53 protein-coding genes and 1 tRNA gene are annotated in these 56,159 nt (G+C 67.7%); 26 read left to right on the top strand and 28 right to left on the bottom strand.

Features of this window, described 5'->3' with window-relative positions:
* The first annotated feature begins 113 nt into the window (after positions 1 to 113).
* A complete protein-coding gene (locus HLH28_RS18410; protein ID WP_338029727.1) occupies positions 114 to 1,571 on the top strand; it encodes an FAD-dependent oxidoreductase in 1,458 nt (485 codons plus the stop codon).
* Positions 1,572 to 1,592: 21 nt separating this feature from the next.
* Here HLH28_RS18410 and HLH28_RS12705 read toward each other — a convergent pair whose 3' ends face one another.
* The 7 genes from HLH28_RS12705 to mutM form a co-directional block, all read right to left on the bottom strand.
* Positions 1,593 to 2,375, bottom strand: a complete 783-nt coding sequence (locus tag HLH28_RS12705) for a DUF3108 domain-containing protein (protein WP_246396110.1) — start codon at positions 2,373 to 2,375, stop codon at positions 1,593 to 1,595.
* Between the two features lie 13 nt (positions 2,376 to 2,388).
* Positions 2,389 to 4,857 (bottom strand): DNA topoisomerase (ATP-hydrolyzing) subunit B, encoded by a 2,469-nt coding sequence (gene gyrB / locus HLH28_RS12700; protein ID WP_408869846.1) that lies wholly within the window; start codon positions 4,855 to 4,857, stop codon positions 2,389 to 2,391.
* A gap of 44 nt (positions 4,858 to 4,901) precedes the next feature.
* Positions 4,902 to 6,074, bottom strand: coding sequence for a DNA replication/repair protein RecF (gene recF / locus HLH28_RS12695; RefSeq protein ID WP_182959716.1), 1,173 nt, complete (start codon positions 6,072 to 6,074; stop codon positions 4,902 to 4,904).
* A 160-nt stretch (positions 6,075 to 6,234) separates the two neighbouring features.
* Complete coding sequence (gene dnaN / locus HLH28_RS12690; protein WP_182959714.1) at positions 6,235 to 7,359, bottom strand: DNA polymerase III subunit beta; 1,125 nt, start codon at positions 7,357 to 7,359, stop codon at positions 6,235 to 6,237.
* A 111-nt stretch (positions 7,360 to 7,470) separates the two neighbouring features.
* Positions 7,471 to 8,922 carry a chromosomal replication initiator protein DnaA gene (dnaA, locus tag HLH28_RS12685; protein ID WP_182959712.1) on the bottom strand — a complete coding sequence of 484 codons (1,452 nt, stop codon included), beginning with the start codon at positions 8,920 to 8,922 and terminating at the stop codon, positions 7,471 to 7,473.
* Between the two features lie 400 nt (positions 8,923 to 9,322).
* Positions 9,323 to 9,592, bottom strand: a complete 270-nt coding sequence (gene rpsT / locus HLH28_RS12680; protein ID WP_182959710.1) for a 30S ribosomal protein S20 — start codon at positions 9,590 to 9,592, stop codon at positions 9,323 to 9,325.
* Positions 9,593 to 9,715: 123 nt separating this feature from the next.
* Positions 9,716 to 10,612 carry a bifunctional DNA-formamidopyrimidine glycosylase/DNA-(apurinic or apyrimidinic site) lyase gene (gene mutM / locus HLH28_RS12675; RefSeq protein ID WP_182959708.1) on the bottom strand — a complete coding sequence of 299 codons (897 nt, stop codon included), beginning with the start codon at positions 10,610 to 10,612 and terminating at the stop codon, positions 9,716 to 9,718.
* Positions 10,613 to 10,641: 29 nt separating this feature from the next.
* Between mutM and HLH28_RS12670 the strand changes: the two genes are divergently transcribed.
* From HLH28_RS12670 to HLH28_RS12650, 5 genes are read left to right on the top strand one after another with little or no spacing between them, the layout of a single operon-like run.
* Positions 10,642 to 11,436, top strand: a complete 795-nt coding sequence (locus HLH28_RS12670) for a class I SAM-dependent methyltransferase (protein WP_182959706.1) — start codon at positions 10,642 to 10,644, stop codon at positions 11,434 to 11,436.
* A 2-nt stretch (positions 11,437 to 11,438) separates the two neighbouring features.
* The gene (gene coaBC / locus HLH28_RS12665) at positions 11,439 to 12,686 is read left to right on the top strand and encodes a bifunctional phosphopantothenoylcysteine decarboxylase/phosphopantothenate--cysteine ligase CoaBC (RefSeq protein ID WP_182959704.1); all 1,248 of its coding nucleotides are present in this window, start codon (positions 11,439 to 11,441) and stop codon (positions 12,684 to 12,686) included.
* A complete protein-coding gene (dut, locus tag HLH28_RS12660) occupies positions 12,683 to 13,153 on the top strand; it encodes a dUTP diphosphatase (protein ID WP_182959702.1) in 471 nt (156 codons plus the stop codon). The genes coaBC and dut overlap by 4 nt, the downstream gene beginning before the upstream one ends.
* Positions 13,154 to 13,193: 40 nt before the next feature.
* A complete protein-coding gene (locus tag HLH28_RS12655; RefSeq protein ID WP_182959700.1) occupies positions 13,194 to 14,921 on the top strand; it encodes an ABC transporter permease in 1,728 nt (575 codons plus the stop codon).
* Between the two features lie 11 nt (positions 14,922 to 14,932).
* Positions 14,933 to 16,279, top strand: coding sequence for an ABC transporter ATP-binding protein (locus HLH28_RS12650; protein WP_182959698.1), 1,347 nt, complete (start codon positions 14,933 to 14,935; stop codon positions 16,277 to 16,279).
* Between the two features lie 19 nt (positions 16,280 to 16,298).
* Here HLH28_RS12650 and msrA read toward each other — a convergent pair whose 3' ends face one another.
* The 4 genes from msrA to HLH28_RS12630 all read right to left on the bottom strand — a co-directional run bounded on the left by msrA (position 16,299) and on the right by HLH28_RS12630 (position 22,017).
* The gene (gene msrA, locus HLH28_RS12645) at positions 16,299 to 16,871 is read right to left on the bottom strand and encodes a peptide-methionine (S)-S-oxide reductase MsrA (RefSeq protein WP_246396108.1); all 573 of its coding nucleotides are present in this window, start codon (positions 16,869 to 16,871) and stop codon (positions 16,299 to 16,301) included.
* Between the two features lie 101 nt (positions 16,872 to 16,972).
* Positions 16,973 to 19,666 (bottom strand): valine--tRNA ligase, encoded by a 2,694-nt coding sequence (locus HLH28_RS12640; protein ID WP_182959696.1) that lies wholly within the window; start codon positions 19,664 to 19,666, stop codon positions 16,973 to 16,975.
* Between the two features lie 127 nt (positions 19,667 to 19,793).
* Positions 19,794 to 21,227, bottom strand: a complete 1,434-nt coding sequence (locus HLH28_RS12635; protein ID WP_182959694.1) for a TolC family outer membrane protein — start codon at positions 21,225 to 21,227, stop codon at positions 19,794 to 19,796.
* Between the two features lie 109 nt (positions 21,228 to 21,336).
* Positions 21,337 to 22,017: a protein-L-isoaspartate O-methyltransferase family protein gene (locus tag HLH28_RS12630; protein ID WP_182959691.1), complete on the bottom strand. Its 681-nt coding sequence runs from the start codon at positions 22,015 to 22,017 to the stop codon at positions 21,337 to 21,339.
* A 177-nt stretch (positions 22,018 to 22,194) separates the two neighbouring features.
* Between HLH28_RS12630 and HLH28_RS12625 the strand changes: the two genes are divergently transcribed.
* Positions 22,195 to 22,268 (top strand) — tRNA-Cys (locus HLH28_RS12625).
* 161 nt (positions 22,269 to 22,429) lie between these two features.
* Here HLH28_RS12625 and glk read toward each other — a convergent pair.
* The 5 genes from glk to nrdR form a co-directional block, all read right to left on the bottom strand.
* A complete protein-coding gene (gene glk, locus HLH28_RS12620; protein ID WP_182959688.1) occupies positions 22,430 to 23,398 on the bottom strand; it encodes a glucokinase in 969 nt (322 codons plus the stop codon).
* 156 nt (positions 23,399 to 23,554) lie between these two features.
* Entirely contained in the window at positions 23,555 to 24,370 is an 816-nt protein-coding gene (locus tag HLH28_RS12615) for an SDR family NAD(P)-dependent oxidoreductase (protein ID WP_182959686.1), read from the bottom strand.
* Positions 24,371 to 24,538: 168 nt separating this feature from the next.
* Complete coding sequence (gene thiL / locus HLH28_RS12610) at positions 24,539 to 25,519, bottom strand: thiamine-phosphate kinase (protein ID WP_182959684.1); 981 nt, start codon at positions 25,517 to 25,519, stop codon at positions 24,539 to 24,541.
* Positions 25,520 to 25,536: 17 nt separating this feature from the next.
* A complete protein-coding gene (gene nusB, locus HLH28_RS12605) occupies positions 25,537 to 26,061 on the bottom strand; it encodes a transcription antitermination factor NusB (RefSeq protein ID WP_182959681.1) in 525 nt (174 codons plus the stop codon).
* A 40-nt stretch (positions 26,062 to 26,101) separates the two neighbouring features.
* Positions 26,102 to 26,641: a transcriptional regulator NrdR gene (gene nrdR, locus HLH28_RS12600; RefSeq protein WP_182959679.1), complete on the bottom strand. Its 540-nt coding sequence runs from the start codon at positions 26,639 to 26,641 to the stop codon at positions 26,102 to 26,104.
* Positions 26,642 to 26,788: 147 nt separating this feature from the next.
* Here nrdR and HLH28_RS12595 point away from each other — a divergent pair, with 147 nt between their 5' ends.
* Positions 26,789 to 27,334, top strand: a complete 546-nt coding sequence (locus tag HLH28_RS12595; RefSeq protein ID WP_182959677.1) for a copper chaperone PCu(A)C — start codon at positions 26,789 to 26,791, stop codon at positions 27,332 to 27,334.
* Between the two features lie 76 nt (positions 27,335 to 27,410).
* On the opposite strand, the gene recQ is transcribed toward HLH28_RS12595, so the two are convergent.
* Together recQ and HLH28_RS12585 are read right to left on the bottom strand one after the other, a co-directional pair.
* A complete protein-coding gene (gene recQ / locus HLH28_RS12590) occupies positions 27,411 to 29,249 on the bottom strand; it encodes a DNA helicase RecQ (protein WP_182959675.1) in 1,839 nt (612 codons plus the stop codon).
* Between the two features lie 43 nt (positions 29,250 to 29,292).
* Positions 29,293 to 29,667 (bottom strand): OmpA family protein, encoded by a 375-nt coding sequence (locus HLH28_RS12585; RefSeq protein ID WP_182959673.1) that lies wholly within the window; start codon positions 29,665 to 29,667, stop codon positions 29,293 to 29,295.
* Between HLH28_RS12585 and HLH28_RS12580 the strand changes: the two genes are divergently transcribed.
* Positions 29,652 to 29,804: a hypothetical protein gene (locus HLH28_RS12580; protein WP_182959931.1), complete on the top strand. Its 153-nt coding sequence runs from the start codon at positions 29,652 to 29,654 to the stop codon at positions 29,802 to 29,804. The genes HLH28_RS12585 and HLH28_RS12580 overlap by 16 nt on opposite strands.
* 36 nt (positions 29,805 to 29,840) lie before the next feature.
* On the opposite strand, the gene cydC is transcribed toward HLH28_RS12580, so the two are convergent.
* The 6 genes from cydC to HLH28_RS12550 form a co-directional block, all read right to left on the bottom strand.
* On the bottom strand, positions 29,841 to 31,529 hold the full coding sequence (cydC, locus tag HLH28_RS12575; RefSeq protein WP_182959670.1) for a thiol reductant ABC exporter subunit CydC: 1,689 nt from the start codon (positions 31,527 to 31,529) through the stop codon (positions 29,841 to 29,843).
* On the bottom strand, positions 31,519 to 33,240 hold the full coding sequence (cydD, locus tag HLH28_RS12570; RefSeq protein ID WP_182959668.1) for a thiol reductant ABC exporter subunit CydD: 1,722 nt from the start codon (positions 33,238 to 33,240) through the stop codon (positions 31,519 to 31,521). Before cydD ends, cydC begins: the two co-directional genes overlap by 11 nt.
* An 88-nt stretch (positions 33,241 to 33,328) precedes the next feature.
* Positions 33,329 to 35,149: a sensor histidine kinase gene (locus tag HLH28_RS12565; RefSeq protein ID WP_246396105.1), complete on the bottom strand. Its 1,821-nt coding sequence runs from the start codon at positions 35,147 to 35,149 to the stop codon at positions 33,329 to 33,331.
* The gene (locus tag HLH28_RS12560) at positions 35,150 to 35,335 is read right to left on the bottom strand and encodes a hypothetical protein (protein ID WP_182959666.1); all 186 of its coding nucleotides are present in this window, start codon (positions 35,333 to 35,335) and stop codon (positions 35,150 to 35,152) included.
* Between the two features lie 189 nt (positions 35,336 to 35,524).
* The gene (locus tag HLH28_RS12555; protein WP_182959664.1) at positions 35,525 to 36,118 is read right to left on the bottom strand and encodes a sigma-70 family RNA polymerase sigma factor; all 594 of its coding nucleotides are present in this window, start codon (positions 36,116 to 36,118) and stop codon (positions 35,525 to 35,527) included.
* Between the two features lie 139 nt (positions 36,119 to 36,257).
* Positions 36,258 to 36,746, bottom strand: coding sequence for a sigma-70 family RNA polymerase sigma factor (locus HLH28_RS12550; protein ID WP_182959662.1), 489 nt, complete (start codon positions 36,744 to 36,746; stop codon positions 36,258 to 36,260).
* 144 nt (positions 36,747 to 36,890) lie between these two features.
* Here HLH28_RS12550 and HLH28_RS12545 point away from each other — a divergent pair, with 144 nt between their 5' ends.
* The 3 genes from HLH28_RS12545 to HLH28_RS12535 all read left to right on the top strand — a co-directional run bounded on the left by HLH28_RS12545 (position 36,891) and on the right by HLH28_RS12535 (position 39,919).
* On the top strand, positions 36,891 to 37,631 hold the full coding sequence (locus tag HLH28_RS12545; RefSeq protein ID WP_182959660.1) for a response regulator: 741 nt from the start codon (positions 36,891 to 36,893) through the stop codon (positions 37,629 to 37,631).
* A 91-nt stretch (positions 37,632 to 37,722) separates the two neighbouring features.
* Positions 37,723 to 39,528, top strand: coding sequence for an ABC-F family ATP-binding cassette domain-containing protein (locus HLH28_RS12540; RefSeq protein ID WP_182959658.1), 1,806 nt, complete (start codon positions 37,723 to 37,725; stop codon positions 39,526 to 39,528).
* Positions 39,529 to 39,571: 43 nt separating this feature from the next.
* Complete coding sequence (locus tag HLH28_RS12535; RefSeq protein WP_182959656.1) at positions 39,572 to 39,919, top strand: 4a-hydroxytetrahydrobiopterin dehydratase; 348 nt, start codon at positions 39,572 to 39,574, stop codon at positions 39,917 to 39,919.
* Positions 39,920 to 40,051: 132 nt separating this feature from the next.
* Here the strand turns inward: HLH28_RS12535 and HLH28_RS12530 are convergent, their stop codons facing one another.
* Positions 40,052 to 41,086 carry a Gfo/Idh/MocA family protein gene (locus HLH28_RS12530; RefSeq protein WP_246396103.1) on the bottom strand — a complete coding sequence of 345 codons (1,035 nt, stop codon included), beginning with the start codon at positions 41,084 to 41,086 and terminating at the stop codon, positions 40,052 to 40,054.
* Between the two features lie 190 nt (positions 41,087 to 41,276).
* On the opposite strand from HLH28_RS12530, the gene HLH28_RS12525 reads away from it, so the two are divergent.
* From HLH28_RS12525 to secF, 3 genes are all read left to right on the top strand, one after another.
* Positions 41,277 to 42,434, top strand: a complete 1,158-nt coding sequence (locus tag HLH28_RS12525; RefSeq protein WP_182959653.1) for a PA0069 family radical SAM protein — start codon at positions 41,277 to 41,279, stop codon at positions 42,432 to 42,434.
* A gap of 220 nt (positions 42,435 to 42,654) precedes the next feature.
* Positions 42,655 to 44,208 (top strand): protein translocase subunit SecD, encoded by a 1,554-nt coding sequence (secD, locus tag HLH28_RS12520; protein WP_456305444.1) that lies wholly within the window; start codon positions 42,655 to 42,657, stop codon positions 44,206 to 44,208.
* Positions 44,209 to 44,219: 11 nt separating this feature from the next.
* A complete protein-coding gene (gene secF, locus HLH28_RS12515; protein ID WP_182959648.1) occupies positions 44,220 to 45,164 on the top strand; it encodes a protein translocase subunit SecF in 945 nt (314 codons plus the stop codon).
* On the opposite strand, the gene HLH28_RS12510 is transcribed toward secF, so the two are convergent.
* Both HLH28_RS12510 and mscL read right to left on the bottom strand, forming a co-directional pair.
* Positions 45,094 to 45,546, bottom strand: coding sequence for a hypothetical protein (locus HLH28_RS12510; protein WP_182959646.1), 453 nt, complete (start codon positions 45,544 to 45,546; stop codon positions 45,094 to 45,096). The genes secF and HLH28_RS12510 overlap by 71 nt on opposite strands.
* Positions 45,547 to 45,668: 122 nt before the next feature.
* Positions 45,669 to 46,142 carry a large conductance mechanosensitive channel protein MscL gene (mscL, locus tag HLH28_RS12505; protein ID WP_182959644.1) on the bottom strand — a complete coding sequence of 158 codons (474 nt, stop codon included), beginning with the start codon at positions 46,140 to 46,142 and terminating at the stop codon, positions 45,669 to 45,671.
* A gap of 219 nt (positions 46,143 to 46,361) precedes the next feature.
* On the opposite strand from mscL, the gene rpmE reads away from it, so the two are divergent.
* The 3 genes from rpmE to HLH28_RS12490 all read left to right on the top strand — a co-directional run bounded on the left by rpmE (position 46,362) and on the right by HLH28_RS12490 (position 48,196).
* Positions 46,362 to 46,592 (top strand): 50S ribosomal protein L31, encoded by a 231-nt coding sequence (gene rpmE, locus HLH28_RS12500; protein ID WP_182942920.1) that lies wholly within the window; start codon positions 46,362 to 46,364, stop codon positions 46,590 to 46,592.
* A 236-nt stretch (positions 46,593 to 46,828) separates the two neighbouring features.
* Positions 46,829 to 47,350, top strand: a complete 522-nt coding sequence (locus HLH28_RS12495; RefSeq protein WP_182959642.1) for an Hsp20 family protein — start codon at positions 46,829 to 46,831, stop codon at positions 47,348 to 47,350.
* Between the two features lie 267 nt (positions 47,351 to 47,617).
* Positions 47,618 to 48,196, top strand: a complete 579-nt coding sequence (locus HLH28_RS12490; RefSeq protein ID WP_182959640.1) for a DUF1013 domain-containing protein — start codon at positions 47,618 to 47,620, stop codon at positions 48,194 to 48,196.
* Positions 48,197 to 48,256: 60 nt separating this feature from the next.
* Here HLH28_RS12490 and HLH28_RS12485 read toward each other — a convergent pair whose 3' ends face one another.
* The gene (locus HLH28_RS12485; protein WP_182959638.1) at positions 48,257 to 48,427 is read right to left on the bottom strand and encodes a YdcH family protein; all 171 of its coding nucleotides are present in this window, start codon (positions 48,425 to 48,427) and stop codon (positions 48,257 to 48,259) included.
* 160 nt (positions 48,428 to 48,587) lie between these two features.
* Here HLH28_RS12485 and HLH28_RS12480 point away from each other — a divergent pair, with 160 nt between their 5' ends.
* The 8 genes from HLH28_RS12480 to HLH28_RS12445 form a co-directional block, all read left to right on the top strand.
* Positions 48,588 to 48,788 carry a YdcH family protein gene (locus HLH28_RS12480; protein ID WP_182959636.1) on the top strand — a complete coding sequence of 67 codons (201 nt, stop codon included), beginning with the start codon at positions 48,588 to 48,590 and terminating at the stop codon, positions 48,786 to 48,788.
* Between the two features lie 31 nt (positions 48,789 to 48,819).
* Entirely contained in the window at positions 48,820 to 49,356 is a 537-nt protein-coding gene (purE, locus tag HLH28_RS12475; protein WP_408869845.1) for a 5-(carboxyamino)imidazole ribonucleotide mutase, read from the top strand.
* Complete coding sequence (locus HLH28_RS12470; RefSeq protein ID WP_182959634.1) at positions 49,353 to 50,495, top strand: 5-(carboxyamino)imidazole ribonucleotide synthase; 1,143 nt, start codon at positions 49,353 to 49,355, stop codon at positions 50,493 to 50,495. The genes purE and HLH28_RS12470 overlap by 4 nt, the downstream gene beginning before the upstream one ends.
* Positions 50,496 to 50,562: 67 nt before the next feature.
* Positions 50,563 to 51,822, top strand: a complete 1,260-nt coding sequence (locus HLH28_RS12465; RefSeq protein WP_182959632.1) for a sarcosine oxidase subunit beta family protein — start codon at positions 50,563 to 50,565, stop codon at positions 51,820 to 51,822.
* A 10-nt stretch (positions 51,823 to 51,832) separates the two neighbouring features.
* Positions 51,833 to 52,132: a sarcosine oxidase subunit delta gene (locus tag HLH28_RS12460; protein WP_182959630.1), complete on the top strand. Its 300-nt coding sequence runs from the start codon at positions 51,833 to 51,835 to the stop codon at positions 52,130 to 52,132.
* Entirely contained in the window at positions 52,129 to 55,194 is a 3,066-nt protein-coding gene (locus HLH28_RS12455) for a sarcosine oxidase subunit alpha family protein (protein ID WP_182959627.1), read from the top strand. The genes HLH28_RS12460 and HLH28_RS12455 overlap by 4 nt, the downstream gene beginning before the upstream one ends.
* Positions 55,187 to 55,774 carry a sarcosine oxidase subunit gamma gene (locus HLH28_RS12450; RefSeq protein ID WP_182959625.1) on the top strand — a complete coding sequence of 196 codons (588 nt, stop codon included), beginning with the start codon at positions 55,187 to 55,189 and terminating at the stop codon, positions 55,772 to 55,774. The genes HLH28_RS12455 and HLH28_RS12450 overlap by 8 nt, the downstream gene beginning before the upstream one ends.
* Before the next feature lie 14 nt (positions 55,775 to 55,788).
* On the top strand, positions 55,789 to 56,159 hold a 371-nt coding region (locus HLH28_RS12445), incomplete at its 3' end, for an ACT domain-containing protein (RefSeq protein ID WP_182959623.1).

The raw sequence follows: 56,159 nt of genomic DNA, 5'->3' as shown, positions 1-56,159 counted from the left end.
CTCGGCGGCGGTGCGCGCGCAGATCGACAACCCATTCTATCTGCGCGACGAGCCCGGCCTGACGCAATCCTCGGGGCTGGATCGACGCGTGGCGCTCGTCCCCGAGCGCCTATGTGTTAAGGGCGCGGGATGCTGCGGATGTCAGCCAGGCTGTGCGTTTCGCGGCCGCCCACCGGCTGCGTCTCGTCGTCAGAGGTGGAGGGCACAGCTATATCGGCGGATCGAATGCGCCCGACTCGCTGATGATTTGGACCCGCGACATGGACGAGGTCACGCTGCATGACGGCTTCGTGCCATTGGGATCGTCCTCCGCGCCGGTGCCGGCGGTCTCGCTCGGCGCGGGATGCATCTGGCTGGACGCCTATCGGGCGGTCACGACGCATGGCGGCCGCTACGTGCAGGGCGGCGGCTGCACGACCGTGGGCGTCGGGGGGTTTGTACAGGGCGGCGGCTTCGGAAGCTTCTCGAAGGCATTCGGAACCGGCGCGGCGCATCTTCTGGAGGCCGAGATCGTCACCGCCGATGGGCGCGTGCGCATCGTGAACGCGGTTCGCGAACCGGACCTGTTCTGGGCGCTTCGGGGCGGCGGCGGTGGCACGTTCGGCGTCGTCACGCGCCTGACACTGCGCACCCACGATCTGCCCCGCCGGTTCGGCGTCGTGCATTGGACATTGCGTGCGATATCCGACGCGGCGTTCCGACGGCTGCTCGACCGGTTCGTGGCGCTCTATGCGGATCACCTCTTCAATCCGCACTGGGGGGAGCAGGCCAGCGCCAGACCCGGCAATGTCCTCGAGGTCACGATGCTCTTCCAGGGGCTTGACGCCGCGCAGGCACAGGCGGCGTGGCAAGGACTGATCACCTTCGTTGCGGCGCATCCGCGGGAGTATGTCGCAGGGGATGATCTGCTGATCGCGGACATTCCGGCCCGTCATTTCTGGGATGAGGCCTATATGTCCCAGGTCCTTCCTTCCGCAGTGGCACGCGACACGCGCGAGGGCGCGGGGCGGGACAATTGGTGGTGGAAAGGCGATAGCCAGCAGGTCGCCGCCTTCTGGCATGGGTACGAATCGGCCTGGCTGCCACAGAGGCTCCTGCACGGAGAGAATCGTGCGGCCTTCGTCGATGCCTGGTTCTCGGCCTCCCGCCGGTGGCCGGTTACCCTGCATTTCAACAAGGGTCTGGCCGGCGGATCAGCGTCGGCGATCGATACATCGGGGGCAACGGCGATGAACGCCAAGGTGCTCGACGCCTTCGCGCTCGCGATCATCGCCTGCGACGGTCCGACCGCCTACCTGGGCTTGTCCGAGACCGATCTGGCAACCGCGCGGCGGAACCGGTCGCATATCCGCCAGGCGATGCAGGCCCTCCGCAACGTCATCCCCGATGCCGGATGCTATATGTCGGAATGCGATTACAACCTGCCTGACTGGCAGCGCGCTTTCTGGGGGGACAATGCGCAACGGCTGCAACAGGTCAAGAAACGCTACGACCCGACCGGCCTGTTCATGATCCATCACGGGGTCGGCAGCGACGGTTGGAGCGCCGACGGATTCACGCGGACCGGGTAAAGGTCTCACGGCCGGCGCGCGTCACTCCTGCGGGCGCAGCATGACGGCCAACCGGCCGAGCTTCGGGTGGTCGAATACGATCCGCACCGCCGTCTCCCCGTTCCCTTGCGCGTCCTGGAACCACACGCTGCCGAGGATGGGACGGCGGGCCGGGGAATCCGGACCATCCGACCGGCGGAAGCCGGCGATCTGCACATCGCTGAAATCGCACCGCAATGCCATGCCATGATAAGGCTGGTGCGAATCGTCGGGCATCTGCTCGGTACCGATCGTCCGGGCCTCCATCCGCAGCAGGCGCGCACCGTCGAAGACGACGGCCGACCCGTCGCAGGCATGGCGGGTCCGAACCGCTTGCTGCAGGCGCATCAAGGCACTGAGGGAATCCACGGCCGGGGCCATGTCATCCGACGGGATCGGATCGCGACCGGTCTCGGGCGGGGTTTGCAGGGCGATCCGCGCGCGGCCGTCGTCATAGGCCATGACGACATGCCGGTCGGCCCCTCGGGAAAATCCCGCACTGTCATAGGTCAGCGGCTGGACGCCATCGGCGACGAAGCGACCGGTGGCCTGCGAGGTGATGTTCATGTGGAACAGCAGCCCCATCAGGCCGCCGCTCTTCATCGTCGCGCGAACGGCATATCCCGTCGGGGTCACGCTGTAGCGGGCCGCAATCGCCAGCACCCGGAAGCCGTGGCTGTACACGGCATAGGTCTGGTCGATCTGCGGCGGCATGTCCGCCGCCAGGGCACGTCCCGTTCCCAGGGCGACGCCCAGGGCCAGGACGCGAACGATCGCCCGGATCATCACTGGCCCTGCCCTAGACGTCGAGATTCGCAACCTTGAGCGCATTGCCGACGATGAAATCGCGGCGCGGCTCGACCACGTCGCCCATCAGGGTAGAGAAGACCTGCGCCGCGTTCTCCACGTCGCCCACCTTGACCTGCAACAGCGTCCGCATCGCCGGATCCAGCGTGGTTTCCCACAGCTGGGCATCATTCATCTCGCCCAGGCCCTTGAAGCGGTTGATCGACAGACCCCGCCGCCCCTGCGCGAGGACGCGGTCGAACAGCGACGCGGGTCCGGTCACCGGACGGGTCGTGCTGTCCAGGGTCAGTTCCACCGTCCCGGTGAAATCGGCCATCAGCCGGTCCACCCGCTCGGCCAGCCAGCGGACCTCGGCGCTGCGCAGGGTCGCCGGGTCCAGGCGATAGACCTCGCCCACGCCGCGCACGCTGCGCGCCAGTTCCAGACCATCGGCGCTGGCGACGACTTTCCAGCCGCGTTCGTTGGGCAGCGACACCTCGTCCAGGCGGGCCTGCAGGCTGGCGACCCGGCCCTGGACGGTGGCGACGTCGGCATTCAGGGCGCCGGTAATCGCCGCTTGTTCCAGGATCCAGATCGGCGCCCGGACCGACAGGCGCTGCAAGGCGCGCGTCACGTCGCGGATAAAGCCGATTTCCGTGGCCAGGTCGTCGCCCGTCACGACGCGCCCGTCGCCAAGGCGCAGCGACGCATTGGCCAGCGCCTTGTCCAGCAGGTATTTTTCCAGCGCCGCGTCGTCCTTCAGATACCGCTCGTCATTGCCGCGCTTGGCGCGATAGAGCGGCGGCTGCGCGATATAGAGATGCCCCCGCTCGATCAGTTCGGGCATCTGGCGGAAGAAGAACGTCAACAGCAGCGTGCGGATATGCGATCCGTCGACATCGGCGTCCGTCATGATGACGACGCGGTGATAGCGCAGCTTGTCGATGGAAAACCCGCCCTGATCCACCTCGCCGCGCCCGATGCCGGTACCCAGCGCGGTAATCAGGGTGCCGACCTCGGCCGAACCGAGCATGCGGTCGAATCGCGCACGCTCCACGTTCAGGATCTTGCCCTTCAGCGGCAGGATGGCCTGGAATTTCCGGTCACGCCCCTGCTTGGCGGTGCCGCCGGCCGAATCCCCCTCGACGATGAACAGTTCCGAGCGCGCGGGGTCGCGTTCCTGGCAATCCGCCAGCTTGCCCGGCAGGGACGAGATGTCGAGCACCCCCTTGCGCCGCGTCAGCTCGCGCGCGCGCCGTGCGGCCTCGCGCGCCGCGGCGGCGTCCATCACCTTGGCGACGATCGCCCGGGCCTCCTTGGGGTGGGTTTCGAACCAGTGTGCGATCATGTCCGACGCCGCCGCGTGCACTACCGGCTGCACCTCGGACGACACCAGCTTGTCCTTGGTCTGGGACGAGAACTTCGGGTCGGGCACCTTGACCGACAGCACCGCCGTCATGCCCTCGCGCATGTCCTCGCCGACCAGGGCATGGCTGTCCTTCTTGCTGCTGTTTCCCTCGGCATAGCGGCCGACCACGCGGGTCAGGGCCTGACGGAACCCGGCCAGATGCGACCCGCCGTCGCGCTGGGGGATGTTGTTGGTGAAGCACAGCATCGTCTCGTGGAAGCTGTCGTTCCAGGTCAGCGCGAATTCGACCTTGATGCCGTTCTCGTCATTCTGCAGGCTGCCGGTGATCGGCGGATCGACGATCGCGGCCTTGCCCTGGTCCAGCCATTCGACGAAGGCCGCCAGGCCGCCTTCATAATGGAAGATATCCTCGCGCGTGGTGGCGTGACGTTCGTCGCGCAGCACGATCTGCAAGCCGGAATTGAGGAAGGCCAGCTCGCGCACGCGGCGTTCGAGGATGGCGAAGTCGAATTCGATGTTCGTGAAGGTCGCGACGCTGGGCTTGAACGTCACCAGCGTGCCGCGCGGCTCGGCGCTGGGGCCCACCACCACCAGCGGGGCGTCGCGTTCGCCATGGCGGAAGCGGATCATATGCTCCTGCCCATTCCGCCAGATCCGGACTTCCATCCATTCCGACAGGGCGTTGACGACGGCCGCGCCCACGCCATGCAGGCCGCCGGACACCTTGTAGGAATTCTGATTGAACTTGCCGCCGGCATGCAGCTTGGTCAGCACGACCTCGGCCGCGCTGATTCCTTCGTCGATATGCATGTCGGTGGGAATGCCGCGGCCATTGTCGCGAACCGACACGCTGCCGTCCCCGTTCAGCGTGACGATGCAACTCGTCGCATAGCCGGCCTGGGCCTCGTCCACCGCATTGTCGATGATCTCGAAGCACATATGGTGCAGGCCCGACCCGTCGTCGGTATCGCCGATATACATGCCCGGCCGCTTGCGAACGGCATCCAGCCCCTTCAGGACGGAGATCGATGCGGCGTCGTAGTCCGAGTTGTCGGGCGAGATCCCGCTCATGTCCACATCGGGTTTCTGAACGGGATTGGATTGGTCGGACATACCGGACGGATGCTCCAGGCAAGAATCTTGGTCGAAAGACGGGATCATACAGGCTTACCGCCCGGCGAACCAGCATCCGGCGGCCGAAATCCGGACGGGGGCGCGGACAGGGGGCGAAGCTCGCCGTCGTGCGGGATTACGAATGCGGCCAGGTCGCGCAGGGGCAGGAACTGCTCGGCGTCGGTACCGGTCATCAGAACGGTGGTGTCGAACCTGCCGATGGTCCTGAACAGGGCCTCGCGCCGCGCCCGGTCCAGATGGACCAGCGGTTCGTCCAGCAGGATCACCGGCCCGTCGCCCCGGCTGCGCGCCATCAGGGCCGCATGCGCCAGGATCACACCCAGCAGCAATGCCTTCTGCTGGCCGGTGCTGGCCTGGCCGGCTGCGCGGCCGGTCGCCCGGTCGGACAGGGCCAGGTCGGCACGATGCGCCCCGGCGCCGCTACCGCCGCGCGCGGCATCCGTCGGCCGGTCGGCGGCCAGCCGCGCGCGCAGCCAATCCTCGACCGACAGGGCCGGCCGATCGCGCAGACGCTCGGCAATCGTGCAGACGACCTCCAGCCGTGCGACGGGAAATCCGTCGGGAACCGTGCTGCCCCCGGCGTCGTTCAGCTGTGCCGCAAGCGACAGACGGGCGGCCGAGGCCGCCACGGCATGCCGCGCCATCGAATCCTCCAGCGCCGCCAGCCAGGCCGGATCGGCCCGCCCCGTCGCCAGCAGCCTGTTCCGCTGCGCCATCGCCTGATCATGGGCCGCCAGTTCGCGCGCATGTCCCGGTTCCAGCGCCAGCACCAGCCGGTCCAGGAAGCGGCGGCGACCCGGCAATCCATCCTGGAACAGGCGATCCATCTGCGGGGTCAGCCAGACGGCGGACAGATGATCGGACAGGCCGGCCCGGCTGCGCAGCGTCTCGCCATCCATCCGGAAGACCCGGCGTTCGGGCCGGGCCGGGTCGCTGCCGGTCGCGATATCAAACGGCCCGGCGGCGCCGCCGAACCGGGCCGCGACACCCCATGCCGATACGCCGTGCCGCACGATGTCCGCATTGCGTGCACCGCGCAGACCGCGCCCAGGAACCAGCAGCGACAGGGCCTCCAGCAGATTGGTCTTGCCGCTGCCGTTCTCGCCCGTCACCACGGTGACAGGCGAAGACGGCCGCCACACCAGGTGGCGATAATTCCTGAAATCCGTCAGCGCCAGCCGTTCGAGACGCGCCATGGCGAACCGGACGGTTCCCGGTCAGAAGTTGTCTGAAAAATGGACATGCCGGGCGAGCGCGCCGCGCAGTAGCACGCCAATCGTGTGCTTCCGCGCCCCGAAGCGGAACACGGAAAACGCGCGTCGGATCGCCGGAATGCCCACTTTGTCAAACAGCTTCTCAGACCCGCATCGGCATCAGGACATACAATGCCGACGGGCTGCCCACGTCACGCACGATCGTCGGCGCCGAGCTGTCCGAAAACGCGAATTCGACGTCGCGATCGATCTGGTCCGTGATGTCGTTCAGGTAACGGGCCTGGAACCCGATCTCCAGCGGATCGGAATCATAAGTGACGTGATTTTCGTCGAGTTCTTCCTTCGCCGTACCCTGATCCGGGCTGACCGCGGACAGGGTCAGCAGGTTGCGGCCGATCGACAGCTTGACGGGGCGCGAACGCTCCTGGCTGATGGCGGCGACGCGGGCCACGGCGTCCGAGAAATCGCGCTTGCCGACCCGCAGGATCTTGTCGTTGCCGCGGGGAATCACGCGGTCATATTCCGGAAAGGTGCCGTCGATCAGCTTCGACGTCAGGGTCACGGTGCCGACGGTGAACTGGATGCGCGTATCGGACAGGGCAACCGTAACGTCGTCGGCCCCCTCGTCCAGCAGCTTGCGCAGTTCGGCGATCGTCTTGCGCGGCACGATGACGCCGGGCATACCCTCGGCCCCGGGCGGGACTTCGGTCTCGACGCGCGCCAGGCGGTGACCGTCGGTGGCGACGGCGCGCAACATGTTGCCGTCGTCGACGGTTGCGACATGCAGATAGATCCCGTTGAGGTAGTACCGCGTTTCCTCGGTCGAGATGGCAAAGCGCGTCCGGTCGATCAGGCCCCGCAGCACGGCCGCCGGCATGGTGAAGCGATGCGGCAGCGCTCCGGCCATCATCGACGGGAAATCGTCGACATCCAGCACGTTCAGGCTGGTGGCGTAGCGTCCGGCCCGCAGGGCCAGCGGCGCGTCCCCACCCGTATGGTCCAGTTCGATGGCGACGCTGTCCGGAAGCTTGCGCACGATCTCGTACAGGACGGCGGCAGGCGCCGTCACCGCGCCGTTCCGGCTGGTCTCGGCGCCGATTTCCTCGACTACCGCGATTTCCATGTCCGTCGCGGTCAGCGTCAGCCGTCCATCGGCGACATTGATCAGGACGTTGGCCAGGATCGGAATGGTGTTCCGCTTCTCGGCGACACTCTGGATATGGGCGAGCGCCTTGAGCAGTGTCGCGCGGTCAGCCTTCAGCTTCATCGGTACAGAATCTCCTTGCCCGGCATAAACCCGCCCTGGCCAGCCCGACGGGGGATTAGCTCTAGCAGCGCCCGGCGACTGCGGAAAGGCCCCGCATGCCGGGCCGTGCGATCAGCTCTCGAGCATGCGCCGCAGAAGCTCGACATCCTCGGCGAACGCGGTGTCGCGTTCCATCAGTTCGGTAACTCGGGCGACGGCGTGCATGACTGTGGTGTGGTCGCGGTTGCCGAACTTGCGGCCGATTTCCGGCAGCGACCGGCTGGTCAACTGCTTGGCCAGATACATTGCCACCTGCCGCGGACGGGCGACCGCCCGGGCCCGGCGGGCCGACGACATGTCGGTCAGGCGGATATTCCAGTGCTCGGACACCTTGCGCTGGATTTCCTCGATCGTCACCCGGCGGTCGTGGGCCTTCAAGATGTCGTGCAGCACATCCTGCGTCGCCTCCAGCGTCACCGGCCTGCCGAACAGGTTCGCATGCGCGATCAGCCGGTTCAGCGCGCCTTCCAGTTCGCGGACGTTCGACGTGATCTTGTGCGCCAGGAATTCCAGGACCTTGCCCGGAACGGCGACGCCGGACGCCGCGGCCTTGGATTCCAGGATGGAAATCCGCAATTCGAACGTCGTGGCATGGATGTCCGCGACCATGCCGCAGCCCAGCCTGGTCCGCAGGCGATCCTCCAGCCCCGACAGGTCTGACGGCGACTTGTCGGCCGATACGACGATCTGTCGCCCCGCATCCACCAGGGCGTTGAAGGTATGGAAGAATTCTTCCTGCGTATTGTCCTTGCCGATCAGGAACTGCAGATCGTCGATCATCAGCACGTCGACCGAACGAAGCTGCTCCTTGAATTCCATCGTCGATTGCGACCGGATGGCGGCGATGAAGCGGTACATGAATTTTTCGGCCGACATGTAGGCGACCGACACCGCCCCGCCCCGCACCAGTTCCGACCCGATGGCATGCATCAGATGCGTCTTGCCGAGCCCGACGCCGCCATACAGAAACAGCGGGTTGAATCCCGGGCTGGACGGCCGTTCGGCCACCCGGCGCGCGCAGGCATAGGCGAATTCGTTCGGCTTGCCGACGACGAAGGTGTCGAAGGTGAAGCGCGGATCGAGCGGCGCCGCCAGATCGTTGCGGTTTTCGGGAACGCGATCCTCGGCCACCGGCGACACCACCGGGGTCGATGCCACGCCGCGATCGTCACCCCCCTGCTCGACATCGGCCAGGGCCGGGGGGGGAGAGGCCGCCGCGCCGTCGATGCGGGCGACCTGCAGTTCGACCCGGCGGATCTCGGGAATTTCGGCGTTCCACAGCGTGCTGAGCCGATCGCCATACTGGCTGCGCACCCAGTCGCGCAGGAAGCGGGTGGGCAGGTTCAGGGTGATCTCATCCCCGTCCACGGGACCGATCGTGATCTGCTTCAGCCAGGTCCGGTATTCGACCTCGCCCACCTCGGCCTGCAGCCGGGCGCAGATGCGGGCCCAGTGGATATCGAGGATATTCCGGGCCGACCGAGCCTCCGCGACGGCATCATATCCACCCAATTCGCCCGTCATCTCAACTCCCGGCCGTTCGAGGACATGATTGTCCGGCTGCGCGGAAATTCCGCGCGATTATTCCCAGACCCAAGACATCCGATAGGCATAGTTTTCCGCCTGCCCGACACCCTTGCGGGCATGGTCACATCGCCTCACCAATCATCACGACAGGAAGGCGCCAAGAATAGGTCACGGACCTGACGGAGGCAACGAAAAACTGGCGAACGAGATCCGCCAAAATCCCGAAAACCGGACAGCTCGCCAACACTTGTCCCAGGCCTCAGGCCAACAGGGAACCTGTGCTATAAAACAAAAGTCGGGCCGCGCGTAAAAACGCCTGGCCCGACTTCTGCTAGTTTTTTACTATCCGTAAATCCATTACTTTCCGTGCGGAAAATAATACCGGATCATCAGTCGATCACGCTGCGGCGATCGCCTTGATCCGGGCGGACAGGCGGGAAATCTTGCGCGCCACGGTGTTGGCGTGGATGACGCCCTTGCCCGACGCACGCTGCATTTCCGGCTGGGCCGCGCGCAGCGCGTCGGCCGCCTGTTCCTTGTTGCCGGTCGCGATCGCGGCCTCGACCTTCTTGATGAAGGTGCGCATGCGCGAGACGCGCGCCGTGTTGCGCGCGTTCCGGCGCTCGTTCTGTCGGATGCGCTTGCGCGCGGATGCGGTATTGGCCATCGTTCTCAGTTCAGCATAAATCAGGTTACGAGGTCCGCCGCCTGACATGTGCGGACATCCAGATCAGGGTGGCGATCTAGTCCAAGGCTCCATCCCTCGTCAAGACAAGTCTTCGCGGAACAGTCATTCAGGGCCGGCGACGACCGCATCCCGGGCCGTGTCCAGGATCTGGGACCGGGGGCAGAAGAATGTCGACCGTCCCGCCTGGACGATCCGGACCACGCCCGCGCAGGCCGCGCCGCCCGGACAATCCGGGCATCCCTCTCCCGCCCTGCCGTAGACGCGCCAGGCATGTTGGAAGTAGCCCAGCTCCCCATCCGGCTGGACATAATCGCGCAGGCTTGACCCCCCTGCCGCGATCGCTTCGCGCAGGACGGTGCGAATTCCACGGATCAGCGCCGCCTCCTCCCGCTCGTCCAGGGTGCAGGCCAGGCGCTGGGGGTGGATCGAGGCGCGGAACAGGGCTTCGGACACGTAGATGTTGCCCAGGCCCGCCACGACGGCCTGGTCCAGCAGCGCAGCCTTGATCGACGTCCGGCGCCCGGCCATGACCTGATGCAGCCAGCGCTGCGAAAACCGGTTGCCCAGGGGTTCGGGACCGAGTCGCGCCAGCAGGCGGTGCCGGTCCTCGTCCTCCGTCGGCATCAGGTCGACGACGCCGAAGCGCCGGGGGTCGATCAGGCCGAATCGCGCCCCACCCACCGTCTCGAAGGACAGATGCTCGTGCCGCGTCGCCGCCGGGTCGTCCCCCGGTCTGACGTCTTCCGGCCCCAACAGCAGCACCCGCCCGGACATGCCCAGATGCAGCAGCATGGTTTCCCCGCTGTCCAGCCGCATCAGGATGTATTTGGCCCGACGCCGGAAATCCACGATCCTGGCACCGGCTAGGCGTTCCGCCAGACGTTCGGGGAACGGGAAACGCAGCCCGTCCCGCCGGACGGCCGCCCGCGCGATGACCTGGCCTTCGAGACGCAATCGCATCCCGCGCATCACTGTTTCGACTTCAGGGAGTTCCGGCATGACCGGATCTGAGGTTATATCCCTGTTCCATGACCGACAATACCATCCAGCCCCCGTTTGCGGACCCCGCAATGCCCCGCTCCGCCGACGCGGACACCACCGATTTCGGATTCCGCGACGTCCCGATCTCCGAGAAGAAACCGATGGTCCGCGCCGTCTTCGACAGCGTGGCCACGCGGTACGACATCATGAACGATGTCATGTCCCTGGGCATCCACCGGGCCTGGAAGAAGATCTTCATCACCGAACTGGGCGCCCATCCGGACCTGACCCTTCTGGACCTGGCCGGCGGGACGGGCGACATTTCCTTCGGATGGTTGCGGGCGGGCGGCGGACAGGCGATCCTGTCGGACATCAACGCCAACATGCTTGCCGTCGGTCGCAACCGCGCGCTGGAGCGGGGCCTGATTTCCAGCCTGCGCTTCGCCGTGGTGGACGCCGAGGCGATCCCCCTGCCCGACCGCTCCGTCGACCGGGTGTCCATCGCATTCGGCCTGCGCAATTGCACCGACAAGGACGCCGTCCTGCGCGAAGCCCGGCGCGTCCTGCGGCCGGGCGGGCGGTTCCTCTGCCTCGAATTCTCCCGCGTGCAGGTGGCGGCGCTGTCGTCGGTCTACGACGCCTGGTCGTTCCAGGTCCTGCCCCGGATGGGGGCCGCGATCGCCGGCGATCGCGAAAGCTACCAGTACCTGGCCGAAAGCATCCGCATGTTCCCCGACCAGGACACCCTGGCCGGCATGATGCGCGACGCCGGACTGGAACATGTCACCTACCGCAACCTGTCGGGCGGGATCGCGGCCATCCATTCGGGCTGGCGGATCTGACCGTGACGCCGCACGCCCCCGCACCCGACGGGCGGTCGGTCCTGCTGATCGTCTGCGGGGGCATCGCGGCCTACAAGAGCCTGGAACTGATCCGCCTGCTGACGACGCGGGGCGTGCGCGTGCGGGTGGTGCTGACGGGGGCCGGCGCGTATTTCGTCACCCCGCTCAGCCTCCAGGCCCTGACGGGCGAACGCGTCTTCTCGGACCTGTTTTCCCTGACCGATGAGAGCGAGATGGGTCATATCATCCTGTCGCGCTCCTGCGACCTTCTGGTGGTGTGTCCCGCGACGGCGGATATCCTGGCGCGGATGGCGGCCGGCATCGCCGACGATCTGGCGACCACGGTGCTGCTGGCGACCGACAAGCCGGTCATGGTCGCGCCGGCGATGAACGTGCGGATGTGGGACCATCCGGCGACGCAAGCCAACATGGCGACTCTGCGCGCCCGCGGGGTATCGGTCGTGGGGCCGGAGGTCGGCCTGATGGCCTGCAACGAGACCGGCCCCGGACGCCTGGCCGAACCACCCGTCCTCGCCGAGGCGATCTTCCGCCATCTGGAACATCGCGCCGAAGCCCTGCCGTCGCTCGTCGGGCGGCATGCCCTGGTCACCGCCGGGCCGACGTTCGAGCCGATCGACCCGGTCCGTTACCTGGCCAACCGCTCGTCCGGCCGCCAGGGCTATGCCATCGCTGCCGCCCTGGCCGCCCACGGGGCACGCGTCACCCTGGTCAGCGGTCCGGCGGATCTGCCGCCGCCACCCGGCGCCGACGTGCGACGGGTCGAAACCGCCGCCCAGATGCTGGCGGCGTGTCAGGCCGCGCTGCCCTGCGACATCGCCGTCTGCACCGCCGCCGTCGCCGACTGGCACGTCGCCAACAGCACCGACCGCAAGATGAAGAAGGGCCCGGGGGCCGCCGCCCCCGTCCTGACCCTGGCCCCCAATCCGGACATCCTGGCGCAGCTTGGCGCCCCAGGGCCGGCACGCCCGGCTCTGGTGGTCGGCTTCGCGGCCGAAACCCACGACCTGGAGCGGTACGCGGCGGCGAAGCGCGTGGCGAAGGGATGCGACTGGATCGTCGCGAACGACGTGCGGCCGGAAACGGGTATCATGGGCGGCGCGGAAAACGAGATCGTCCTGATGACCGCCGACGGGTCCGAACGCTGGCCCAGGCTGGCGAAGGAGGCCGTGGCACGGCGCCTGGCGCAGCGGATCGCCGAATTCTTTTCCCCCGACCGGAGTCCTCCATGACCGCCCCCACCGTTCCAGTCGCCGTTCGACGCCTCGCCCACGCCGAGGGCCTGCCCCTGCCGACCTATGCGACGGCGGGCGCGGCGGGCATGGATTTCCTGGCGGCGGTCGCCTCCCCCGTCATTGTCGCCCCCGGCGCCCGGGTCCTGATCCCGACCGGCCTGTGCATCGCCCTGCCGGCGGGATATGAACTGCAGATCCGCCCGCGCTCCGGCCTGGCGCTGAAGCACGGGATCACCCTGCCCAACAGCCCCGGCACGATCGACGAGGACTATCGCGGGGAAATCGGCATCATCCTGCTGAACACCGGCACCGAGGCAGTGACGGTCGATCGCGGCATGCGGATCGCCCAGGGTGTCCTGGCACCCGTCGTTCGCGCCGACTGGCGCGAGGTCGGGACACTGGACGAAACCACCCGCGCCGGCGGCGGATTCGGCAGCACGGGAACGGCCGCCCCCGCAGCCTGAGGACAGGCGCACGCCTTCGGCAGGACAGGAAAGTAGGTTCATGACGGCGAGCACGCTCCCCGCCCATCCATCCCGCCAGGGCCGTCCCAACCTGTTCGACCTCGCGGCCCTGCTGTGCATCCTGGGGCTCGCCGTCCTGCTGGCCTCGGCCGGGCGCCACATGCTCGCGCCGCTGTCCGCGCCCAACGCGGCGACGATCCATCTGGACCCGTCCTGGCTGCCCGGATATGCCGTGCGGACGACGCTGCGGATGTTCGCGGCCCTGATGGCGTCCCTGCTGTTCACCTTCACCTACGCCGTGTGGGCGGCCAAGAGCCGCCGTGCGGGCCTGATCCTGGTCCCGGTCCTGGACGTGCTGCAATCCGTTCCGATCCTGGGGTTCCTGACCTTTACCGTCGTGTTCTTCATGGGACTGTTTCCCGGGCAGGTCATGGGGGCCGAACTGGCGGCGATCTTCACGATCTTCACCAGCCAGGCCTGGAACATGGCCTTCAGCATGTATCAGTCCCTGCGCAGCATCCCGCCGGACCTCGATGAGGTCGCGCGCGGGTTCCGTCTGACGTCCTGGCAGAAATTCTGGCGGCTGGAGGTCCCGTTCGCGGTGCCCGGGCTGGTGTGGAACGCCATGATCTCGATGTCCGGCGGCTGGTTCATGGTGGTGTATTCCGAGACGATCACCGTCGGGAACACCGACGTCCTTCTGCCCGGCATCGGGTCGTATGTCGGCACCGCCATCGCCCAGCGCGACCTTTGGGCGGTGCTGTATGCCATCGTCACGATGCTGGTCGTCATCCTGGGATACGACCAGCTGGTCTTCCGTCCCCTCGTCGCGTGGTCGGCGCGCTTCGCCACCGCGACAATCGACGCGCGGCCGGCCGGCGATCCCTGGATGCTGGTGCTGCTGCGCCGCACCGCCCTGCTGCGGCGGGTGACAGATTCGATCGGCAACGGGCTGACGGCAATCGGCGGGCTGCCGCTGGGCCGGCGTCCGTCAGATGCGCGCCACAAGGTCCGGGTACCCGAACGCGTGAAGGACGCGGGGTGGACGGCGCTGCTGGCCGGATTCTGCGCCGTCGCGGCCTGGCAGGTCTGGCAATATGCCCATGCCGCGTTCTCGCTGGCCGAGATCGGGCATGTCGTCGCCCTGGGCGGCCTGACCCTGGTCCGGGTGATCGCGATGGTGCTGCTGGCCTCGCTGATCTGGGTACCGGCGGGGGTGTGGCTGGGACTGGACGCCGTACGGGCGCGTCGCACCCAATTCGTGGCGCAGTTCATGGCGGCCTTTCCCGCCAATCTGTTCTTCCCGATCTTCGTGGTGTTCATCGTTCATTTCCACCTGGCCAGCGACATCTGGCTGACCCCCCTAATGATCCTGGGGACGCAGTGGTACATCCTGTTCAACGTCGTGGCCGGGGCCGCGTCCTATCCCGCCGACCTGCTGGAGGTCGCGCGCAGCCTGCATGTCGGCGGCCGCCTGTGGTGGGTCAGGGTCATCCTGCCCGGGATCGTTCCCTATTACATCACCGGCGCGATCGCGGCCTCCGGGGGCGCCTGGAACGCCGCCATCGCCGCCGAGGTCGCGAACTGGGGCGACGTCCATCTGGGGGCCCACGGGCTGGGCGCCTACATCGCCCACGCCACCCTTCGCGGCGATACCGCGCATGTCGGGCTGGGCATGACCATCATGGCCGCCTTCGTCCTGCTGTTCAATCGCGCGGTCTGGCGCCCGCTTGCCGAATATGCCCGCCGTCATTTCACCTTCAGCTGAGGCCCCGAGCGATGACCCTGCCTGCCGCCGCGTCCCCCGACCCCACGCATGACGAACTGATCCGGATCGTCGGCTGCCGGCAGGCTTATCATAAGGAAAGCGCCGCCGACCTGGTCGTGCTGGACGACGTGCACCTGACGCTGCGGTCCGGCGAGATCGTGGGACTGCTGGGACGTTCGGGGTCCGGAAAATCCACCCTGCTGCGCATCATCGCCGGCCTGCTGCCGCCGACGTCGGGCCAGGTGCTGTGGAAGGGGCGCGAACTGGACGGACCCGTCCCCGGCATTGCGATGGTCTTCCAGTCCTTCGCGCTGTTCCCATGGCTGACGGTGCAGAAGAATGTCGAACTGGGACTGGAGGCAAAGGGCGTGCCGGCGGCCGAGCGCGAGCAACTGGCCGAAAACGCCATCGACCTGATCGGCCTGGGCGGATACGAAAACGCCTATCCCAAGGAATTGTCGGGCGGCATGCGCCAGCGCGTCGGCCTGGCGCGCGCACTGGTCGTGCATCCCGATCTGCTGCTGATGGACGAACCGTTCTCGGCACTGGACGTGCTGACGGCGGAAAACCTGCGCACCGACCTGATCGAATTATGGGCCGAGCGCCGGCTACCGATCAAATCGGTGCTGCTGGTGACGCATAACATCGAGGAAGCGGTGTTGATGTGCGACCGCATTCTCGTCTTTTCATCCAATCCGGGGCGGGTGGCGCATGAATTGTCGGTGCCGTTCGCCCATCCCCGCAATCGCGAAGATCCGGCCTTCCGGCAATTGGTGGACCGGATCTACGCGCTGATGACCCGCCGCGCGCCGATCGTCTCCGAGGCCGAACTGCCCGGCGAGGAGGGCCCCCTGCCACCCCCGTCCGTCCAGATCGCCCTGCCGCCCCTGCCGATCAATACGATGGTGGGCATGATGGAAACCCTGGCCGCCGACCCGCTGGACGGCCGAGCGGACCTGCCGCTGCTGGCATCGCGGCTGCAACTGGAACTGGACGATTTGTTCCCGCTGGGCGAATCCCTGCAACTTCTGGAATTCGCCGAACTGGAAGACGGGGACATCATCCTGACGCAGGAAGGCGCCCGCTTCGTCCAGAGCGCCCATGACGAGCGCAAGCACATCCTGTGGCACAGCCTGCTGCACAATATTCCGCTGGTCCGCACGATCCGCTCGGTCCTGGACGAACGACCGAACCACCGCGCCAGTGCCGAGCGCTTCCGCGACGAACTGGAGGACAGCATGTCCCCCGATTACGCCAAGCAGACCCTGCAGACGCTGATCGGCTGGGCGCGCTACGCCGAATTGTTCGATTTCGACGAGGAAGCCGACCAGTTGTTCCTGGACGAAGAACCCTCGTAGAGACGGCCCGTCATGCCTGTTACCGGCGCGCCAGTGCCAGCCGGTCATGGAACAGGCGCCGCACCTTCGCGACCTTCGGCGAGATCACGGCGACGCAATAGCCGCGTTCCGGATGTTTGGCGAAATAATCGTGATGATAGGGCTCGGCCTCGTAGAACCGTTCCAGCGGACGGATTTCGGTGACGATCGGGTCGGGCCACAGGCCGGATGCCGCGATCTCGTCACGGACGGCGCGGGCGGCGCGTTCCTGCTCCGCATTCGCGCAGAAGATCACCGAACGATACTGGGTGCCGACATCCGCGCCCTGCCGATCCGGCGTCGTCGGGTCATGCAGGGTGAAGAAGATCCGCAGAAGGTCCGCATAGGGCAGGATGTCCGGATCGAAGCCGACCCGGACGATTTCGGCATGGCCCGTCCGGCCGGTGCAGACCTCTTCATATGTCGGATCCGGCCGGATGCCGCCGGCATATCCCGGCGCCAGGTCCAGCACGCCCGACAATTCCCGGAGCATCGCTTCGATGCACCAGAAACATCCCCCGCCAAGATAGGCGACATCCCGGCGGGACGCGCCCTGTGTCATATGGTCGGTCATGCGAATCCCCCGTCCCGATCATCCGGCCCGTCCATCAACATGTGACGGAGCGCACCGGATTGAAAGAGAAGTGATGGTGACGAGCGCGCGACCCGTCCTGATCAGGCAATCCGGGCCAGGGCCGCGTCCAGCCGGGCGCGCTCGCCCTGCTGCTGGGCCAGGCGGTCGCGATTTTCCTCGACGACCTCCGGCTTGGCGCGCGCGATGAAATCCGCATTGCCCAGCTTGCGCTCGACCTTCGCGATTTCGTCGTCGATCTTCCGGCGCTCCTTTTCCAGGCGCTGGCGTTCCTGCGACAAATCGATGATCCCGGCCAGCGGAATGACCAGCGTCGCCTCGTCCACCACCAGCTGCGCCGCGCCCTGCGGCATGTCGTCCGCCAGCACCGTGACTTCGGACACGCGGGCCATGCGGCCGATCGCCTCGGCCCAGCGCCCGGCCCGTTCCACCGTCTCCAGGGCGGCGTCACGCAGCAGCACGGGTGCCATGCGCGACGGCGGCACGTTCATTTCGGCCCGCACGGTACGAATCGCGGAGATGAACCGCACGACCCAGTCCAGTTCGGCGGCGGCCTCCCCGGCGCCCTCCGGGCGGACGGCTTCGGGCCATGCGGTGGTCATCAGGCTGCCGGGCGCGCCGAACCCGAACTGCGCCCACAGGTCGTCGGTGACGAACGGCATCACCGGCTGCAGGATCCGCAGGATCACGCCCAGCACATGGGCCGCGACCGCGCGGATTTCCGCCGCCTGGGCCGCGTCATCCCCGTTGAAGACCGGCTTGGCGAACTCCAGGAACCAGTCGCAAAAGCAGTTCCAGACGAAGCGGTAGCAGGTCGCCGCATATTCATCGAACCGGAACGCCTCCAGCGCCGCGTCGGCCTCGACCGTCGCACGCGCGGCCTCGTCCAGGATCCAGCGGCCGAGCGCCGAGGTCGCGTCCTGGGGGCGGAAGCCGTCCACCGACTTCACCCCGTTCATCTCGCAGAACCGCGCGGCGTTCCAGATCTTGGTGACGAAGGAGCGATGTTCCTCGATCCGCTTCTGCCCCAGCTTGACGTCGCGGCCCAGGCCGGTCAGCGCGCAGACCGTAAAGCGCATGGCGTCGGCGCCGTACTGGTCGATCATCTCCAGCGGATCGATGCCGTTGCCCTTGCTCTTGGACATCTTCTGGCCGCGCTCATCGCGGACCAGCCCGTGGATGAAGACGGTGCGGAACGGCACGTCGTCCATGAAATGCAGGCCCATCATCATCATCCGGGCTACCCAGAAGAAGATGATGTCGAATCCCGTCACCAGCACGTCGGTCGGGTAGTAGCGCGCCAGATCCGCCGTGCGGTCGGGCCAACCCAGCGTGGAAAACGGCCAGAGGGCCGAGGAAAACCACGTGTCCAGCACGTCCTCGTCGCGGGTCAGGACCTCGTCGCGGCCGTATTGCGCGCGGGCCTGCACCTGCGCCTCGGCCTCGTCCTGCGCCACGAAGACATGTCCGTCCGGGCCGTACCAGGCCGGAATCCGGTGTCCCCACCAGAGCTGCCGGCTGATACACCACGGCTGGATCTCGCGCATCCAGGCGAAGAACGTGTTTTCCCACTGCTGCGGCACGAACTGGACGCGGCCGGTCTCCACCGCCGCGATCGCCGGGCCGGCCAGGGTCGCGGCATCGCAATACCATTGCGTGGTCAGGCGGGGTTCGACGACGGCGCCGCTCCGCTCGGCATGGGGGACCTGGTTACGATGCGGTTCGATCTTCTCCAGCCAGCCCAGGCGTTCCAGTTCCTCGACCATGGTCTTGCGGGCCTGGTCTCGCGGCAGGCCGTCCAGCCCCCGGACGAACTGCGGATCGGCCAGCCCGTCCTCGGCGCGCAGGTCTCCCTCGATCTCGGCCAGGGTGATGCGGGCATCGGCGTCCAGCACGCTGGGCATCGCCAGCTTGTGGCGACGTCCGACCTCGAAATCGTTGAAATCGTGCGCGGGCGTGATCTTGACCGCGCCGCTGCCCTTTTCAGGGTCCGAATGCATGTCCGCGACGACGGGGATGCGCCGGCCCGTCAGCGGCAGGACCAGCGACCGGCCGACCAGGTCGGCATACCGTTCGTCATCGGGATGCACGGCAACCGCCATGTCGCCCAGCATCGTCTCAGGCCGGGTGGTCGCCACGGTGATGGTGCGGCCCGGCTCCCCCTCGACGGGATAGCGGATGTACCACAGGTTGCCCTGGATTTCGCGATTCTCCACCTCCAGGTCCGAAATCGCGGACCGGAAGGCCGGGTCCCAGTTCACCAGCCGCCGGTCCCGATAGATCAGGCCCTGGCGATACAGGGTGACGAAGACCTCGCGCACGGCCTGCGACAGGCCGTCATCCATGGTGAAGCGTTCGCGCGGCCAGTCCAGCGAGGCCCCCAGCCGGCGCAGCTGCGTCGTGATGCCGCCGCCCGATTCCGCCTTCCACTGCCATACGCGCTGCTCGAACGCCTCGCGACCCATCGCCTGGCGGGTGGTGCCTTCCTTCTGCAACGTCCGCTCGACCACCATCTGGGTCGCGATCCCGGCGTGGTCCGTGCCCGGCTGCCACAGGGTGTCGCGCCCCTGCATGCGCCGCCAGCGGATCAGCGTGTCCTGCAACGTCATGGTCAGCGCGTGGCCGACATGCAGCGTGCCCGTCACGTTGGGAGGCGGGATCATGATCGTGTAGGGCTTGGCGTCGCTGCCGGGATCGGCGGCGAACGCGCCTTTCCGTTCCCAGAGCGCGTATAATGTCGGTTCGATCTCGCCGGGCGAGAAAGACTTGTTCAGCATCGCGAAAGCCAGACCTAACTCAATGAATAGCCGGGTGGGATACGTCCCATGTCCGCCGCTTATACCGAAAAGCCGATCGAAAGAAACGATCGCGGCGTCAGGGACGGACCTGCGGCGGACGGTGGCGTCAGCGTCCCGGCTGGTCTGTCGCGTGATCGCTGATGCCCCACAGCCTGTCCTTGACCGCCTTGTAATAGGCGGTCTCGTCATAGCGCGGGACGTCCAGCTTCAGGTCGGCAGTCGTCAGGCGCCCGATGGCCGCCGCGACGCCATACGATGCGGTGACAAGGTTGCTCAGGCTCTGCACCAGCGCCACCTGGGCCTGGAGCAGCGTCTGCTGCTGCTGCAGGACCTCCAGTGTCGTGCTGGTGCCGACGATGGCCTGTCGTTCCACCCCGTCCAACGCGACGATATTCGACGCGATGGCGGTGCGGTTGCTATCGATCGAGGCCTTGTAGGCCACCAGCTTCTGCCAGTTGGACGACGCAAGCTGCAACGCGGCGCGCCGCTGGATATCGACGGCGCGGTGCGTCTCGGCGACCTGCTGCCGGGCCTGGCGGACGGCCGCATATTCCGATCCGCCCTGATAGATCGGGACCTGGAAATTGAGCATCGCATATTTTTCGTCGGTCAGGGAGCGACCGCTGCTCTGGTTGATGCTGTGCATGTAGGACGCTTCGGCCGTCACCTTGGGCATGATGGCCGCCAGGGCGACGGAAACCGCATCCTTCTGCGCGGCCTCGGTAAACAGGGCATTGACCACGTTGGGATTGTTCTGGACTGCCTGCGCGATCGCCTCGTTCTGCGATTTCACCGGCAGGACCAGGGGCTGCGGGGGGACCAGGTTAGGCGGCGGCGCCATGCCCACCACCTGCATGTAGGTCGCCTGCGCGGTCTGCAGCGTTCCCTCGGCTTCCTGCCGGGCGGCGCGGGCGCTGGCCAGCGCCGCCTCGGCCTGCGCCACGTCGGTGCGGGTGATCTCGCCGACGCGGAAGCGCTCGCTGGTGGCGCGCAACTGCTCCTGAAGGACCTTCTCGTTGTTGATGTTCAGCTGAAGTAGCTGCTCGTCCTCGATCACGCCGACATAGGCACCGACGACGTCGGTGAAGACCTGCTGCTCGGTGGCGATCAGGTTCGCCCGCTCGGCCATCACCTGGTTGACGGCCTTGTGGGTGCTGGCGGTCGTGCGGCCGCCCGAATAGAGCGGCTGGGAAATCGTGACCCCGCCATTATAGCCCGGCACGTCGAACCGGCGATCATATCCGGCATAGCCCTGCTGCCGCGCCACCGAATTCATGCCACTGAAATAGGTCAGGTTCGCATTGCCGGTGACCGTCGGCCGCCAGCCGGCCAGCGCGGTCGGCACCTGTTCGTCGGTCGCGCGCAGGGTCGCGCGTTCCCGCTGCAGCGTCGGGTTAGTCAGGTAGGCCGCGGCCAGCGCCTCCTGCAGCGTATGGGGTATGAAGGTCGGCGAACCGCTGCCGTCATAGCGCTGGGCCAGGGCGGTGCCGCCGCACAGCAGGGCGGCCAGCCCGGCCCCGATCCCGCAGGTTCGCTTCATCCACCCCTCCCCGCGTCCTCGGTCACCACCGCCAATCACGCTACCCAAGGTTGTAACCGATATTCGATACGCGGAAAAGGATTGCATGACCGTCCGACGATATGGCCGATCAGAAGGCGAAGACGGGGGCCGGCACCAGTTCCGGCAGCAGCGGCAAGGCGACATCGAAGACCGGACGGACGCCCACGCCCTGCGCCGTCCGTTCGGCGACGCAGGCCGAGGCGACGCCGCCCTCGGGCCAGATCACACAGACGATGCGGCCCTTGTCCGCCAGCTGCGCCGGCAGAGCCGGCGGGATGTCGCGCACCGCGCCGTCGATCAGAATCAGGTCGAAGGGCCCCCCGGCCGCGTCGCCGGAGGCCAGCACGCCATCGCGCCACACCACCTGCGGCGCCTCGGCCGCGCAGAAGGCCTTGCCGATGGTGCTGAGCTCCGAATCCGATTCCAGGGCCACCACGTGAACGCCAAGCCGCGCGAGGAGGGCCGGCACATATCCCGTCCCCGCCGCGATGACCAGTGCGCGCTGGCCCGATTGCGGGGCCGCGATCTGCACCATCCGGCCCACGATCCGCGGTTCCGTCAGGACGCGCCCGCCGCCGATCTCCAGGCTCTGGTCGGCATAGGCGAAGGCACGCAGCGGAACGGGCACGCAGCGTTCGCGCGGCAGGTCGCGCATGGCGGCGATGATCCGCGGATCGTTGATCTGGACCGGACGGATCTGGGCATCCACCATCCTCTGCCGCGCGGCATCGTAATCGAGGGCGAATTCTTCAAGCGCGGACTGGTTCATGACACTCCCTTCACTGCTTTCCCGGCGGCCCGACATTTGGCGCGCGACGCCCCTGGCCGAAGGTTCCCCGGCAAAAACAGTTTTATGGCCGCTCGACCCGTCTGCCTAGCAGGCGGTGCGCACACAACGGCTTGACCGCACGGAAGAGAGAGTGGATATAGCCAACGCACCCGGTCAGGTCCGGTGGCAGAATGGTGATGCAGCGGACTGCAAATCCGCGAATGTGGGTTCGATTCCCGCCCGGACCTCCAGACGATCTTCCGGATCGTTACATATGGTGACAAAGGCCCGTTTCCGGGCTTTTGCATGCGCTGGCCCGTGCGGCCGTCCTTCCGATCCCATTTCGACCCAGACATGAACGAACGGATGCCCGCGTGCCCTTTCGCGACGGGCGAAGGGCACGCGGCAGCTGTCAGGCGAAGCGCTCGGCGAATGCCGCCGCCGCACCGAACAGGCCGGGCTGCGGATGGGTGATCAGTTTCACCGGCATGTCCGCCATCATCGATTCGAAACGCCCCTTGGCCACGAATCGCTCGGCGAATCCGGAATCGGGCAGATGGTCCGCCAGCCGCAGGCCCAGGCCGCCGGCAATGACGACTCCGCTCCCGCCCTGGGCCAGGGCCAGGTCGCCCGCGACGGCCCCCAGGGCTAGGCAGAATCGTTCCAGCGCCGCGGACGCCATGTGGTCGCGACCTTCCAGCGCGCGGGTCCACAATTCCTTGTCGTCGCGCGTGCGCACGGGCTGGCCCTCGATTTCGGCGATCGCCTCATACAGGTTCACCAGCCCCGGTCCCGACACGATGCGTTCGGCCGATACCCGGCGATAGCGCTGCCGCAGGCGCTGCAGGATCTTGTCCTCCAGCAGGTCGAGCGGCGAGAAATCGACATGGCCGCCTTCGGTCTCGCATACCAGGTAGCGGCCGTCCCGCCGCACGACATAGGCCGAGCCGAGGCCCGTTCCCGGCCCCACGATCGTGGTCACGCCCGAATCCCCGAACGGGCGGTCGGGACCGCAGAGATGGCGCAGGTGCGATGCGTCCACCTGCGCCACGGCATGGCCGACCGCCCCGAAATCATTGACCAGGACATGCTCGTCGACACCCAGCTTGCTGCCCAGCTGGGCAGGCTGGATGATCCACGGATTGTTGGTCATCTTCAGGATGTCGCCCTGCACCGGGCAGGCGACGGCGATCCCCGCTGCGGCCGGCAGGGCCCTGCCGACCTGGCGGGCGAAGGCCTCCCACGCCAGTTGCAGGCTGGCATGCTCGGCACATCTGAGGGTCGTGGCCTCGCCCAGGCTGACGACGCGCCCGCAATCCACCGTGGCGATGGCGAAGCGCGCGTGGGTCCCGCCGATATCGACCGCTACGATCTCTCTCATGTTTTCACAGGCTCCGTGGCATCGTTCCGTCGGACGCGCGGCCCTTCGCCGCTGCCGTCCGATACACATTATCGTTATCCATCCCCTCGGATGTCCGATTCCCGCCATGCGCCGTCAAGTGCGGAATCGAATCGACCCGTCAGGGTTCCCCTTGCTTCACGATGCCGGACGCGGCGCCTGGTCCGCCTTCAGGCGACGCAGGATGACGTCGCGAATCGGACGGGGCATGACGATATCGAGTAGACGCAGCATCGAAAACAGCCGGGGAAAGACCAGATGGGCACGGTTTTCCTCGATCGAGCGCGCGATCAGTCGGGCCGCCGCCGGTGCGGTCTGCAGGAACGGCTTGGCACTGCTGACCCGGCGGCTCATGGGCGTGTCGACGAAGCCGGGGGATACCAGCGTCACCCCCACCCCGTATTCCGACAGGCCGTTCCGCAGGGCCTCGGCAAAGCGCATCAGCCCGGCCTTGGACCCGGAATAGGCCGGGGCGAACGGCAGGGCGTGAAACGCGGCGACCGAGCCGAGCAATACGATATGGCCGCCACCGCGGGCGACCATGCGCTCGGCCCCCGCCGTCGCAAGGGCCGAGGGCGTCGCGTAATTGACCAGGCCGAGTTCCAGCACCGTCTCGGCATGTTCGGTCCGCGCCGTGCCCTGGCGCATGTCGCCCAGGCCGGCCGCCAGGACCAGAAGGTCGACCGGGTGCCGGTCGTCGTCGGCCCTGAACGCCGCGATCGCGGCCCCGCCGTCGCGCAGGTCCAGCACCTGCGTCCGCACGCCCGCCCCAAGGGCGCGGCAGTCGCGGGCGACCTGCTCCAGCCGTTGGGCGTCCCGCCCCCACAGGATCAGCGTCCGGTCTGCCCGCGCGTAGAAACGTGCCACTTCGGCACCGATCCCGCTGGATGCCCCGGTGACGAGGACCGTCGTGGGATCGAATCGTGTTTCGCCATTCCGGTACGCCTTGGCCATGGGGCCCCTTTCTCTCGGTGCTTTCCGTTACGTCGGGATGTGCGGCCCCTGGCGACCACGGTCCCGCCTGCTTCATGTCCGGCAGGCGGGGCAGGCGTCATATGACGCAGGATGTCGGCTTTTTCGGGGCACGGAGATCCGTCTCGCCAGCCCGGTCCTTCAGCTCCGTCAGAAATGGCTCCATCCGGCCCGATCCAGGCTCAGCGGCCGGCCTGATGCGTCCTGGACCACCACGCCCCGCAAGGCAGCCTCGAACCGCCCGATCCGCGTGACCGGAACGCCGTAGGCGGCCGTGGCGCGCAGCAGGGCGGCCTCGTGGGTCGGCGGCACCGCCAGCAGCAGTTCATAATCGTCGCCGCCACCCAGGCAGACCGGCAACCATTCCGGTCCGGCATGGCGCGCCGCTTCGGACAAGGGAACCAGCGACGCGTCGATCCGCGCCCCTACTCCGCTTTCCCGTGCAAGATGGCCCAGATCCTGTACCAGCCCGTCGGAAATATCCATGGCCGCCGAGGCAATGCCGCCCAGCCTGAGGCCCACCCTGGGCTCCGGCAGGCGATAGCGGCGGGCCAGCACACCCGCGGGATCATCCAGTTCCCCCCGCAACGCCCGCAGCCCCAGCGCCCCGTCACCGATGGTGCCGGTCACCCAGACACCATCGCCATCGCGGGCGCCACTGCGCCGCAAGGCGCGGCCACGCGCCACGTGGCCCAGAATGGTCAGGGACAGTACCAGCGGCCCGGAGGTGCCGGTCGTATCCCCGCCCAGCAGGGTCAGGCCGTACCGGGTCTGGTCGTCCCGCAGTCCCGCGGCAAATCCCGCGAACCAGTCATCGTCCCGGCCGGGCGGCCGGGAGACGGACAGCAGATAGCCCGACGGTGTCGCATCCATCGCCGCGAGGTCGGACAGGTTGCAGCGCAGCAGCTTGCGCCCCACCGTATCCGCCGGGTCGTCCGACAGGAAATGGACCCCTTCCACCATGGTATCGACGGCAATGACCAGGTCCCTGCCGGCCGGGGGGCGTACAAGCGCCGCATCGTCCGCCAGGCCCAACGCGCCTTCGCCCGCCAGCGCCTGGAAATGCCGCCGGATGAAACCGAATTCGGGCGGAAGCCGGGCATCCGTGGTCCCTGCGGGATCGGAAGGCATCGGCCATTCCTCCTGGATCAGGCCTCGTCGGTCTCTTGGGCCGTGGCGGACGGCGCCTCGCGCAGGCGGCGGGCCATGGCATCCAACACGCCATTGACCATCTTCGGCTCGTCACCCGAGAAAAATCCGTGTGCGATGTCAAGATATTCGTTGATGACCACCCGCGTCGGCACCCCCTCGACCGCGGTCAGTTCCGCCCCCGCAGCACGCAGCAGGGCGCGCAGGACCGGATCCAGCCGCGCCACGGGCCATGAGGTCGGCAGCAGACCGACGATCAGGGCATCGACCTGTTCCTGTCGCGCCACCGCCACGCGGGTAACCTGCTCGAACAGCTGCACGTCGGCCTCGGGCACGCGCCCGTCCTCATATTCCGCCGTGCCGGGTTCGGTGCCCAGGCGATGCCGCACGAACTGCGCGATCACGGTCTCGGGGGCGTCACCACCCTGTTCGATCTGGAACAGCGCCTGCACGACCGCAACGCGCGATGCGGTCCGGGACCGGGGCTTCTGCCGGGTCGTGTCTTCGTCCTGTGCGCCGTTCATTCGTATGTCTCCTGCTGCCGCGATTCCGCCGATGGCGGCTTCATCGCCTCTTTACGTCGCCAGGTCCATAGCCACCGGCCAGGGCGGGACGGATCGTCCTGCCGTCGGCGGCCGGACCGTCCTGGGCCAGTGTGCCCGGGATCGACTCCAGAATGGCGGCGAAATCCTTGGTTTCACGAAAATCCCAATGCACGCTGGCAAAACGGATATAGGCGACCACATCGACTTCGCGCAGCGTATCCATCACCAGCTTGCCGATATCGCGGGACGGGATGTCGGTCTCGCCGGATGCTTCCAGCTGGCGGACCAGGCCGTTGACGATCCGTTCGATCCGTTCCTCATCCACCGGACGCTTGCGCAGCGCCACGCGAACGGAGCGCGCCAGCTTGTCACGCTCGAACGGCACGCGGCGGCCGTCGACCTTCACGACGAACAGGTCGCGAAGCTGAACGCGCTCGATCGTCGTGAAACGCTGGCTGCACGACGCGCAGATCCGACGCCGGCGGATGGCGGCGCCATCTTCGTGCGGACGGCTGTCCTTGACCTGGGTGTCGTCATGTCCACAAAAAGGGCATCGCATGCGTGCGGCAATCCTGACCGGCGTTCGTCCTGCCCCGAGATGCGCATGAAATCGCCAAGACGCAAGTCCGGCCCTGCGATCCGCCGGTTTTGCCACGGGGCGCTTGCTGATACCCTTCGCGGAAACATACCGGCAAGGAGACCTATCATGACGCGACACGGCCGGTTCCGCCGCCCGTTCGGCCTGCTGCCCGCCCTGCCCGCGACCGTGGTCCTGCCATTGACCCTGCTGGCGGCACTGCGCCCGATTCCGTCCGCCCTGGCGGACGACGCCCCGACCTCCGTCCCCGGACAGACCCATGCCGCCGGGGACATCAACATCCGCGACGCATGGATGCAGATCATCCGTCCCGAACGCCGAATCGCCGGCGCATATTTCACGATCGAGAACCGGGGCACCGACACCCATATGCTGACCGGCGTGACGGCCACCGCCTGCCAGAACCTCTTCGCCCACCATACCGAACAGGAAAGCACCCCCGAAACCGCCGAGCTGTTCACCCGCCTGGCCCTGCCGGCGCAGACGATTCTGGTATTTCCGCCTGGCGGATATCATTTGATCTGCCAGGGCTATGACGGAACCGTCCAGCCGGGGCGGAGCATTCCCGTGACCTTCCACTTCCTGGGCGGCACGACACGGACCGTCGCGTTCGAGATTCGCCCCACGCCGGATACCGCCGACATCGCGCCCTGAATCCACCCAAAAAGGCCCGACTTCGACATCCCATCCGGGAAAGGGCCGGCCCGTGCGCCGCCCCCGCATGCAGGCTCTATTCGCCCGCTTGCGCCAGAACCTGCAGCACGGCGGCGCCGTAGCGGTCCAGCTTCGACGCGCCGACTCCCTTGATTCGCGCCAGTGCGTCCAGCGTCGCGGGACGTTCCATGGCGATGTCATGCAACACGACGTCGTGGAAGATCACGTAAGGCGGGATTTCCTGTTCCCGCGCTTCGCCCAGACGCCAGGCACGCAGGGCCGCGAACGGGGCCTCGGCCTCGGGCGGCAGCGATACGGCAACCCGCGTCCCGCCGGGCGCCCGCGCCGCGCGCGTCCCTCCGGCCTTCAACTCGTCCGTCGCGTCTTCGCGCAGCATCAGCTTCTGCTCGCCGCGCAGGATGGGGCGTGCGACCTCCTGGTTCAGGGCCAGCGCATTGTAATCCCCGGCGACGCGAATGGCGCCCCGCGCGATCAACTGCCGGATCACCCCGCGCCAGAACAGCTCGGGCCGGTCCTTGCCGATGCCGAACACGCCCAGGCGGTCATGACCGTGGCGGGTGGCCATCTCGCTGTCCTTGCCGCGCAGGACCGAGACGACATGCACCGCACCGAATTTCTGGCCGATCCGGTAGATCGCGGACAGCACCTTCTGGGCCTCGACCGTACCATCGAACGAGGCCACGGGGCTGCGGCAATTGTCGCAATGCCCGCACGGTCCGGCCAGCGTCTCGCCGAAGCAGGCCAGCAATGCCTGCGTGCGGCAGCCGGTCGTTTCCGTCAGCGCAATCATGGCCTCCAGCCGCGCGCTCATGACCCGCTGCTGGGCCTCGGGCGCGCTGGATTGTTCCAGCCAGTGCCGCGCGCGCGAGATATCGTCGCCGCCATACAGCAGGACGGTCTCAGATTTCTCGCCGTCGCGGCCGGCGCGGCCGATCTGCTGGTAATAGCCTTCGGGCGAGGACGGCATGTCCAGATGCACGACCGTGCGCACATCCGGACGGTCGATCCCCATGCCGAAGGCGATGGTCGCCACGATCACCACCGGTTCGCCGGACCGGAATCGGGCCAGCGCCGCGCGTTTCTCGATCGGCGGCAGGCCCGCGTGGAACGGCAGGGCGGGCCAGTCGCGTTCACGCAGCGAGCGGGCCACGCGCTCGGTCTTGTTACGACTGCCGCAATAGACGATCGCGGCCTCGCCCGGATGCCGGCCCAGCACGTCCAGCAACTGCCGTGATTCCGAAATCTTGGGCCGGACGGCGATATCGAGGTTGGGGCGATGAAAGCTGGCGCGCAGGACCGTCGCATCCGGCATGGCCAGGGCGTCGAGGATATCCGCCTGGGTCCGGGGATCGGCCGTCGCCGTCAGCGCGATGCGCGGCACGCCGGGGAAATGGTCCGGCAGGCTGGCGAGGGCGCGATATTCCGGACGGAATTCGTGCCCCCAGGCGGAAATGCAATGGGCCTCGTCGATCGCGATGACTGACAGCGGCAGCCGGGACAGGCGTTCCAGCATGCCGGGCGACAGCAGGCGCTCGGGCGAGACATAGAGCACGTCCAGCCGCCCGGCCATCAGGTCCGACCGGACCCGGGCGGCATCTTCGGGCTCCAGTTCCGAATGCAGGGCACCGGCATTGACGCCGACCTGTCGCAACGCCGCCACCTGGTCGTCCATCAGCGCGATCAACGGCGACACCACCAGCCCCGTTCCGGGGCGGCTGAGGGCCGGCACCTGATAGCAGATGCTCTTGCCCCCGCCGGTGGGCATCAGGACAAGGCAGTCCCGTCCGGCCATGACCTCGCCCACCGCCTGCTCCTGCAAGCCGCGAAAATCGGGAAAGCCGAACACGCGGGACAGGACGGCCCGTGGGGAATTGTCGGGACCGGCGTCCGTCATGATGGATGCCGCAGCCACGGCCGGGCCTCGCCCCGCCCGCCCATCAAGGTGCGGCGATCTCGATCTCGACCCGGCGGGACCCGACGGCGCCATCCTCGTTCGAGGGGGCACGCGGCTTCTGGCGGATACGATTGCCGGAGACCCCGTCCGCCACCAGCTGGGCCGATACGCGCCTGGCCCGGTCGATCGCCAGCAGCGCATCGGCGGACAGGTCGCCATGGGCGGCGGCATAGCCTTCCACATTGACGACCGAGTACGGGTAACGCGCCGCCTGTTCGGCCGCATGGGTCACGACCAGCCGCGCGGGGTCTTCAAGCACAGTCGAATCCCGTGTGAAGAAGACGATATATTTCCGGGATGGTCCGGTCGTGCAGCCTGCCAGAAGACAAAGACCGAGAACCAGTGACAGGCGACGCATCGGCAGATCCTTTTTTTTACATTCGGCTGATGGATGAATCGGCCGCCGATACCGCGGAAATGCCGGCGACAGGACTGTTCAGCAACAAGGATGATACGGCCTTGGTGCCCGCTGGCCTGCCCCCCGTCAACCTTTGACGGCCCTTTCGACCGCCGTCGCGGCCGGCGACGCGCCTATGCCGCGACGGCGGTCGCGCGGCCGTCCGACAGGCGCCAGATCCGGTCCAGCGTTTCCACGCCGGTCAGGCGATGCGCGATCAGGATGACCGTGCGGCCCGTGGTGACGGCGTTGAGCGTCAGCAGGAAATCCCGTTCGGTCTCGGCGTCCAGACCCGTCGCCGGTTCGTCCAGGATCAGGATCGGCGCATCCGAGAGCAGCGTCCGGGCCAGGGCGATCCGCCGGCCCTGTCCGCCGGAAACCGTGGCGCCGCCTTCGCCCAGCCAGGTATCCAGCCGGTCGGGCATGGACCGAACCAGGTCGCCAATTTGCGCGCGATCAAGCGCCATCCACAGTTCGGCCTCGGTGGCGTCGGGCCGGCCCAGCAACAGGTTGGCGCGAATCGTATCGGCGAACAGATGCGTCGCCTGCGACAGCCAGGCCACACGACGGCGGACGGACCCGCTGTCCAGTTCCGCCAGGTCCTGTCCGCCCAGCAGGATCCTGCCCGAGGTCGGCGCCGCGACCTTCAGCAGCAGCGCGGCCAGCGTCGATTTCCCGATCCCGGACGGCCCCAGGACCGCCACGCGCGATCCGGCAGGAATGTCGAGGGTCAGCCCGTCGAAGACCGGCGCACGGTCGGCCCGCCAGCGGAAACTGACCTGTTCGAACCGCAGGTCGGTGCCGGCCGGCGCCGGCAGCGTCCCGGCCGGCACCGCCGGCCCGTCCTGCGCGCCGACCGAGATGACACGGGCCGCGGCCCGGCTGATGCCGCCGGCCAGGGCGCCGGCCCGTGTCAGCCCGCCGATACCTTCGAACCCCGCAACGACCAGGAACAGCAGGCCAGCGGCCCGCACCGCCGGGATCGGCCCGAAGCCCACACCCAGCGCCGCCGCCAGCACCGCCAGCACTGCCGCCTGTCCGCACAGGTAGGACGCCCCGCCCACCACCGCCAGCAGGCGCGCCTGCCGCGCCTGCGCTTCGAACAGGCGGGCGTCGCGTTCGCGGACATGGGACAGGATCCGTCCCTCCGCCCCGAAGGCGCGGATTTCACGCAGGCCGCTGACCAGGTCCAGCACCCCGATCCGCAGTCCGGCCAGGCGATGGGTCAGCGCGCCCGCCTGCCGCCGCCCCAGCAGGGCGGCGCCCAGCGGCAGGACGAATGCGCCCGTCAGGAACAATCCCCCGACGACCACGGCCAGCGCGGGATCGACAGGCAGCACGGCCAGGACCAGGAACGGCAGGATGAGGCACGCCCCGGCCAGGGGCACCAGAATGCGCAGATACAGCCCGTCCAGCGCCTCGACATCCGAAACCAGGCGCGACAGAAGGTCGCCCGCGCGGCGGAAACCCAGCCCGGCCGCCGCGCCGCCCGCCAGATGACGGAAAAACCAAACCCGCACGTCCGCCAGGGCGCGGAACATCGCGTCATGCGTCACCAGGCGTTCGACATAGCGCAGGACCACGCGCCCGACGCCCGACACCCGCAGCAGCAGCACACCGACGACCAGCGTGCCGGACGCCGTTCCGGCCAGACGCGCGCCCGCACCGCGCATCAGCACCAGTCCCGCCAGCAAGGCCAGCAGCGACAATACCCCGCCCGCGACCAGCAGCGGCGCGCGCCCCCGCCACAGGGACAGGACCCGCAGCACGGGGGTCAGGCCGCCCGCCCCGGTCGGGGGTGTATTCCCGGGCTTATCCGACATGTTCGTGCTCCCCCTGGACGGGCACCGGATGGCGGCAACCGAGATCGAGGCGCTGGCCCGTGAATTCATGGACCGACGCCGAATGGCTGGCCAGGATCACCGTCCGCCCCTGGGCCAGTCCGCGCAGGCTGGCGAAGATATCGGCCTCGGTGGCAGGGTCGAGATGCGCCGTCGGCTCGTCCAGCAGCAGCAACGGCGCGTTCTTCAGATAGGCCCGCGCGATCGCGATCCGCTGCGCCTGCCCGCCCGACAGGCCGAACCCGCCCTCGCCGATCCGCGTCTCCAGCCCCTCGGGCAGGTCCGACACAAATGTATCGACAGCCGCCGCGCGCAGGGCATGCCCCAGGTCCTCGGCGCTGGCATCCGGCCGGGCGAACAGGATGTTCTCGCGCAACGTGCCGGCGAACAGGACCGGCTTCTGCCCAATCCACGAGACGAGCCCCGACAGATTGGACGGCGTCAGCGACGTGACGTCCGCGCGTCCGATGGTGACGCGGCCGCTGCCGGGCACGACGAAACCCAGCAGCATTTCGATGATCGTCGATTTACCCGACCCCGATGCACCGACCAGGATCAGGGTCTGGCCGGCCGGCACGGCGAAGCTGAGATCATCCAGGACCGGCCCCCGCGCCGCATCCCAGGCAAAGGTGACATGTTCGAAGGCGACGGACACGCCCTCGGCATCGACCTGCGCCGTCGCGCCGGCCGATGCCGGCGCGTCGCCGTCAGGCAGGGCGGCCATCGCCGACGCGGCGCCGGCGGCATGGGCCCGATCCTGGTAGGCCAGGGCGAGCCCGCGCAGGGGTACGAAGAATTCAGGCACCAGCAGCAGGACGAACAGGCCCCGCATCGTCGCGTCGGCGACCAGGGCCGGCGATGCGGCGCCATGATGCAGCTCCAGCACGATCCCGCCATTGCGCAGGGCGATCAGCACCAGGGCGACGACCATCGCGCAGTCGATGGAGGCCGACGAGAGGAACGCGACCCGCAGGACCTTCATCGTCCGCCGGCGCAGTTCGTCGGCGGCGTCGGCCAACCTGTGGGCTTCATCCTCGGTCCGGCCGGCCAGGACGATGGTGGCGATCCCGCGCACCCGATCCAGAAAACGGGCCTGCAAGCGCGTCATCGCCAGGAACTGGTTGCGCGAGGCGACCGCCGCGCCGATGCCGAACAGGGCCTGGCCGACCGGAACCGCCAGTCCGCAGGCCGCCATGATCGCGGCCGAGCCGGGCTGGATGAAGGCGGCCAGCACCGCGATCAGCCCCGGCGCCGCGATCCAGAGGATCGACGCCGGAATCCATCGTGCGAAAAACCCGTCCAGCGCCTCCACCCTGTCGACCGCCAACGCGGTCAGTTCCGCGCTGTGCTGCTGGCGCAGCAGGGCCGGCCCACCCCGCAGAATGGCCGACAGCACGCCGTCGCGCAGGCGTCGCCGTGCCGCCCGCCCGGCCCGCGCCGCGACAATGTCGCCCAGCGTCAGGCAAAGCCCGCGCGCCAGGGCCAGTGCCGCCAGGGCACCCAGCAGCCCGGCCGCCCCGGAACCGGCCGGCCCGACGAGAACCCGGGCCAGGATGGCCGCCACGCACCAGGCCTGCCCCACCGCGACCAGGCTGGACAGCAGGCCGAGGCCCACGATCGGCATCGCCTGCCGACGGCCAAGACGCGACTGTGCCCGCGTCCAGGCCTTCATCACTGTTTTGTCACCGCTCATGTCCGCGTTCTATAATGGATGCGTCAGTCGAGGGACACCCGTTCCCGTCAGAATGCGTATCCCTGCCGGCAATCCCTGCCATGCACGCTCATGCGGGCTCCTCGCCCTCGTCCGGATCGTCCCGTCGCTGCAGGGGAAAGACCAGCTCGAAACGGGTCCCGCCGTCCTCGACGATTTCCAGCGTTGCGCCCAGCTGGCGCGCGAACCCCCGGATCAGTTGCAGGCCGATGCCCGTGCGATCGTCCATCTCGCGCTGGCGTCCCGCCGACAGGCCGATCCCGTCATCCGTAATCCATAGCCGCGCCATGTGGCCGTCCTCGCGGACCAGGCCGACGGCGATCGTGCCGTGCCGCCCGTCGGGGAAGGCGTATTTGATGGCGTTGCTGACCACCTCGGTCAGGATCAGGGCCAGGGGCACGGCCTGGTCCGGCACCATTTCCAGCCGTTCGACATCGATCTTCAGCGCGATCCGGCCGCCGGCACTCTCGCCCACCGCCTGGAAGATCTGGCCGCACAACTCGCTGACGAAATGCTCCATGTTCAGGCTGAACAGCTCGCCGTCGGCGTAAAGATAGCGATGCAGGGTGGCCAGCGCCCGCACCCTGTCCCTGGCCTGGGTGAATTCCTCGCGCGCTTCGGGCTGGCGAATGCGATTGGCCTGCAGGTTCAACAGTGAGGCGACGATCTGCAGGTTGTTCTTGACCCGGTGATGCATCTCCTTCAGCAGCAGCTCCCGGCGCATCGACGCACGGGCCAGTCTCTGCTCGTGGCGTGCCAGGGTCCGCGTGGCCCTGGTGAAGGCATGGGCCAGCCGCCGGATCTCCGCCGGCATCGCCCAGGTGGAGCGCGCATCGAATTCTCCCCCGCCGGTCTGCCACAGGGCAACAGACGCCGTCAGCCGCCGCAATGGGGCGACGAGCAGGATATTCGCGCTCTTGGCCACGCCGATCAGTCCGCAGCCGAGCAGCGATACGATCACGAACAACCAGATGACGAACATGACCAGCGCGTGGGTTTCAGCGACATTGCGACGGGTCATGGTCAGGGCGCCGACACCCCCTTCGACCGGCCCGTAGGCGAATGAGGCGTCGCCCATCGTCATCGTCGCGCGGGCAGTGCTGTCCAGCGGCAGGGTACGTATCCACCGCAGGACCTGCGGCGGTGGCACGCGCATGCGCCAGCAATCCTCGCAGAGCGGGGCGATGTTATGGTCGCGGCCGACGATCCAGGCATCGATCGCCCCGTCCTTCTGGATGAAATCCAGACGCGGGTCGCCGATCTGCAGATGATGGCGGCTCCAGACCACGGGCATGATCGCCGTCAGGAAACCCTGCCGCACCGGATTGCCGCCCGTATCGGCGATCATGGTCTGGATCGAAACCCGGATATAGGAACGGCCTTCGGGATCCTGCCCCGACAGGTCGAGCGGCGCGACACGCACGTCACCGCTGAACCGGGGCAGTTCCTCAGCCGGCACAGAGCCGCCCGGCAGGACGGGAGAGCCGCTGTCGATCGCGACCACGACATTGCCGCGATCGTCCAGCAGCGCAAGTTGCCGGTAGAAATGCCCGGTCAGCGACTGTGCCAGCTGCAAGGTACGTCCGATGGCCTGCTCGTCCAGCGACATCAGGTTGATCGCGTTCAGCAGCGCGCTGAGATGATCGACGTCATGCCGGATTTCCAGATCGATGCGGCTGACCGCCATGTCGGCGCGAAAAGCCGGCGCCGCAAGCGTATGACGATAGCTGTACCAGGCCTGCAGGCCGCCAATCACCGCGATCGGTCCGGCCGACAGCAGAATGATCACGATCATGCGCACGCTGACCGTATCGAACATGCGCCAGACACGCGTCGCGTAATGGGCCTCGCGCAACCCGCGACGGCGGCCGACCCCTGCTTGACGATCCATTTATTTCCTGATCTTGCGGTCGTCCTCGATCAGCCGCAAAAGCTCTTCCGGAACCGGCTCACGCGCGACCTCGTCAAAAAGCTGATGTAACCCTCGTTTGAGCCATAACTCGAACGGGTCATCTTGTCGGTTCTTTTTATTGTTTTTCGACAGCCTTGAGGAACGTGAATCCTTGGGCGGCGTCATCGTTGATCCCTGAGGTCCACTGCTACCCTGCCAGAACTCCCGGACCTGCGCTCCGGTTGCATCGCGTCGTTCGGATAGTAATTCCCCCCCAAGGTCCCGTCCAGACGCCGCCTCCCATTATCTTAACGATATGACAATCGAACATGCGCCGGCAAATATGCGCCGGCGCCCCCGGTCCCAGCCTGATCATCATGGGCGCAATTCGGTCGCTCCCTGTCCGGCAACGCGCGCCCCGGCGACACCGCGTTCCGCCAGGATGCCCTTCACACGTGCGACACGTGCCTGCAGGGCGGCCCCAGCGGGGACGTCGCCGGTCATCCAGGCTTCCAGTTGACGGCGCGCCCGGAAGACCCGGCTTTTGGCCGTTCCGACGGCACAGCTGGTCGCTTCCGCCAGGGCTTCGTAGCTCATGCCGTGGATGACGACCATGATCAGGGCCTCCCGCTGATCCTCGGGCAGCCGATCCAGCGCCTCGGCAAGATCCTTGAGCGCCAGACGATCCTCATGCGAGGCCGAGGTCGCCAGCGCCGCCGCCGGCACGTCCTCGATATCCGTGGTTTCCCGCCGCTTGCGCAGGTCGGAAATGAAACGGTTGCGCAGGATGCGATGCATCCAGGCCGAAAAATTTGTGCCGGGGATAAAACTCTCCTGGGCGGCCAGTGCGTTGCACACGGCATCCTGCACCAGATCCTCGGCCATCGTCCGGTTGCGCGTCAGCGCCAGCGCCTGGACCCGCAGGCGGGGAAGAATGGTCACGACCTGGTCATGAAAATTGCTTGTCATGGTTTTCGTTTCCCTCATCACACGTCATCCAATGAATGGCGGAATGATAGGGTTGCGTTCTCATCATAACGAAATCGTGAGGTGTCGCAATATGATGCGCCCGCCGACACCTCGTGGGCGTGCCAGGACACGTCGCGCGTCAGCCGTTCGCCGACGTGTCGTCGCCCCGCGCATGGGCAATCAGTTCGGTCAGGCGGACGCGCGCCCGCGATACCCTCGCCTTCATCGTGCCCACCGGCACGCCGCAGATCACGGCGGCTTCCTCATGCGTCATTTCCTGCGCGCCGACCAGGATCAGGGCCTCGCGGAGCAACGGGGACAGAAGCCAGAACACGCTTTCGAGATCCCGCACGTCATCGCCGGAACTGGCGGGCCGGGTCTCGGCGCGGGTATGCGACTGTGCGGCGTAGTCGGTCATGACCTCATGCTCGCGCTTTTTCCGCCGCTTCTGCTCGTAGAAAATATTGCGCTCGATGGTGAACAGCCATGCCTTCAGGTTCGTGTTGCTCTGGAACTGGTCCAGCGCGTCCAGCGCCCGCATCACGGTTTCCTGCACGAGATCATCGGATGACGAGGCATCGCGGGTCAGAAATCGGGCGAAGCCCCTCAGATCCGGCAAAAGAGACATGATCTCGCGCCGAAGTTGCGATACCGTCAGGTGGTTTTCCGAACCGGTGAAAGACGCCAGCTTGTTTTCCCTTCACCCTTGCGGACAGCCCCAACACTGTCATGATTCAGACTGTAACATATTCCTCTGGGAGATGAACGCCCGATGCTCCTCTCGCGGCGGCAGGATCTGATCCGTGCCCTTCCTTACGCCAGGCGATACGCGCGCGCCCTGACCGGAAGCCAGTCCCGTGGCGACCTGCTGGTCGCCGAAAGTCTTCGTGAACTGGCGGTGGTGGACGCCGACACCATGCCTGCCCGTCAAAGCCTGTACCGGTGGATTTCCCGCCAATTCGACGCTGCCCCCACAATTGTGGAGACGGGCGAGGGCCTGGGCGCGACCGAACGCAAGCTGCTGCTGCTGACGTCGCTCGAGGAACTGCCGGTCGCCGACGCGGCCCGGATCGTCGGAATCGAGACGAAGCAGGCGACCGACATCCTGTCGCGGGCCTATGGCAGCCTGCGCACGGTGGCCGAGACCAGCATCCTGATCATCGAGGACGAACCGATCATCGCCATGGATATCGAGGATCTGGTGCGCCGCTGCGGCCACCAGGTCGCCGGCGTCGCGGCGACCGAGGCCGATGCCGTGGCCCTGGCGACGAAGACGCGGCCGGGGCTGATCCTGGCCGACATCAACCTGGGTGCCGGCGGCGACGGCATGCGGGCGGTGGCCAGCATCCTGCGCCACCACGACGCGCCCGTCATCTTCGTCACCGCCTATCCCGAGCGACTGCTGACCGGCGAGACGGTCGAGCCCGCCTTCGTCATCACCAAACCGTTTGAACCCATGACCCTGGCCATTGCGACCTACCAGGCGGTTACCGGCGGACCACGGATCGGATAGCAGGCCGGATGGCCGGCGAGAGGGCGAGCCCGCGCCCTCGGCCGCCGGATCTCCCTTGCGCTGGGCCCGCGGCTGGGCGAGAAACCGGACCATGTCGCCTCCTCTTCTCCTGCTCCAGGACATCACGCTGACACTGGGCGGTTCGCCCCTGCTGGACGGCGCCGGGTTCGGCGTCTCCGCCGGCGAACGAATCTGCCTGGTCGGCCGCAACGGCAGCGGCAAATCGACGCTGCTGCGGATTGCGGCGGGGGAATTGCTGCCCGACGACGGAACCCGCTTCCTGCAGCCGGGAACATCGGTGCGCTACCTGCCGCAGGAACCCGACCTGTCAGGCTTCGCCACCACGCTGGACTATGTCCGGGCAGGCATGGGCCCCGGCGACCCCGAGCACCGCGCCGCCCTGCTGCTGGGCGAGCTGGGCATGACGGGGGCCGAGGATCCCGCCACCCTGTCGGGCGGCGAGGCCCGACGCTGCGCGCTGGCGCGGGCGCTGGCGCCGGAACCCGACCTGCTGCTGCTGGACGAACCGACCAACCACCTGGACATGCCCACCATCGAATGGCTGGAGCGCGAGCTGCTGTCGCTGTCCTCGGCGATGGTCATCATCAGCCATGACCGCCGCCTGCTGGAAACACTGTCACGGACCGTCGTCTGGCTGGATCGCGGCATTACCCGCCGGCTGGACCAGGGCTTCGCCCGCTTCGAGGCCTGGCGCGAGGAGGTTCTGGAACAGGAGGTCCGCGACGCCCACAAGCTGGATCGCCAGATCGCGCGCGAGGAAGACTGGATGCGCTATGGCGTGACCGCCCGGCGCAAGCGCAACGTGCGCCGGGTGGGCGAACTCGCCGCCATGCGCCAGGCCCGTCGCGAGGCCGTTCGCACCCCGACCGGCCTGAAGATCGAGGCCAGCGAGGGCGACCTGTCCGGCAAGCTGGTGGCGGTCGCCGAGCAGGCCAGCAAGGCCTACGGCCCGCATGTCGTCGTCGACCGGCTGGACCTGCGCGTGCTGCGCGGCGACCGCCTGGGCATCGTCGGCGCCAACGGCGCGGGCAAGAGCACGCTGCTGCGGCTGCTGACCGGCCAGGACCGCCCGGATTCCGGCGACATCCGCGTCGGCAGCGCCCTCTCGACCGTGACGCTGGACCAGCAGCGCCGCGCCCTCGACCCCGCCCGCACCCTGGCCGACACCCTGACCGGCGGCGGGGGCGACACGGTCCTGGTCGGCGGGGAGAAGCGCCATGTCATCGGCTACATGAAGGATTTCCTGTTCCGCCCGGAACAGGCGCGCACCCCCGTCGGCGTCCTGTCCGGCGGCGAGCGCGGCCGGCTGATGCTGGCCTGCGCGATGGCACGCCCATCCAACCTGCTGGTCCTGGACGAACCGACGAACGATCTGGACCTTGAAACGCTGGACCTGCTGCAGGAGATGCTGGACGCCTATTCCGGCACCGTCCTGCTGGTCAGCCACGACCGTGACTTCCTGGACCGGGTCGCAACCTCGGTCCTGACGGCCGAAGGCGGCGGACGATGGGTTGAATATGCGGGCGGGTATAGCGACATGCTGGCCCAGCGTGGTGGCGGCGCCCCGGCTGGCCGGGCGCGGCGCAGCAGCGCGGACGCCCCCGCAGCGCAGAAACGGCCGGAGAAGGGCCCGGCGCGGAAACTGTCCTACAAGGATCGGCACGCGCTGGATCGCCTGCCCGGCGAGATCGCGGCGCTGGAGGAGGAAATCGGCCGCCAGCGTACGATCCTGTCGGATGGCGGTCTCTACGCCCGCGATCCGGCGGCCTTTACGGCGGCGACCGGCAAGCTGGAACGTGCCGAGGCCGAACTGACGGCCGCCGAGGAACGGTGGCTGGAACTGGAAATGCTGCGCGAGACGCTGGAATCCCCGTAGCAAGACCGGGGCAAAGGGGGCGCAGCGGAAAAGGGAAACGACGATGCCGCAATGCTCCACCTCCGACCTGGCGCGGGAAGTGATCGGTCCGTGCCCGCGCAAGACCCGGGCCCTGGATCGGGCCGAAGCCGAAAGCCTGCTGCCCAAGACGCCGAACTGGACGCTGTCGCCCGACGGCACCACGCTGCTGCGGGATTTCGTGCTACCCGATTTCGCCTCGGCCTATGCCCTGGTCGAACGTATCGCCGCGCTGGCCGAGGCCGCCGATCACCACCCCGACATCTCGTTCGGCTGGGGCTATGTCCGCCTTGCGTTGCAAACCCATTCCATCGGCGGGCTGCACCGCAACGATTTCATCATGGCGGCGCGGATCGAGACACTCCCGCATTGAGATGTGGGCTTCGCCCAAGCCCACCAGGGCCTGAGGCCCTGGACCCCGATTCATTTGAAATGACTGGTTTCCGAAGGCGAATGCCTTTGGCGGGTGCGGAACAGAGCCCTGCCGTATTTCGCCCGGCTCGATTCAGGGCCGGTGAACCAGGCCCGATTGTTCCATCCGTGCGCGGGCGGCGGCGATGCCGCCCGTAACCGCCAGCGCCGCCGCCAGCGCGCGGCGGCCGGCCTGCGCATCGACCAGCACCGGCGCGCCGTCCAGGCAGGCGGCGGCAAAGGCCTCATGCTCGGCCATCAGGGTATCGTGGTCGGTCCAGGTCACGGCCTCGCGCCGGAATCCGCCGGTGCCGGGCAACGGCAGGCCCTTGTCGCGGCCGATCATGGTCAGTTCACGCTTGACGAAATCGGCGGACAGGTAGCCCTCCTCGGAAAACAGCCGCATCCGGCGCTCGGTCTTCAGCGAGATCCGGCTGGCGGTAATGGTGGCGACGCAGCCATTGGCGAAGCGGACACGGGCGTTGGCAATGTCCTCGTGCTGCGAACTGACCGCGGCACCCAGCGCGTCGACATCCTCGATCTCGCTATCGACGATCGCCAGCACCAGATCCAGGTCGTGGATCATCAGATCCAGGATCACCGAGACATCGGTGCCGCGGGCCTTGAACGGCGCGATGCGCGTGGCCTCGATATAAAGCGGCCGGCTGATCCGCTCGGTAATCGCGTGATGTTCCGCCGAATAGCGCAACAGATGCCCGACCTGGAGCACCAGCCCGGTTTCCGCCGCCAGCGCCGCCAACCGATCCGCCTGCACCAGATTCGAGGCGATCGGCTTTTCCACCAGAACATGGCGGCCGGCCTGCAGCGCGCGTTCGGCCAGCGCGAAATGATGCTCGGCCGGGGCTGCCACCACCACCGCATCGCACCCCGCCAGCAGGTCGTCCAACGGCAATGCCGGTGCCCCCCCGGCCTCCGATCCCACCGTAGCCGCGCGCTCCATGTCCGGATCATGAATGCCAACCAGGGTTTCGCGCCGCGATCCCGCGATTTTCAGCGCGTGAAACCGACCGAAATGACCGGCGCCGATCACGCCGACGCGCAGGCGGCGTCCATCATCCGGCCCCGTTGCCGGAGCCCGTCCTGTTCCGCCACCGAAAAGCCCTGCCATCGCCCTCTCTCCGCGTCCGCGATGTCGAAGGGTTAGAGCACGGAAGACGGAACGACCAGAGGCACCACGGCGGCCGAAAGGCGGTCCTACCGGAAACCGGCTAAAATGTTCCTATTTTGTTCTTGTTTTTCCGGATGGGTTCTGCGACCTTCCCGCCCATCGCTCCCCTCTGTTCAGCGCGGAACGCAGCATGACGGACCAGCCCCCCACCCGGATCGGCCGGGGACAGCCCACGCGCCTGGCGTCCCGGACCCTGCGCGACGGATCGACGACGGTCGCCGGCATCACGCATGGGCGGGGTGCGACGATCTCGCCGCCCGATCGCCATGCCGCCCATGCGCCTTCGCCCTTCGACGACGGATGGGACACGCTGGGACAGGATCCGGCGAAGAGGCGCACCGAACTGGCGTTCGAGGCCGCACGAACCATCATCACCCGCAACACCAGCCCCGATGTCGGGTTCGACCGCTCGATCAACGCCTATCGGGGGTGCGAGCACGGGTGCATCTATTGCTACGCGCGGCCCACCCATGCATGGATCGGCCTGTCGCCCGGCCTGGATTTCGAAACCCGCCTGACCTGCAAGCCCGATGCGGCGAAGCTGCTGGAACAGGAATTGCGACGCCCGTCCTATCGCCCCCGCCCCATCGCGCTGGGGACCAACACCGACCCCTACCAGCCGGTCGAGCGGACGCAGGGCCTGACCCGTGCGATCCTGGATGTGCTGGAGCGGTTTTCCCATCCGGTGACCATCGTCACCAAATCGGCAGGGGTGCTGCGCGACCTGGATATCCTGACCGCCCTCGCCGCCCGCAACCTGGTGCGCGTCAGCCTGTCGGTCACCACGCTGGACCCCGAACTGGCACGCCGGATGGAACCGCGCGCGGCCACGCCCGTCCGAAGGCTGGAGGCCATCCGGAGCCTGTCGGCGGCGGACGTGCCCACGACCGTCATGGCCGCCCCGATGATCCCGGCGCTGAACGACAGCGAGATGGAGGCCATCCTCGCCGCCTCGGCCGAGGCCGGGGCGCGCGGCGCGGCCTATGTGCTGCTGCGCCTGCCGCGGGAGGTCGCGCCCCTGTTCGAGGACTGGATCGCCCAGCATTATCCCGACCGGGCGGCGCGGGTGCTGACCCGCATCCGCGAGACACGGAACGGCGCACTGAACGATTCGACCTTCGGGCGGCGCTATCGCGGCCAGGGGGTTTACGCCGACCTGCTGCGCCAGCGGTTTGCCCTCGCCTGCCGCAGGCTGGGGCTGAACCAGGGGCGCGACGCCCCGCTCGACTGCACGCAATTCGCGCCGCCACCCCTGCCCCGCCAGGACAGGCAGCTGGCCCTGTTCTGATCCTTCACCGTGGCGCTGCCGCCGGTCGGCGTCCGGAACGGGGACGAAATGGGTGGATTCGGCGCAAGGGTGGTCCCCGGCGGTTGCATCCTGCGCGATGGCCCGGCATGTTCCCGCCGTCATCCGCCTGTCCGGGACATGCCCCGGCATGCCCGATGGCGACGGACGCGGAACAGGGAGCCGGCTCGGCCGGGCGTGAGGAGCACCCCCTTCAGTCATGATGTACTACAGCCGGCTCAAGATGGCCTCGGTCGTCGCCGTATGCCTTCTGGGAGTGGTGCTCTGCCTTCCCAACGCCCTGCGCCAGCCCTCGGCCGCGCTGCCGTGGCGGCAGATCCATCTGGGTCTCGACCTGCGGGGCGGGTCCTACCTGCTGATGCAGGTGGATATGCAGAGCATCACTTCCGACCGTCTCCAGACGCTGGCGGACGGAACGCGCCAGGCCCTTCTGGGCGCCGGGCTGGGCTATCGGAACATCGCGACCGACGCGCAGGCGGGGACGGTGACCTTCACCCCCCGCGACCCGTCCGAGACCGATGCCGACCTGAAGGCCCTGCGCGCCATGCCGACGGCGGTGCCGGGCGAATTCTCGGTCGACCGGCGTCCCGACGGCAACATCGCCATCACCCTGTCCCCGGCCGCCATGCACGAACGCGCGCGTGAAGCCGTCACCCAGTCGATCGAAATCGTGCGCCGGCGCATCGACGCCACGGGTGCGGTCGACCCCGAAATCACCCGCCAGGGCGATGACCGCATCGTGGTCGAACTGCCGGGCATCAGCGATCCGGAGCATGTGAAACGGCTGCTGGGCACCACGGCGAAGATGACCTTCCATATGGTACAGGACAACGCCCTGGGCACCGTCGCCGGTCCGGGCGTCACGCTGCTGCCGATGGTCAACGCGCCGGACCAGAAACTGCCGATCCTAGATCATGTCGAGGTCGACGGGTCGGACCTGACCAATGCCGGGGCCGCCATCGACCAGCAGACCGGCGAATGGGCCGTCAATTTCAGCTTCGATTCCGTGGGGGCGCGCGCCTTCGCCGCGACGACGCAGGCGAACATCGGCCACCGCTTCGCCATCGTGCTGGACAACAAGGTCGTCCAGGCGCCGGTCATCCGCAGCGCCATTACCGGCGGCAACGGTCAGATCGTCGGTGGCTTCGACGCGCAGTCGGCGACCGATCTGGCACTGCTGCTGCGGGCGGGCGCCCTGCCCGCCCCACTTTCGGTGATCGAGCAGCGTTCGATCGGCCCGTCGCTGGGCGCTGATTCCATCCGGGCCGGGGCCTTGAGCCTGGGCGCCGGCTTCGTGCTGGTGATCGCCTTCATGGGCCTGTTCTATGGCCGGTTCGGCTGGTACGCGAATGTCGCCCTGCTGGCGAACCTTGTCCTGATGGCGGCCCTGCTGTCGCTGTTCCAGGCCACGCTGACCCTGCCGGGCATGGCCGGCATGCTGCTGACCCTGGGCATGGCGGTCGATGCGAACATCCTGATCAACGAACGCATCCGCGAGGAGGTCGGCCGGGGCCGCACCGCGCTGGCGGCGATGCAGGCCGGGTTCGAACGTGCGACCTCCACCATCGTCGACAGCAACGCCACCGCGCTCCTTGCCCATGTCATGCTGTTCGTCTTCGGCACCGGGCCGGTGCGCGGCTTCGCCCTGACGATCACGATCGGCATCGTGACGACGCTGTTCACCACCCTGCTGCTGTCGCGGATGCTGATGGTGCGCTGGTACGCCCGCACCCGTCCCACTGTCCTGCCGGTCTGAGGCGCCCCGTCATGTTCGAACGTCCCCTCCTGCGCTTCGTGCCGAACGGCACCCGGATCAACTTCATGCGCGGCCGCTTCCTCGGCCTCGCCACCTCGGCGGTGCTGTCGGTCGCGTCCCTGATCCTGTTCTTTCATCCCGGCCTGACGCTGGGGCTGGATTTCCGCGGCGGCATCGTCGTCGAGGCCCGCACCCAGGGGCCGGCCGACTTCGCCCGGATCCGCGCGGCCCTGGCCACCCAGCATGTCGCGGCCGCCGGCCTGCAATCCTTCGGCGCGCCGGACGACGTGCTGATCCGCATGGACACCCCGCCCGCCGACGCCCCGGACCGCGAGGCCCGGACCCAGGCCATGGTCGATTCGGTACGCCATGCCATCGCCACCCTGCCCGGGGCGCAGGTCCTGCGCGCGGACGCGGTCGGCGCCTCGGTCTCGGCCGAACTGTTCCGCAACGGGATGCTGGCGCTGGGCATCAGCCTGCTGATGATCCTGGCCTATATCTGGTTCCGCTTCGAATGGGAGTTCGCGGTCAGCGCCGTCATCACCCTGGTGCTGGACCTGACCAAGACGGTCGGCTTCCTGGTGCTGACGCATTTCGAATTCGACCTGGTGATGGTCGCGGCGATCCTGACGATCCTGGGCTATTCCACCAACGACAAGGTGGTGGTGTACGACCGGGTGCGGGAAAACCTGCGCAAATACCGCACGATGCCCCTGGCCGAGCTGATCGACCTGTCGATCAACGAGACCCTGAGCCGCACGCTCGGCACGTCGTCCACCGTCTTCCTCGCCGCCCTGCCGCTGGCATTGTTCGGCGGGGCCAGCCTGTCGGGTTTCGCCTGGGTGATGCTGTTCGGGATCGTGGTCGGGACGTCGTCCTCGATCTTCATTGCCGCGCCGCTGCTGCTCCTTCTGGGGGAGCGGCGGCTGCGGCGCGACGCGCGTCCCGCGCGCTGACATCGCCGGGCGGCAGGCAGGGCGCATTCGCTCCGCCATCCGTCTGGGCGACGCAGGCCAGCATCGTCTCGATGGCCTGCTGCGCCCGACGCTGCCCGCCTGCCGTGGGATGCAGCACGTTCTGCGCCGTGACATGCCGGGCATAGAGCGTGCTGGTGACCAGGTCACGTGCCTGGTCGCGCAGGATGCCGCCTGACGACAGGCGACCGCTGACCATGCCCTCGGCGATGAAATAGGTGTCGACGGCCAGATAGGCCTGCAGCGCCTGGGGCATGCGGGCCACGGTCGGCCGCGACGCCGTCTGGCATCCCGCCAGCAGAAGACCGCCGGCAAGGGACAGCAACGCGATTCGTCCGGATCGCGAAGCCGTATGGGGGTACACGGGAAATATCCTCATCGTCCCGCGACTGTAGCATGCGGGGCCGCGCATGACGCAACCACCGGCGCCCGGCTGCCTGCCTGCTCGCCCCCCTCTGTCGAGGAGGACGCGCGGAGTGCGGCGGATCAGGCGCCCGGGGTCACGTGGTCCTTGGCGGCCAGGATATCCCGGATGTCCTGCAGCAGGATCTCGCTGCGCGGCGGCGGCGGCGGCGCGGCCGGCGCCGCCTCGTGCTTCACCGTCAGCTTGTTCACCAGCTTCACGACCCAGAAGATGACGAAACCGATGATCACGAACTGGATCACGGCATTCAGGAACAGGCCGACATTGATCGTGACCGCCCCGGCCTTCTGGGCGTCGGCCAGCGTCGGCAGATGCGGCCCCCGGAGAGTAATGAAGAAATTGGTGAAATCGATGCCGCCGATCAGCAGGCCGAGCAGCGGGGTGAAGACGTCCTTGACCAGGCTATTCACGATCCCGGTGAAGGCGGCGCCGATGATGACACCGACGGCCAGGTCGACGACGTTGCCCCGCATGAGGAACGTGCGAAATTCGGAAATCCATCCCGGGGCATGGATGGACGTGGTCTTGAGGGCCATGGTTTCTCCTTTTCCTCCACCTGACAGTCGGTTGATAGCAACCCCGACCGGCGGGCAGGAACAAGAAAACACTACCGCAGGTGGCAATGCGGCGGATTTCGTCCGCTCCCCGCCCCGACGACGGGCCGAGATAGACGTTGATCCCGCGGCAGCCCTCGTCTATACGCCCACGCAAACGCCCCCGGTCGGCATCGGCGGGCCCAGCACGAAGGTTTTACGATGAAATCCGGCATCCACCCCGCCTACCACGAAATCAATGTCATCATGACGGACGGCACCGAATACAAGACGCGGTCCTGCTATGGCCAGCCGGGCGCCACGCTGCGCCTTGACATCGACCCCAAGTCCCATCCGGCGTGGACGGGCGTGCAGCGCATGCTCGACACCGGCGGCCAGGTCGCGAAGTTCAACAAGAAGTTCGGTGGTCTGGGACGCCGCGCCAAGGCGTAAGCCAGGACCCGGGACATGCGGCCGGATCGATCCGGCCGCATGTCCCGGAAATCGCCGCTGCCGCCACGATCTCACGATCATGGACCTCGGAAACCCCGCCCCTTGAAAGAGGGCGCGGGGTTTCTCACGTAAGGATTGCCGGGACGCCAGTCGGGTTCCGGATTTGCATGCAAGGCCCGCTCGCCCGAGGGGCCACGATAGACCTTGCTACAGACCTTGCTGATGAGGAGGTTGACATGACTTATGATTTCGCGCCGCTGTTTCGCACGGCCATCGGTTTCGACCGGCTTGCGCGCCTGGTGGACAATGCGACCCAGAGCGCATCCGGACCATCCTACCCGCCCTACAATATCGAACGGCTGGGGGATGACAGCTATGTCCTGACCATGGCGGTCGCCGGTTTCGGTTCCGACGATATCGAACTGACGGTGCAGGACAACACGCTGATCGTCGCGGGACGGGTGGGACACATCCCGCCGGCCGGCGAGATCCTGCATCGCGGCATCGCCACCCGCGCGTTCGAACGCCGCTTCGTGCTTGCCGACCATATCCTGGTCGAAGGTGCCGACCTGACGAACGGATTGCTGAGGATCACGGTCAAGCGCCTCATCCCCGAGGCCATGAAGCCCCGGCGGATCACCGTCACGTCCGGCGCCCCGCTTCCGGTTCCCGCCGAGGCTCCGCAGGTCTCGGCACCGGTCGGGCCGGCGGCGAATGACGGTACTGGCGTGGGCGGCCAGGCGGAACACGCCGCCTGACACCTGCGTCCTGTATCCTAGGACCAGAAGGGGCCGGCCGGCTGGCCGGCCCTTTTTTGTTTGCCGCCTGCGGGAAGATCGGGTGACGAACGGCCCGGGCGACGAAGGGAATGCGCATCCCGCCCTTGACCGTCGCCCCCGCCCGGCCCCATATCCTTCGGCAAGTCATTGCGCGCCAGCAGGTACGCAGGACGGCCCGGCCAACGGGGCGTCGACATGGGAAGTGCCTGCGCGGGCGCCACCCATACGCAGTAGGACCCCGTTGCCATGAACGCTCTGCCCCTGATGCCGAAAGCCACCGCCGTGTGGCTGATTGAAAAGACCGCGCTGACCTTCACCCAGATCGCCGAATTCTGCGGCATGCACCCGCTGGAGGTCCAGGCCATCGCGGATGGCGAAGTCGCCCAGGGCATCGTCGGCTACGATCCGGTCGCCAATCACCAGATCCGTCAGGAAGACATTGCCCGGTGCGAGGCGAATCCCGACCTGCGCCTGAAGATCCTGACGACGTCGAACCCGATCCATCGCAGGTCCAAGGGCGCGCGCTACACCCCGGTCGCCAAGCGCAACGACCGCCCGGACGCCATCGCCTTCATCCTGCGCAATTTCCCGCAATTGTCGGAACAGCAGGTCGTCAAGCTGCTGGGGACCACCAAGGACACCATCGCCAAGGTGCGCGACCGCCAGCATTGGAACAGCGCGAACATCAAGCCGCGCGATCCCGTCATCCTGGGCCTGTGCAGCCAGACGGACCTGAACGCCATGGTACAGGCCGCCAATGAGCGTCTGGCGCGCGAAGGCCAGGCCGTCCCCGCCCCGATCCAGATCGACGAAGACGTGGCCTGATCCGGTCGCCGGCCGGCCCGCGGGGCCCATGGCCCCGGAACGGCCGGCCCGCCCACCCGGTCAGCCCGTGTGCGAGAGCCGTTCGATTTCTTCCTTGATCCGCAGTTTTTCGATCTTGAGGCGCCGCAGGATGCCAATGTCAGGCATAGGTCGCCGATCCTCATCGAAAATTCTGTCGTCGAGGCGGGCGTGACGCAGTCTGAGACTGTGAATCCGGGCTTCGTAGGACATGTGACCTCCAGAAGGTCTGCGTTTCGACCTGGTCAGCCTATGTCAGCCCCGTGCCGTACGAGCATGCTAAATTTGCAGGACTCGCCGCGTGGGCCATGCATCTCGCCATCGCGACGGGAATGGATAGAATAGGTCCATGACCACATGCTAGACGGGCCACATGCTGACAGACCGGGATACCCTGCTTCGGAAGCTGCACGAGCTGCGCAGCGAACACCGCGACCTCGACACCGTCATCAGCCGACTGGTGCTGCATCCGATGGACCAGATCCAGCTTCAGCGGCTGAAGAAGCGCAAACTGCTCCTGAAGGACGAAATCGCCTGGCTGGAAAGCCGTCTGATCCCCGACAGCATCGCCTGACCTCCGTCATTCCCACCGAAAGCCTTCCCGCGTGAGCGATACGCCCCCCCTTCCCCAGATCGAGGACACAGTTCCCGTCACCACCGGCGCCGTACGGGTCGGAATCATCATGGGCAGCCAGTCCGACTGGGAGACGATGCGGCATGCCGTCGCCGTCCTGGACGCCCTGGCCATCGCGCACGAGGCGCGGATCGTCTCGGCCCATCGCACGCCCGATCGCCTGGCCGACTATGCCCGCACCGCCGCCGGGCGGGGCCTGTCGGTCATCATCGCGGGCGCCGGGGGGGCGGCCCACCTGCCGGGCATGTGCGCGGCCTGGACCATCCTGCCGGTGCTGGGGGTACCTGTGGAATCCCACGCGCTGAAGGGCATGGACAGCCTTCTGTCCATCGTGCAGATGCCCGGCGGGGTGCCGGTGGGCACATTGGCGATCGGCCGCGCGGGCGCGACCAACGCGGCCCTCCTGGCGGCATCGATCCTGGCCCTCGGCGATATCGACCTGTCGGCGCGGCTGGAGACATGGCGCGCGATGCAGACGGCCTCGGTCGCGGATGTTCCGACCCGATGACCGCGCGTCCCACCCCCGCCCTGCCCCCCAATTCCGTCCTCGGGATCGTCGGGGGCGGGCAGCTGGGCCGAATGTCGGCGATGGCCGCCGCCCGCCTGGGCTTCCGGGCCCATATCCTGACCAACGAACCCGACGGTCCGGCGGCGCAGGTCGCCCATGGCATCACGGTCGGGGCCTATGACGATCCCGACGCGCTGCGCCGCTTCGCCGCCGCGGTCGACGTCGTGACGTTCGAATTCGAGAATATCAGCGCCGACGGGCTGGAACTCCTGTCCGGCCTGCGCACCGTCCGCCCCTCGGGCCGCATCCTGCGCATCAGCCAGGATCGCGTCGCCGAGAAGCAGTTTCTGGAAGGCGCCGGCGTGCCGGTCTCGCCCTGGCACGCGGTCGATACGCGACAGGACCTGGACGACGCCGCCCGTAATCTCGGGTTGCCCTTCATCCTGAAGACGACGCGCCTGGGCTATGACGGCAAGGGCCAGCGGCGGATCCATACGACCGATGACCTGGCGGCCGCGTTCGACGCGCTGGCCCCCCATCCCCTGGTCGCCGAGAAGATGATCGATTTCTCCTGCGAGGTCAGCGTCATGGTGGCGCGCGGCGTCGACGGAACGACGGTGACCTTCGACGTGACGGAAAACCGCCATCGCAACGGCATCCTCGACCTCAGTCTCGCCCCCGCCCGTATCCCGGCGGAACTGGCGGCGCAGGCGCGCGATCTCGCGGTGCGCGTCGCAACCACGCTGGATCTGGTCGGCCTGCTGGGGGTGGAGATGTTCGTCGACCGCGACGGCGCCGTCCTGGTCAATGAAATCGCGCCCCGGCCGCATAATTCCGGTCACTGGACGATGGATGCCTGTCCGGTCGACCAGTTCGCCATGCATGTCCGCGCCGTTACCGGCCTGCCCCTGCCACCGGCGATCCGCCATTCCGACGCGGTGATGAAGAACCTGGTCGGGCCGGACGACATGGCGCAGTGGCCGTCGATCGTGGCCGCGCCCGGATTGCTGCCGCATCATTACGGCAAGGCGGAGGCCCGGCCGGGCCGCAAGATGGGGCATGTCAACGTCCTGTTCCCCCACGGCGGACTGCCGGGCGAATTCGGCGTCGAGGCCGCCCTGGGCCCGCTTGCGCAATAAGAAAAACTTATAATCATCCCGGTCCGCCTCCACGCTAGATCGACAGGAGAAGAACGGGCGGAGAGCCATGCGGACGGATCGTTACTCCATCGTTTCGCTTCTGCGCGAGACCGTGAGGGGCCATACGGGGTGGAAGCCAGCCTGGCGCGACGCGGCGCCGGCCGCGCGCTACGACGTCATCATCGTCGGCGGCGGCGGACACGGGCTGGCTACCGCCTTCTACCTGGCCAGCCGCTACGGCATCCGCAACGTCGCCGTGGTGGAGAAGGGCTGGATCGGCGGCGGCAATGTCGGCCGCAACACCACCATCGTCCGGTCGAATTACCTGCTGCCCGGCAATGTTCCCTTCTACGAACAATCGATGAAGCTGTGGGAAGGGCTGGAGCAGGACATCAATTACAATGCGATGGTCAGCCAGCGCGGCGTCCTGAACCTGTTTCACAGCGATGCGCAACGCAACGCCTATGTCCGGCGCGGGAATGCCATGCGCCTGCATGGCGTCGATGCCGAACTGCTGGATGCCGGCACGGTGCGGCGCAAGCTTCCGTTCCTGAATTTCGACGATGCCCGATTCCCGATCCTGGGCGGCCTGCTGCAACCGCGCGGCGGCACGGTGCGGCACGATGCAGTCGCCTGGGGGTATGCCCGCGCGGCCGACCGGCTGGGTGTCGACATCATCCAGAATTGCGAGGTCACGGGCTTCCTGACCGAAGGCGGCCGCGTCACCGGGGTCGAGACCACGCGCGGACCGATCGGCGCGGGCAAGGTCGGGCTGGCATGCGCCGGCAATTCGTCACGCGTGGCATCGATGGCCGGACTGCGCCTGCCGATCGAAAGCCATGTGCTGCAGGCCTTCGTCTCCGAAGGGCTCAAGCCGTTCATCGACTGCGTCGTCACCTTCGGCGCGGGCCATTTCTATATCAGCCAGTCCGACAAGGGCGGGCTGGTCTTCGGCGGGGATATCGACGGCTACAATTCCTACGCCCAGCGCGGCAACATGCCGGTGATCGAGGACGTGTGCGAGGGCGGCATGGCCCTGATGCCGCGTATCGGCCGCGTGCGGCTGCTGCGCCATTGGGGCGGGCTGATGGACATGTCGATGGACGGCAGCCCGATCATCGACCGCACGCCGCGTGACGGCCTCTATCTGAATGCCGGCTGGTGCTATGGCGGGTTCAAGGCCACTCCGGCGTCCGGCCTGTGCTTCGCGCACCTGCTGGCCCGTGACGAACCCCACGCAGTGGCCACCGCCTATCGTCTGGATCGCTTCGCCCGGGGCGCCGTGATCGACGAAAAAGGCATGGGCGCGCAGCCCAACCTGCACTGAAGGGACGATCATGCGCATCACCTGTCCCTGCTGCGGCGAACGCGGCCTCGACGAATTCAGCTATCGTGGCGACGCCACCCTGTCGCGTCCGGCGGGCGATCCGCCCCTGCCGGGCGCCGGGGCGGAGGCATGGGCGGAGTATGTCTACCTGCGCGACAATCCGTCCGGCCCGCATCGCGAATTATGGTACCACGGCGCCGGATGCCGGTCGTGGCTGGTGGTGACGCGCAACACCAGAACGCACGAGATCCTGGACACGGAACGGGCGGTGAATGTCGTCCGCGCCACGCGCAAGGACGCCGAGGCATGAGCCCGTTCGACGCCGCCCCCACGCAATCCCCCACGCCCGGGCCGACACCGTCCGGGTCCCGGCCCCGTCAGCCCACGCAGCCTTTCCGCCTCGCCGAAGGCGGCCTGATCGACCGCGACACGCTGGTGCGCTTCCACTTTGACGGTCGCGACTTCACCGGTCATCCCGGCGACACGCTGGCCTCCGCCCTGCTGGCGAACGGGGTCCGGCTGGTCGGGCGATCGTTCAAATATCACCGCCCCCGCGGCATTCTCTCGGCCGGGCCGGAGGAACCGAACGCGCTGGTCGAACTGCGCACCGGCCCCCGGCGCGAGCCGAATACCCGCGCCACGACCATCGAACTGTTCGACGGGCTGGAGGCGTCCAGCCAGAACCGCTTCCCGTCGCTGCGCCACGACCTGCTGTCGATCAACGGCCTGCTGTCGCCGATCCTGACCGCCGGATTCTACTACAAGACGTTCATGTGGCCGGCCGCGTTCTGGGAAAAGCTGTACGAACCGATCATCCGGCGCGCCGCCGGACTGGGCCGGGCGGCGGACGAGGCCGATCCCGACCATTACGAAAAAGCGACCGCCTTCTGCGACGTGCTGGTCGTCGGTGCCGGGCCGGCCGGCCTCGCCGCCGCCCTGACGGCCGGGCGTGCCGGCGCGCGTGTCATATTGTGCGAGGACGATGCCCAGCCGGGCGGCCGGCTGCTGGCCGAACAGCTGTCCCTGGATGGCCGTCCTGCCCGGGACTGGGTCCGTGACGCCCTCGCCGAACTCGGGGCAATGCCCGAGGTCCGGGTCATGTCCCGCACAACGGTCTTCGGCACCTATGACGGCGGGACTTACGGGGCGCTGGAACATGTGACCGATCATCTGGCGGCCACGGCCCCCCATCTGCCGCGCCAGGTTCTGTGGCGCATCGTCGCCCGGCGCTGCGTGCTGGCCGCCGGGGCCATCGAACGGCCCGTCGTCTTTCCCGGCAACGACCGTCCGGGGATCATGCTGGCCGGCGCGGTGCGCACCTACATCAACCGGTTCGGCGTTGCGCCCGGCCGAAAGGCAGTGGTGTTCGCCAACAATGACGACGCCATGCGCACGGTTGCCGACCTGGCGAAAGCGGGTATCGCCGTCGCGGCGGTCGTGGATTCGCGCGCCGCACCCTCGGCCACGTCGCGCGACGCCGCCCGGGACGCCGGGGCCCGGCTGATCGCCGGCGGCCAGGTAACGCGCGCCATCGGCGGCCGCGCGCTGACGGCCGTGCGGATTCGCGACGCGGCCGGGCGGGAAGACATCGTGCCGTGCGACCTGCTGGCAATGTCCGGCGGGTGGAATCCCAACGTGCATCTGACGACGCATCACGGCGGACGACCGGAATATATCGCGTCCCTGTGCGCCTTCGTGCCGTCGGTCCTGCCCCCCGGCATGGGCGTCGCGGGCATGGCGGCCGGCGTCGCCGGCACGGCCGCCGCCCTGGCGGACGGCAGCCGCGCGGGCGCCGAGGCCGCGACCGCCTGCGGCTTTGCCACGTCCCCCCTGTCCATGCCGTCCGTCCCGGCGGAGCCCTCCGGCATCGAACCGCTATGGCATACCCTGTCCGCCTTCGGCGGCGCGGCGGGCAAGGCGTTCGTGGATTTCCAGAACGACGTGACCGCGAAGGATATCGGGCTGGCACGGCAGGAAGGCTTCCGCGCCGTCGAGCACCTGAAGCGCTACACGACGCTGGGCATGGCGACCGACCAGGGCAAGACGGCGAACGTCAACGCCCTGGCGATCATGGCCGAACTGACCGGGCGCACCATTCCCGAAACCGGTACCACCCTGATCCGCCCACCGGTGCAGCCGATCGCGATAGGCGCCCTCGCCGGACCGCATCGCGGCGGGCATTTCAAGCCCGCGCGCCTGACGCCGACCCATGACTGGGCGACCGAACTGGGCGCCACCTTCACCGCCGCCGGCCTGTGGCAACGCGCGCAATGGTTCGCCCGCCCCGGCGACGCCGGATGGCAGGAGACGGTCAATCGCGAGGTCACGGCCGTGCGCACCGCTGTCGGAATCTGCGACGTCACGACCCTGGGCAAGATCGATATCCAGGGCCCGGACGCGGCCGCGTTCCTTGAACGGGTCTATGCCAACGCCTGGAAGAAGCTGCCTGTGGGTCGGGCACGCTATGGGCTGATGCTGCGCGAGGACGGATTCGTCTTCGACGACGGCACCACCGCGCGGCTGGGCGACACGCAGTACGTCATGACCACCACGACGGCCAATGCCGGTCCGGTCATGCAGCATCTGGAATTCTGCCATCAATGGCTGTGGCCGGATTATGACGTGCGGATGATCTCGGTCACGGACCAGTGGGCGCAGATCGCCGTCGCCGGCCCGAAATCGCGCGACGTGCTGCGCCAGATCGTCGATACGGCCTATGATTTGTCGAATGACGCCTTCCCCTATATGGCGGCGGCCGAGATCACGATCTGCGGCGGGCAGAAGGCACGGCTGTTCCGCCTCTCGTTCTCGGGCGAACTGGCGTATGAAATCGCGGTTCCGGCCCGGTTCGGCGATGCGCTGGTCCGGCGCCTGATGCAGTCCGGGGCCCCGTTCGGCATCACCCCCTACGGGACCGAGGCGCTGGGCGTGCTGCGGATCGAAAAGGGCCATCCCGCCGGCCCGGAACTCAACGGCCAGACGACGGCGCATGATCTGGGGATGGGCCGGCTGCTGTCCACCCGAAAGGATTTCGTCGGCCGGGCCATGGCCCAGCGCCCTGCCCTGACCGACCCGGCGCGCCCGACCCTGGTCGGCCTGCGCCCTGTCGCGCCGCACGACGTGCTGCCGGCCGGCGCCCATCTGTTGCCCAAGGGCAGCCCGGCGACCGCCGCATCCGACCAGGGATGGGTATCGTCCGCCGCCTGGTCGCCCAGCGTCGGGTCCTGGATCGGGCTGGGCCTGCTGTCCAACGGTCCGGCACGGCATGGCGAGATCGTCTGCGCCCACGATCCGCTGGGGGGACGGGTCGTCGAGGTCGAAATCGTCCCGCCCGTCTTCGTCGACCCGACCGGAGAACGCCTCCATGCCTGATCCCCTGCACGCGCGCGGTCCGCTGTCCCCCTCCGCCTGTTCCTACGACCATGGCGGCATCCGGATCACGGACATGTCCGGCCGTCAGGTGGCCGGCGTGGCCCTGCTCGGCGGGGACCGGGCGGCCCTGGACGCCACCGTCCGACAGGCCTGGGGGGTCGACCTGCCCGACACCCCGCGCATCGTCGCCGGGTCCGGCCTGACATTCGCATGGGCCGGCCCGGACCAGTGGCTGGCCCTGTCCGACGCCGTGGATGACAGCGGGCCGGACCTGGAGCACGTGCTGCGCACGACGCTGGGGCCGCTGGCCGCCGTCACCGACCAGGGCGACAGCCGCGTCGCCCTGCGGATCTCGGGCCCGGGCAGCCGCGACGCCCTGTCCCGTCTTCTTCCCATCGACCTGCATCCACGCGCTTTTTCGCCCGGGAACACCGCCCTGACCCTCGCCGGGCATATCGGCGTGCAGGTCTGGCAGGTCGATTCCTGTCCGACTTACGACATCCTCGTGTTCCGCAGCTTCGCGCGGAGCCTTCATCATGATCTGTGCGCGGCCGCCCGTGGCGCGGCCCGCGCTGCCTGAACGAAAGTCCCGACATGACCGAGACTGTCCTTGCCCCCCGTCCCGCCCCCGTCACACCGGGCGAGAGCATGATGTCCTGCACGGTGACGCTGAGTTGCCCGAATCGGCCGGGCATCGTCGCCGCCATCTGCCAGAATTTGTTCGAACTCGGCGCCAACATCACCGAGGCGCAGCAGTTCGACGACACCGAAAGCCGCCATTTCTTCATGCGCGTGGTGTTCGACGTCCGCCCGGGCGGCGCGGATCTGGCGCGACTCCGCCATGATTTCTCGATCCTTGCCGAACGGTTCGGGATGGACTGGACGCTGAAGGACAACCGGACGCGGACGAAGGTGCTGCTGATGGTATCGAAATTCGACCATTGCCTGGTGGATCTGCTGTATCG

Source organism: Gluconacetobacter tumulisoli (genome assembly GCF_014174155.1).
In the GTDB taxonomy this organism is placed as follows: domain Bacteria; phylum Pseudomonadota; class Alphaproteobacteria; order Acetobacterales; family Acetobacteraceae; genus Gluconacetobacter; species Gluconacetobacter tumulisoli.
This window is presented reverse-complemented; position numbering and strand designations above follow the sequence as displayed.

What these genes read in the sequence shown, in the direction of transcription:
- HLH28_RS12495 (WP_182959642.1), top strand. Translation starts at nt 46,829, where the DNA reads ATGACTTATGATTTCGCGCCGCTGTTTCGCACGGCCATCGGTTTCGAC.
- nusB (WP_182959681.1), bottom strand. Translation starts at nt 26,061, where the DNA reads ATGAACGGCGCACAGGACGAAGACACGACCCGGCAGAAGCCCCGGTCC.
- HLH28_RS12460 (WP_182959630.1), top strand. Translation starts at nt 51,833, where the DNA reads ATGCGCATCACCTGTCCCTGCTGCGGCGAACGCGGCCTCGACGAATTC.
- secF (WP_182959648.1), top strand. Translation starts at nt 44,220, where the DNA reads ATGTTCGAACGTCCCCTCCTGCGCTTCGTGCCGAACGGCACCCGGATC.
- HLH28_RS12595 (WP_182959677.1), top strand. Translation starts at nt 26,789, where the DNA reads ATGACGCGACACGGCCGGTTCCGCCGCCCGTTCGGCCTGCTGCCCGCC.
- glk (WP_182959688.1), bottom strand. Translation starts at nt 23,398, where the DNA reads ATGAGAGAGATCGTAGCGGTCGATATCGGCGGGACCCACGCGCGCTTC.
- HLH28_RS12450 (WP_182959625.1), top strand. Translation starts at nt 55,187, where the DNA reads ATGCCTGATCCCCTGCACGCGCGCGGTCCGCTGTCCCCCTCCGCCTGT.
- HLH28_RS12670 (WP_182959706.1), top strand. Translation starts at nt 10,642, where the DNA reads ATGACCGACAATACCATCCAGCCCCCGTTTGCGGACCCCGCAATGCCC.
- HLH28_RS12585 (WP_182959673.1), bottom strand. Translation starts at nt 29,667, where the DNA reads ATGCGTCGCCTGTCACTGGTTCTCGGTCTTTGTCTTCTGGCAGGCTGC.
- recF (WP_182959716.1), bottom strand. Translation starts at nt 6,074, where the DNA reads ATGGCGCGTCTCGAACGGCTGGCGCTGACGGATTTCAGGAATTATCGC.
- dnaA (WP_182959712.1), bottom strand. Translation starts at nt 8,922, where the DNA reads ATGACGGGCGAATTGGGTGGATATGATGCCGTCGCGGAGGCTCGGTCG.
- dut (WP_182959702.1), top strand. Translation starts at nt 12,683, where the DNA reads ATGACCGCCCCCACCGTTCCAGTCGCCGTTCGACGCCTCGCCCACGCC.
- HLH28_RS12615 (WP_182959686.1), bottom strand. Translation starts at nt 24,370, where the DNA reads ATGGCCAAGGCGTACCGGAATGGCGAAACACGATTCGATCCCACGACG.
- HLH28_RS12540 (WP_182959658.1), top strand. Translation starts at nt 37,723, where the DNA reads ATGTCGCCTCCTCTTCTCCTGCTCCAGGACATCACGCTGACACTGGGC.
- mutM (WP_182959708.1), bottom strand. Translation starts at nt 10,612, where the DNA reads ATGCCGGAACTCCCTGAAGTCGAAACAGTGATGCGCGGGATGCGATTG.
- dnaN (WP_182959714.1), bottom strand. Translation starts at nt 7,359, where the DNA reads ATGAAGCTGAAGGCTGACCGCGCGACACTGCTCAAGGCGCTCGCCCAT.
- HLH28_RS12465 (WP_182959632.1), top strand. Translation starts at nt 50,563, where the DNA reads ATGCGGACGGATCGTTACTCCATCGTTTCGCTTCTGCGCGAGACCGTG.
- HLH28_RS12630 (WP_182959691.1), bottom strand. Translation starts at nt 22,017, where the DNA reads ATGAACCAGTCCGCGCTTGAAGAATTCGCCCTCGATTACGATGCCGCG.
- rpmE (WP_182942920.1), top strand. Translation starts at nt 46,362, where the DNA reads ATGAAATCCGGCATCCACCCCGCCTACCACGAAATCAATGTCATCATG.
- HLH28_RS12530 (WP_246396103.1), bottom strand. Translation starts at nt 41,086, where the DNA reads ATGGCAGGGCTTTTCGGTGGCGGAACAGGACGGGCTCCGGCAACGGGG.
- gyrB (WP_408869846.1), bottom strand. Translation starts at nt 4,857, where the DNA reads ATGTCCGACCAATCCAATCCCGTTCAGAAACCCGATGTGGACATGAGC.
- HLH28_RS12640 (WP_182959696.1), bottom strand. Translation starts at nt 19,666, where the DNA reads ATGCTGAACAAGTCTTTCTCGCCCGGCGAGATCGAACCGACATTATAC.
- msrA (WP_246396108.1), bottom strand. Translation starts at nt 16,871, where the DNA reads ATGACCGACCATATGACACAGGGCGCGTCCCGCCGGGATGTCGCCTAT.
- HLH28_RS12485 (WP_182959638.1), bottom strand. Translation starts at nt 48,427, where the DNA reads ATGTCCTACGAAGCCCGGATTCACAGTCTCAGACTGCGTCACGCCCGC.
- HLH28_RS12455 (WP_182959627.1), top strand. Translation starts at nt 52,129, where the DNA reads ATGAGCCCGTTCGACGCCGCCCCCACGCAATCCCCCACGCCCGGGCCG.
- HLH28_RS12490 (WP_182959640.1), top strand. Translation starts at nt 47,618, where the DNA reads ATGAACGCTCTGCCCCTGATGCCGAAAGCCACCGCCGTGTGGCTGATT.
- HLH28_RS12650 (WP_182959698.1), top strand. Translation starts at nt 14,933, where the DNA reads ATGACCCTGCCTGCCGCCGCGTCCCCCGACCCCACGCATGACGAACTG.
- HLH28_RS12635 (WP_182959694.1), bottom strand. Translation starts at nt 21,227, where the DNA reads ATGAAGCGAACCTGCGGGATCGGGGCCGGGCTGGCCGCCCTGCTGTGC.
- thiL (WP_182959684.1), bottom strand. Translation starts at nt 25,519, where the DNA reads ATGCCTTCCGATCCCGCAGGGACCACGGATGCCCGGCTTCCGCCCGAA.
- mscL (WP_182959644.1), bottom strand. Translation starts at nt 46,142, where the DNA reads ATGGCCCTCAAGACCACGTCCATCCATGCCCCGGGATGGATTTCCGAA.
- HLH28_RS12655 (WP_182959700.1), top strand. Translation starts at nt 13,194, where the DNA reads ATGACGGCGAGCACGCTCCCCGCCCATCCATCCCGCCAGGGCCGTCCC.
- cydD (WP_182959668.1), bottom strand. Translation starts at nt 33,240, where the DNA reads ATGAGCGGTGACAAAACAGTGATGAAGGCCTGGACGCGGGCACAGTCG.
- HLH28_RS12555 (WP_182959664.1), bottom strand. Translation starts at nt 36,118, where the DNA reads ATGACAAGCAATTTTCATGACCAGGTCGTGACCATTCTTCCCCGCCTG.
- HLH28_RS12560 (WP_182959666.1), bottom strand. Translation starts at nt 35,335, where the DNA reads ATGACGCCGCCCAAGGATTCACGTTCCTCAAGGCTGTCGAAAAACAAT.
- HLH28_RS12470 (WP_182959634.1), top strand. Translation starts at nt 49,353, where the DNA reads ATGACCGCGCGTCCCACCCCCGCCCTGCCCCCCAATTCCGTCCTCGGG.
- secD (WP_456305444.1), top strand. Translation starts at nt 42,655, where the DNA reads ATGTACTACAGCCGGCTCAAGATGGCCTCGGTCGTCGCCGTATGCCTT.
- recQ (WP_182959675.1), bottom strand. Translation starts at nt 29,249, where the DNA reads ATGACGGACGCCGGTCCCGACAATTCCCCACGGGCCGTCCTGTCCCGC.
- nrdR (WP_182959679.1), bottom strand. Translation starts at nt 26,641, where the DNA reads ATGCGATGCCCTTTTTGTGGACATGACGACACCCAGGTCAAGGACAGC.
- HLH28_RS12705 (WP_246396110.1), bottom strand. Translation starts at nt 2,375, where the DNA reads ATGATCCGGGCGATCGTTCGCGTCCTGGCCCTGGGCGTCGCCCTGGGA.
- cydC (WP_182959670.1), bottom strand. Translation starts at nt 31,529, where the DNA reads ATGTCGGATAAGCCCGGGAATACACCCCCGACCGGGGCGGGCGGCCTG.
- HLH28_RS12525 (WP_182959653.1), top strand. Translation starts at nt 41,277, where the DNA reads ATGACGGACCAGCCCCCCACCCGGATCGGCCGGGGACAGCCCACGCGC.
- HLH28_RS12565 (WP_246396105.1), bottom strand. Translation starts at nt 35,149, where the DNA reads ATGGATCGTCAAGCAGGGGTCGGCCGCCGTCGCGGGTTGCGCGAGGCC.
- HLH28_RS12480 (WP_182959636.1), top strand. Translation starts at nt 48,588, where the DNA reads ATGCTGACAGACCGGGATACCCTGCTTCGGAAGCTGCACGAGCTGCGC.
- HLH28_RS12535 (WP_182959656.1), top strand. Translation starts at nt 39,572, where the DNA reads ATGCCGCAATGCTCCACCTCCGACCTGGCGCGGGAAGTGATCGGTCCG.
- rpsT (WP_182959710.1), bottom strand. Translation starts at nt 9,592, where the DNA reads ATGGCCAATACCGCATCCGCGCGCAAGCGCATCCGACAGAACGAGCGC.
- HLH28_RS12550 (WP_182959662.1), bottom strand. Translation starts at nt 36,746, where the DNA reads ATGTCTCTTTTGCCGGATCTGAGGGGCTTCGCCCGATTTCTGACCCGC.
- HLH28_RS12545 (WP_182959660.1), top strand. Translation starts at nt 36,891, where the DNA reads ATGCTCCTCTCGCGGCGGCAGGATCTGATCCGTGCCCTTCCTTACGCC.